At 51.5% G+C, this 53,183-nt stretch carries 55 protein-coding genes and 5 pseudogenes (1 of these 60 cut by a window edge); 45 read left to right on the top strand and 15 right to left on the bottom strand.

All coding sequences use genetic code 11. The annotated features are described in order from the left end of the window. Positions 1 to 775 precede the first annotated feature (775 nt). On the top strand, positions 776 to 1,942 hold the full coding sequence (sopA, locus tag ACE3MN_RS27705) for a plasmid-partitioning protein SopA (RefSeq protein ID WP_064349905.1): 1,167 nt from the start codon (positions 776 to 778) through the stop codon (positions 1,940 to 1,942). Then, a complete protein-coding gene (locus tag ACE3MN_RS27700; RefSeq protein ID WP_367971056.1) occupies positions 1,942 to 2,913 on the top strand; it encodes a ParB/RepB/Spo0J family plasmid partition protein in 972 nt (323 codons plus the stop codon). The genes sopA and ACE3MN_RS27700 overlap by 1 nt, the downstream gene beginning before the upstream one ends. Before the next feature lie 1,237 nt (positions 2,914 to 4,150). Here the strand turns inward: ACE3MN_RS27700 and ACE3MN_RS27695 are convergent. The 3 genes from ACE3MN_RS27695 to umuD form a co-directional block, all read right to left on the bottom strand. Continuing rightward, complete coding sequence (locus ACE3MN_RS27695; RefSeq protein WP_375364405.1) at positions 4,151 to 4,417, bottom strand: hypothetical protein; 267 nt, start codon at positions 4,415 to 4,417, stop codon at positions 4,151 to 4,153. 189 nt (positions 4,418 to 4,606) lie between these two features. Beyond that, positions 4,607 to 5,881, bottom strand: coding sequence for a Y-family DNA polymerase (locus tag ACE3MN_RS27690; RefSeq protein ID WP_375364404.1), 1,275 nt, complete (start codon positions 5,879 to 5,881; stop codon positions 4,607 to 4,609). Continuing rightward, positions 5,881 to 6,306, bottom strand: a complete 426-nt coding sequence (gene umuD, locus ACE3MN_RS27685) for a translesion error-prone DNA polymerase V autoproteolytic subunit (protein ID WP_064349914.1) — start codon at positions 6,304 to 6,306, stop codon at positions 5,881 to 5,883. The genes ACE3MN_RS27690 and umuD overlap by 1 nt, the downstream gene beginning before the upstream one ends. Before the next feature lie 209 nt (positions 6,307 to 6,515). Between umuD and ACE3MN_RS27680 the strand changes: the two genes are divergently transcribed. The 9 genes from ACE3MN_RS27680 (at position 6,516) to ACE3MN_RS27640 (ending at position 11,408) form a co-directional block, all read left to right on the top strand. Continuing rightward, on the top strand, positions 6,516 to 6,746 hold the full coding sequence (locus ACE3MN_RS27680) for a hypothetical protein (protein WP_375364430.1): 231 nt from the start codon (positions 6,516 to 6,518) through the stop codon (positions 6,744 to 6,746). Between the two features lie 555 nt (positions 6,747 to 7,301). Further along, positions 7,302 to 7,982 carry a DNA methylase gene (locus ACE3MN_RS27675; RefSeq protein WP_375364403.1) on the top strand — a complete coding sequence of 227 codons (681 nt, stop codon included), beginning with the start codon at positions 7,302 to 7,304 and terminating at the stop codon, positions 7,980 to 7,982. Next, positions 7,982 to 8,203, top strand: coding sequence for a hypothetical protein (locus ACE3MN_RS27670; protein WP_064349924.1), 222 nt, complete (start codon positions 7,982 to 7,984; stop codon positions 8,201 to 8,203). The genes ACE3MN_RS27675 and ACE3MN_RS27670 overlap by 1 nt, the downstream gene beginning before the upstream one ends. Before the next feature lie 44 nt (positions 8,204 to 8,247). Next, complete coding sequence (locus ACE3MN_RS27665; protein ID WP_064349927.1) at positions 8,248 to 8,667, top strand: DUF1380 family protein; 420 nt, start codon at positions 8,248 to 8,250, stop codon at positions 8,665 to 8,667. A gap of 53 nt (positions 8,668 to 8,720) precedes the next feature. Then, on the top strand, positions 8,721 to 9,503 hold the full coding sequence (locus ACE3MN_RS27660) for a hypothetical protein (RefSeq protein ID WP_110277162.1): 783 nt from the start codon (positions 8,721 to 8,723) through the stop codon (positions 9,501 to 9,503). A gap of 434 nt (positions 9,504 to 9,937) precedes the next feature. After that, positions 9,938 to 10,363 carry an antirestriction protein gene (locus ACE3MN_RS27655; protein WP_064349942.1) on the top strand — a complete coding sequence of 142 codons (426 nt, stop codon included), beginning with the start codon at positions 9,938 to 9,940 and terminating at the stop codon, positions 10,361 to 10,363. 77 nt (positions 10,364 to 10,440) lie between these two features. Further along, on the top strand, positions 10,441 to 10,632 hold the full coding sequence (locus ACE3MN_RS27650; protein ID WP_064349931.1) for a hypothetical protein: 192 nt from the start codon (positions 10,441 to 10,443) through the stop codon (positions 10,630 to 10,632). A gap of 184 nt (positions 10,633 to 10,816) precedes the next feature. Continuing rightward, positions 10,817 to 11,062 (top strand): DNA polymerase III subunit theta, encoded by a 246-nt coding sequence (locus ACE3MN_RS27645; protein WP_375364402.1) that lies wholly within the window; start codon positions 10,817 to 10,819, stop codon positions 11,060 to 11,062. A gap of 28 nt (positions 11,063 to 11,090) precedes the next feature. Then, positions 11,091 to 11,408, top strand: coding sequence for a hypothetical protein (locus ACE3MN_RS27640; protein WP_064349935.1), 318 nt, complete (start codon positions 11,091 to 11,093; stop codon positions 11,406 to 11,408). Positions 11,409 to 11,666: 258 nt separating this feature from the next. Here ACE3MN_RS27640 and lpxP read toward each other — a convergent pair whose 3' ends face one another. The 3 genes from lpxP to ACE3MN_RS27625 all read right to left on the bottom strand — a co-directional run bounded on the left by lpxP (position 11,667) and on the right by ACE3MN_RS27625 (position 13,305). After that, positions 11,667 to 12,575, bottom strand: a complete 909-nt coding sequence (gene lpxP, locus ACE3MN_RS27635; protein WP_015705671.1) for a kdo(2)-lipid IV(A) palmitoleoyltransferase — start codon at positions 12,573 to 12,575, stop codon at positions 11,667 to 11,669. A 201-nt stretch (positions 12,576 to 12,776) separates the two neighbouring features. Further along, entirely contained in the window at positions 12,777 to 13,049 is a 273-nt protein-coding gene (locus ACE3MN_RS27630; RefSeq protein WP_171279005.1) for a hypothetical protein, read from the bottom strand. Between the two features lie 79 nt (positions 13,050 to 13,128). Continuing rightward, the gene (locus ACE3MN_RS27625; RefSeq protein WP_213076229.1) at positions 13,129 to 13,305 is read right to left on the bottom strand and encodes a YnfU family zinc-binding protein; all 177 of its coding nucleotides are present in this window, start codon (positions 13,303 to 13,305) and stop codon (positions 13,129 to 13,131) included. 153 nt (positions 13,306 to 13,458) lie between these two features. Between ACE3MN_RS27625 and ACE3MN_RS27620 the strand changes: the two genes are divergently transcribed. After that, positions 13,459 to 13,692, top strand: a complete 234-nt coding sequence (locus ACE3MN_RS27620) for a hypothetical protein (RefSeq protein ID WP_004132711.1) — start codon at positions 13,459 to 13,461, stop codon at positions 13,690 to 13,692. Positions 13,693 to 13,711: 19 nt separating this feature from the next. On the opposite strand, the gene ACE3MN_RS27615 is transcribed toward ACE3MN_RS27620, so the two are convergent. From ACE3MN_RS27615 to cspF, 3 genes are all read right to left on the bottom strand, one after another. Continuing rightward, on the bottom strand, positions 13,712 to 22,294 hold the full coding sequence (locus ACE3MN_RS27615) for a GH36-type glycosyl hydrolase domain-containing protein (protein ID WP_136455094.1): 8,583 nt from the start codon (positions 22,292 to 22,294) through the stop codon (positions 13,712 to 13,714). A 155-nt stretch (positions 22,295 to 22,449) separates the two neighbouring features. Beyond that, positions 22,450 to 22,614: a YnfU family zinc-binding protein gene (locus ACE3MN_RS27610; protein ID WP_213076230.1), complete on the bottom strand. Its 165-nt coding sequence runs from the start codon at positions 22,612 to 22,614 to the stop codon at positions 22,450 to 22,452. Between the two features lie 81 nt (positions 22,615 to 22,695). After that, entirely contained in the window at positions 22,696 to 22,908 is a 213-nt protein-coding gene (gene cspF / locus ACE3MN_RS27605; protein ID WP_071847018.1) for a cold shock-like protein CspF, read from the bottom strand. A 278-nt stretch (positions 22,909 to 23,186) separates the two neighbouring features. Between cspF and ACE3MN_RS27600 the strand changes: the two genes are divergently transcribed. The 4 genes and pseudogenes from ACE3MN_RS27600 to ACE3MN_RS27585 form a co-directional block, all read left to right on the top strand. Next, a complete protein-coding gene (locus ACE3MN_RS27600) occupies positions 23,187 to 23,405 on the top strand; it encodes a cold shock domain-containing protein (protein ID WP_000203924.1) in 219 nt (72 codons plus the stop codon). Positions 23,406 to 23,673: 268 nt separating this feature from the next. Then, positions 23,674 to 23,901, top strand: a complete 228-nt coding sequence (locus ACE3MN_RS27595) for a hypothetical protein (protein WP_010434226.1) — start codon at positions 23,674 to 23,676, stop codon at positions 23,899 to 23,901. Between the two features lie 563 nt (positions 23,902 to 24,464). Beyond that, positions 24,465 to 24,869, top strand: a complete 405-nt coding sequence (locus ACE3MN_RS27590; protein WP_023303013.1) for an H-NS family nucleoid-associated regulatory protein — start codon at positions 24,465 to 24,467, stop codon at positions 24,867 to 24,869. A 52-nt stretch (positions 24,870 to 24,921) separates the two neighbouring features. Then, positions 24,922 to 25,031: pseudogene (locus ACE3MN_RS27585) on the top strand (arsenical resistance protein ArsH); the annotation flags it as partial. A 367-nt stretch (positions 25,032 to 25,398) separates the two neighbouring features. Here the strand turns inward: ACE3MN_RS27585 and ACE3MN_RS27580 are convergent. After that, positions 25,399 to 25,510 (bottom strand): annotated as a pseudogene (locus ACE3MN_RS27580) (hypothetical protein); the annotation flags it as partial. Between the two features lie 467 nt (positions 25,511 to 25,977). On the opposite strand from ACE3MN_RS27580, the gene ACE3MN_RS27575 reads away from it, so the two are divergent. The 11 genes and pseudogenes from ACE3MN_RS27575 to ACE3MN_RS27525 all read left to right on the top strand — a co-directional run bounded on the left by ACE3MN_RS27575 (position 25,978) and on the right by ACE3MN_RS27525 (position 35,304). Next, on the top strand, positions 25,978 to 26,208 hold the full coding sequence (locus tag ACE3MN_RS27575; RefSeq protein ID WP_064360962.1) for a hypothetical protein: 231 nt from the start codon (positions 25,978 to 25,980) through the stop codon (positions 26,206 to 26,208). Positions 26,209 to 26,258: 50 nt separating this feature from the next. After that, on the top strand, positions 26,259 to 27,641 hold the full coding sequence (locus tag ACE3MN_RS27570) for a DUF3560 domain-containing protein (protein ID WP_375216241.1): 1,383 nt from the start codon (positions 26,259 to 26,261) through the stop codon (positions 27,639 to 27,641). A gap of 48 nt (positions 27,642 to 27,689) precedes the next feature. Then, positions 27,690 to 28,253 carry a class I SAM-dependent methyltransferase gene (locus ACE3MN_RS27565; protein WP_375364401.1) on the top strand — a complete coding sequence of 188 codons (564 nt, stop codon included), beginning with the start codon at positions 27,690 to 27,692 and terminating at the stop codon, positions 28,251 to 28,253. 719 nt (positions 28,254 to 28,972) lie between these two features. Then, positions 28,973 to 29,112, top strand: a pseudogene (locus ACE3MN_RS27560) (single-stranded DNA-binding protein). A 29-nt stretch (positions 29,113 to 29,141) separates the two neighbouring features. Next, on the top strand, positions 29,142 to 29,699 hold the full coding sequence (gene ssb, locus ACE3MN_RS27555; RefSeq protein ID WP_375364400.1) for a single-stranded DNA-binding protein: 558 nt from the start codon (positions 29,142 to 29,144) through the stop codon (positions 29,697 to 29,699). 50 nt (positions 29,700 to 29,749) lie between these two features. Next, positions 29,750 to 29,992, top strand: a complete 243-nt coding sequence (locus tag ACE3MN_RS27550) for a DUF905 domain-containing protein (protein WP_064349741.1) — start codon at positions 29,750 to 29,752, stop codon at positions 29,990 to 29,992. A gap of 67 nt (positions 29,993 to 30,059) precedes the next feature. Continuing rightward, on the top strand, positions 30,060 to 32,054 hold the full coding sequence (locus ACE3MN_RS27545) for a ParB/RepB/Spo0J family partition protein (protein ID WP_375364399.1): 1,995 nt from the start codon (positions 30,060 to 30,062) through the stop codon (positions 32,052 to 32,054). A 43-nt stretch (positions 32,055 to 32,097) separates the two neighbouring features. Continuing rightward, positions 32,098 to 32,529 (top strand): conjugation system SOS inhibitor PsiB, encoded by a 432-nt coding sequence (psiB, locus tag ACE3MN_RS27540; protein ID WP_064349758.1) that lies wholly within the window; start codon positions 32,098 to 32,100, stop codon positions 32,527 to 32,529. Then, positions 32,526 to 33,257, top strand: a complete 732-nt coding sequence (locus ACE3MN_RS27535) for a plasmid SOS inhibition protein A (RefSeq protein WP_064349737.1) — start codon at positions 32,526 to 32,528, stop codon at positions 33,255 to 33,257. Before psiB ends, ACE3MN_RS27535 begins: the two co-directional genes overlap by 4 nt. Continuing rightward, positions 33,254 to 33,484 carry a hypothetical protein gene (locus ACE3MN_RS27530; protein ID WP_064349736.1) on the top strand — a complete coding sequence of 77 codons (231 nt, stop codon included), beginning with the start codon at positions 33,254 to 33,256 and terminating at the stop codon, positions 33,482 to 33,484. The genes ACE3MN_RS27535 and ACE3MN_RS27530 overlap by 4 nt, the downstream gene beginning before the upstream one ends. Positions 33,485 to 33,934: 450 nt before the next feature. Next, a protein-coding gene (locus tag ACE3MN_RS27525; RefSeq protein WP_139041306.1) for an IS3 family transposase occupies positions 33,935 to 35,304 on the top strand; the annotation gives its coding sequence in 2 pieces (ribosomal slippage) (positions 33,935 to 34,415 and positions 34,415 to 35,304; 1,371 coding nt in all). Positions 35,305 to 35,864: 560 nt separating this feature from the next. On the opposite strand, the gene ACE3MN_RS27520 is transcribed toward ACE3MN_RS27525, so the two are convergent. Both ACE3MN_RS27520 and arsH read right to left on the bottom strand, forming a co-directional pair. Continuing rightward, positions 35,865 to 36,380 (bottom strand): hypothetical protein, encoded by a 516-nt coding sequence (locus tag ACE3MN_RS27520; RefSeq protein ID WP_139041307.1) that lies wholly within the window; start codon positions 36,378 to 36,380, stop codon positions 35,865 to 35,867. 157 nt (positions 36,381 to 36,537) lie between these two features. Further along, the gene (arsH, locus tag ACE3MN_RS27515) at positions 36,538 to 37,236 is read right to left on the bottom strand and encodes an arsenical resistance protein ArsH (RefSeq protein WP_015572073.1); all 699 of its coding nucleotides are present in this window, start codon (positions 37,234 to 37,236) and stop codon (positions 36,538 to 36,540) included. 85 nt (positions 37,237 to 37,321) lie between these two features. Between arsH and ACE3MN_RS27510 the strand changes: the two genes are divergently transcribed. The 5 genes and pseudogenes from ACE3MN_RS27510 (at position 37,322) to ACE3MN_RS27490 (ending at position 39,786) form a co-directional block, all read left to right on the top strand. Next, positions 37,322 to 37,642 carry a transcriptional regulator gene (locus ACE3MN_RS27510; RefSeq protein ID WP_032664848.1) on the top strand — a complete coding sequence of 107 codons (321 nt, stop codon included), beginning with the start codon at positions 37,322 to 37,324 and terminating at the stop codon, positions 37,640 to 37,642. A gap of 44 nt (positions 37,643 to 37,686) precedes the next feature. Further along, positions 37,687 to 38,976: an arsenic transporter gene (locus ACE3MN_RS27505; RefSeq protein WP_032664847.1), complete on the top strand. Its 1,290-nt coding sequence runs from the start codon at positions 37,687 to 37,689 to the stop codon at positions 38,974 to 38,976. 12 nt (positions 38,977 to 38,988) lie between these two features. Then, on the top strand, positions 38,989 to 39,414 hold the full coding sequence (gene arsC, locus ACE3MN_RS27500; protein ID WP_047722610.1) for a glutaredoxin-dependent arsenate reductase: 426 nt from the start codon (positions 38,989 to 38,991) through the stop codon (positions 39,412 to 39,414). Positions 39,415 to 39,509: 95 nt separating this feature from the next. Then, a pseudogene (locus tag ACE3MN_RS27495) lies at positions 39,510 to 39,719 on the top strand (DUF5431 family protein); the annotation flags it as partial. After that, positions 39,664 to 39,786, top strand: coding sequence for a Hok/Gef family protein (locus ACE3MN_RS27490; RefSeq protein ID WP_085842394.1), 123 nt, complete (start codon positions 39,664 to 39,666; stop codon positions 39,784 to 39,786). The pseudogene ACE3MN_RS27495 and the gene ACE3MN_RS27490, both read left to right, overlap by 56 nt. Positions 39,787 to 40,096: 310 nt before the next feature. Here ACE3MN_RS27490 and ACE3MN_RS27485 read toward each other — a convergent pair whose 3' ends face one another. Both ACE3MN_RS27485 and ACE3MN_RS27480 read right to left on the bottom strand, forming a co-directional pair. Next, entirely contained in the window at positions 40,097 to 41,509 is a 1,413-nt protein-coding gene (locus ACE3MN_RS27485) for an amino acid permease (RefSeq protein WP_060598838.1), read from the bottom strand. Between the two features lie 546 nt (positions 41,510 to 42,055). Beyond that, on the bottom strand, positions 42,056 to 42,958 hold the full coding sequence (locus ACE3MN_RS27480) for a LysR substrate-binding domain-containing protein (RefSeq protein ID WP_060598839.1): 903 nt from the start codon (positions 42,956 to 42,958) through the stop codon (positions 42,056 to 42,058). A 282-nt stretch (positions 42,959 to 43,240) separates the two neighbouring features. Here ACE3MN_RS27480 and ACE3MN_RS27475 point away from each other — a divergent pair, with 282 nt between their 5' ends. The 10 genes and pseudogenes from ACE3MN_RS27475 to ACE3MN_RS27430 all read left to right on the top strand — a co-directional run bounded on the left by ACE3MN_RS27475 (position 43,241) and on the right by ACE3MN_RS27430 (position 50,736). Next, positions 43,241 to 44,380, top strand: coding sequence for a trans-sulfuration enzyme family protein (locus ACE3MN_RS27475; RefSeq protein ID WP_072122725.1), 1,140 nt, complete (start codon positions 43,241 to 43,243; stop codon positions 44,378 to 44,380). Positions 44,381 to 44,400: 20 nt separating this feature from the next. Continuing rightward, positions 44,401 to 45,330 (top strand): DMT family transporter, encoded by a 930-nt coding sequence (locus tag ACE3MN_RS27470; protein WP_158236771.1) that lies wholly within the window; start codon positions 44,401 to 44,403, stop codon positions 45,328 to 45,330. A 115-nt stretch (positions 45,331 to 45,445) separates the two neighbouring features. Then, positions 45,446 to 45,747, top strand: a pseudogene (locus tag ACE3MN_RS27465) (DDE-type integrase/transposase/recombinase). Positions 45,748 to 46,048: 301 nt separating this feature from the next. After that, positions 46,049 to 46,360 carry a type II toxin-antitoxin system HigB family toxin gene (locus ACE3MN_RS27460; protein WP_023292165.1) on the top strand — a complete coding sequence of 104 codons (312 nt, stop codon included), beginning with the start codon at positions 46,049 to 46,051 and terminating at the stop codon, positions 46,358 to 46,360. Next, positions 46,357 to 46,773, top strand: coding sequence for a type II toxin-antitoxin system HigA family antitoxin (locus ACE3MN_RS27455; RefSeq protein ID WP_049010942.1), 417 nt, complete (start codon positions 46,357 to 46,359; stop codon positions 46,771 to 46,773). Before ACE3MN_RS27460 ends, ACE3MN_RS27455 begins: the two co-directional genes overlap by 4 nt. 816 nt (positions 46,774 to 47,589) lie before the next feature. Continuing rightward, positions 47,590 to 47,970, top strand: a complete 381-nt coding sequence (locus ACE3MN_RS27450) for a hypothetical protein (protein WP_142446391.1) — start codon at positions 47,590 to 47,592, stop codon at positions 47,968 to 47,970. Positions 47,971 to 48,035: 65 nt separating this feature from the next. After that, the gene (locus ACE3MN_RS27445; RefSeq protein ID WP_142446392.1) at positions 48,036 to 48,383 is read left to right on the top strand and encodes a hypothetical protein; all 348 of its coding nucleotides are present in this window, start codon (positions 48,036 to 48,038) and stop codon (positions 48,381 to 48,383) included. An 87-nt stretch (positions 48,384 to 48,470) separates the two neighbouring features. Next, positions 48,471 to 48,701 carry a hypothetical protein gene (locus ACE3MN_RS27440; RefSeq protein WP_142446393.1) on the top strand — a complete coding sequence of 77 codons (231 nt, stop codon included), beginning with the start codon at positions 48,471 to 48,473 and terminating at the stop codon, positions 48,699 to 48,701. A gap of 46 nt (positions 48,702 to 48,747) precedes the next feature. Continuing rightward, a complete protein-coding gene (locus ACE3MN_RS27435) occupies positions 48,748 to 49,581 on the top strand; it encodes an N-6 DNA methylase (protein ID WP_142446394.1) in 834 nt (277 codons plus the stop codon). A gap of 624 nt (positions 49,582 to 50,205) precedes the next feature. Next, on the top strand, positions 50,206 to 50,736 hold the full coding sequence (locus tag ACE3MN_RS27430) for an antirestriction protein (protein ID WP_155553373.1): 531 nt from the start codon (positions 50,206 to 50,208) through the stop codon (positions 50,734 to 50,736). A gap of 37 nt (positions 50,737 to 50,773) precedes the next feature. Here ACE3MN_RS27430 and ACE3MN_RS27425 read toward each other — a convergent pair whose 3' ends face one another. Beyond that, complete coding sequence (locus ACE3MN_RS27425) at positions 50,774 to 51,181, bottom strand: transglycosylase SLT domain-containing protein (protein WP_224232568.1); 408 nt, start codon at positions 51,179 to 51,181, stop codon at positions 50,774 to 50,776. A 505-nt stretch (positions 51,182 to 51,686) separates the two neighbouring features. Here ACE3MN_RS27425 and traM point away from each other — a divergent pair. From traM to ACE3MN_RS27410, 3 genes are all read left to right on the top strand, one after another. After that, positions 51,687 to 52,079, top strand: a complete 393-nt coding sequence (gene traM / locus ACE3MN_RS27420; protein WP_155553375.1) for a conjugal transfer relaxosome DNA-binding protein TraM — start codon at positions 51,687 to 51,689, stop codon at positions 52,077 to 52,079. Between the two features lie 237 nt (positions 52,080 to 52,316). Then, the gene (locus tag ACE3MN_RS27415; protein ID WP_142446398.1) at positions 52,317 to 52,991 is read left to right on the top strand and encodes a hypothetical protein; all 675 of its coding nucleotides are present in this window, start codon (positions 52,317 to 52,319) and stop codon (positions 52,989 to 52,991) included. 191 nt (positions 52,992 to 53,182) lie between these two features. Further along, position 53,183 carries a 1-nt sliver of a TraY domain-containing protein gene (locus ACE3MN_RS27410; protein ID WP_185927446.1) on the top strand. The gene runs 164 nt beyond the window's last position, so only 1 of the gene's 165 nt is visible here; the start codon is cut by the window's right edge — 1 of its three bases falls inside, at position 53,183; its stop codon lies beyond the right edge, outside the window.

The following is a 53,183-nucleotide window of genomic DNA, read 5'->3' as shown; positions in this document are numbered from 1 at the left end:
CTTTGATCCCAACGGTTATCCACAAGGGCAAGTATAAATGCATATCTCAGTCAACGGAAATACATACCTCAGTAAATACCGTTGCATATCACAGTATTAGATAATGCATACGTCAGTCAACATTTAACACGCTATAGTCAATGCTGAGCCCCCTTAAGACCAGTCAACACGGGGGCTCAAACGATCCGGGGATCTCTTTATGATCTCACTATGATCTCTATAGGATCATTTATTGGATCGACACTATGAATAACTCTGCCAGACCAGTTCACATCAAAATTGACGTAAGTCCGTCACCTGGTGTGATATTTTTAATACACCTCGCGATGAGTTCATCGTCATGATGTCGCACTACTCCCCGACCAGATCAAATCTTGACTGTAGTACGTAACCTTCATCGGCTCTTTTGGCCACTCTGAATAATAGAATCGCATACCACAGTCAATATATTGCATGCCACAGTGAATATTCACAGCAGGAAAGATTTAGTGTGCGTAATTGGCATCAGCGCGTCAGTGCTTTCAGTAAGTTCAGCTCTTTTCCGCTTCCTCAACGCTTTCTCACGGAGCGCGAAAGCGTTCTGCGGCGAGCGGTAGTAACTATTATTGACTGCGGTATGCAGTATCCGTGAAATCTCATCTGATCCAGATCGATAACTGCCTATTTCGTGAGCAACTTTGCATGTTTTAGTTCACTTTGCGTTTTTATTGTTGCTTTGCATTAAATTCCAAGATTTAATAAAATAATGCAAAGTGATGATTAAAGGATGCTCAATATGGGACTAATGGATACACTTAACCAGTGCATAACCGCTGGCCACGAAATGACTAAAGCAATTGCGATTGCCCAATTCAATGATGACAGCCCTGAGGCTCGCAAAATTACCCGCCGCTGGAGGATTGGTGAAGCCGCTGATTTAGTTGGAGTATCGTCTCAGGCCATCAGGGATGCAGAGAAAGCAGGCCGTCTGCCACACCCCGATCTTGAAACCCGCGGCAGAGTTGAACAACGTGTCGGCTATACCATCGAACAAATCAATCACATGCGGGATGTTTTTGGTACCCGTCTGCGGCGTTCAGAGGATGCCTTCCCACCGGTTATCGGCGTCGCCGCTCACAAAGGTGGCGTTTATAAAACGTCGGTTTCTGTTCACCTTGCTCAGGATCTTGCTCTGAAAGGGTTACGTGTTTTGCTTGTTGAAGGCAACGACCCGCAAGGAACAGCATCGATGTATCACGGATGGGTACCCGATCTCCATATTCATGCTGAAGACACGTTACTCCCCTTCTATCTTGGCGAAAAAGATGATGCCAGCTATGCGGTAAAACCTACCTGCTGGCCAGGTCTCGATATCATTCCATCCTGCCTGGCATTACATCGGATTGAAACCGAACTGATGGGTAAGTTTGATGAAGGAAAACTGCCAACCGATCCGCATCTGATGCTGCGTTTAGCCATTGAAACAGTGGCTCATGACTATGATGTCATCGTGATCGACAGCGCACCCAACCTGGGTATAGGTACTATCAATGTGGTTTGTGCGGCCGACGTGCTGATTGTACCAACGCCTGCAGAATTATTCGATTACACCTCCGCTCTGCAGTTTTTTGACATGCTGCGTGACTTATTGAAGAACGTTGATCTGAAAGGATTTGAGCCGGATGTCCGCATCCTGTTAACTAAATACTCTAACAACAATGGTTCGCAGTCTCCCTGGATGGAAGAGCAGATCCGAGATGCCTGGGGAAGTATGGTTTTGAAGAATGTTGTCCGCGAAACGGATGAAGTCGGTAAAGGTCAGATCCGTATGAGAACGGTTTTCGAACAGGCTATCGATCAGCGTTCCTCCACTGGCGCCTGGCGTAATGCACTGTCTATCTGGGAGCCTGTTTGCAACGAAATTTTTGATCGCCTGATTAAACCACGTTGGGAGATTAGATAATGAAACGCGCCCCCGTCATTCCAAAACATTCTGCGAGTACCGCACCTGCGGAAGTGGCAACGTCCCCCGCTCCGGCCGCGCCAATGGTTGATTCGTTGATTGCTCGTGTTGGGGCAATGGCCCGTGGAAATGCAATCGCTCTGCCTGTATGTGGGCGAGAAGTCAAATTTACACTGGAAGTTATCCCAGGTAGCTCGATTGAAGGTAACTCCAGAGTCTGGTCAGGTAATGAACGTGATCAGGAGCTTCTGACAGAAGACGCTCTGGACGACCTGATACCATCCTTCTTACTGGCAGGCCAGCAAACACCTGCTTTCGGGCGTCGGGTTTCAGGTGTTATTGAGATTGCGGATGGTAGTCGTCGACGAAAAGCTGCCATCCTGACATCCAGTGACTATCGGATCCTTGTCGGCGACCTTGATGATGAACAAATGGCGGCGCTGTCACGGCTAGGTAATGACTATCGTCCAACCAGCGCCTATGAACGAGGGCATCGTTATGCAACTCGCCTGCAGAATGAATTTGCCGGCAATATCTCTGCGCTTGCCGATGCCGAAAACATCTCGCGCAAGATTATCAGTCGCTGTATCAATACATCCAGATTGCCAAAATCGGTTGTTGCCCTCTTCTCTCATCCTGGGGAACTTTCAGCCCGGGCAGGTGAAACCCTCTTTAAAGCTTTTGCCGATAAAGAGGAATTACTGATAAAACAGGCTGCTAACCTGCATGGGCAAAAGAAAGCGGGAGTGATTTTTGAAGCCGATGAGGTTATTACTTTACTGACCGCTGTTCTGAAAAATACACCTGCGGTTAGATCTAATCTGAGCTCGCGGCATCAATACGCACCAGGTGCATCTGCTCTCTACAAGGGGGATAAAGTTATACTGAACCTCGACAGAACGCGCTTGCCTGCAGAATGTATTGAAAGAATTGAAGCCATTTTAAAAGAACTGGGATCTACAGCTTCATAACATACCGAACGGTGGAGAATTTTAATTTCAGAAGTTCTTCACCATAACGACCCTTATTCTTTATTGGTTACCCTTTCTATATTTCCCTAATCATCCGCCATCAGTTATCTGGGACCGCGGTCCCACTTAGTCAATGTACCCATCGGCGCTCAGCCCGCTGGGATCGCGGTCCCACCTTTATCAATGCACCCACCGGCAGTCAGCCAGCTGACACCGTGGTCCCACTTAGTTAAAGCACCCATCGGCGGTCAGCCAGCTGGCACCGTGGCCCCACTTAATCAATACACCCACCGGCGGTCAGTCAGCTGGGACCGTGGTCCCACTTAGTTAATGCACCCATCGGCGGTCAGCCAGCTGGGACCGTGGTCCCACTTAGTTAATGCACCGAGCGGCGGTCAGCCAACTGGGACCGTGGTCCCACTTAGTTAATGCACCCATCGGCGGTCAGCCAGCTGGGACCGTGGTCCCACTTAGTTAATGCACCGAGCGGCGGTCAGCCAGCTGGGACCGTGGTACCACTTAGTTAATGCACCGAGCGGCGGTCAGCCAGCTGGGACCGTGGTCCCACTTAGTTAATGCACCGAGCGGCGGTCAGCCAGCTGGGACCGTGGCCCACTTAGTTAATGCACCCATCGGCGGTCAGCCAGCTGGGATCGCGGTCCCACCTAGTCAATGCATCCACCGTCGGTCAGCCTGCTGGGACCGTGGTCCCACATAATCAATGCTGCTACCGTTGTTCTGCCTGCTGGTACCGTGGTCCCATTTAATCAATGATCCCACTGCCAGTCGGTCAGCTCGGACCGTGGTCCTACATAATCAATGTTCCTACCGTCGGCCAGCCTGCTGGGACCGTGGTCCCATTTGAACATAATGCTGCTCACATTACCCTGCCGGCCTACACTCACCGTCAAATAAACGAAGGATATGGAAGCACTCCGCATCTGCAGGCCGGCAGTGAGTGATAAGATATTGCTCGGCAGGAAACAAATAATTTCCTCGGCGGCTATCCCTCCAGGCCGATCGGTCTCAGGAGTATCTGGCCCGTTACGTACAGTATTTCAGAGCTACGGGTTAGGAAAGGGGCTACGATGGCATGACCGACACAGTATATGCCAACCATCTAATAGGCGGAGGTAGCTATATTGATTATCCGTAAAAACGGAGGATAAAACCGGGAGAGGGCTGTATAACTGATCGCAATTACCTGAGTATCCATCATGAAGAAGCTATGACGTTTTCAATCTGAGGAGGGAAACTTAGCTTTTCTGCGTTGCAGCTCTGATTTGAACGCCTCAAGCTGACAGGTGTTGATTTTTATCCACTCATAGCTGGTCATACCGCCTCGAGAAAAAACCCGCACTCGCCATTCAGGATTTTCCCAGTTGGCAACACGCTGCACGTCTCCGATGCCGAAGTAGGAGAGTGGGTATATTCGAATATACTTATCCCATAGAATATAGATCACAGGTATGGAGATGATGGCCAGAGTTACCAAAGTTATCATTTGCATTCCTTTAATTTGCCAGAGTTATTGATAAAAGAGTGATACCCGGTTTTTTAAACGATAAGTTATTTTTCTTCTCATGGAAAGCTGGATGAGCTGTCCATAGCTCATCGATGAATAACTTTTCCTGTTTTGCATTTTCCCATCCTGGTGGCCATGCAAGCCAGACCCGGGCTGAGCCATGCCGGGTTAAAACCTGGCAACCGGTAACTCTTTCCAGCGGGTTGTATATGCCGGCGACAACATCTCCCGCTTCATCTGCCACTCAGGAGCAATACCTCTGCCGGCAAACCAGATCTTACCAAGCCCTGAGTGATTAATGCCATCGAGGACTTTCATCAGTTCATCACTGTGCGGCCGCGGCTGTATCTCATCGAACAGGTTCAGCTGAGAGACTCCGTTTGGACTGAAATCGTTCAGCATGACGCCGGCTTTTGCGTAACGATGGCCAGGTACCCAGATCCTGTCCAGCGCGTTAACCGCAGCAGCGATAATGTCCCGGGTATCGCGCGTTGGCGTACTCAGTTTTTCCGTCGAGATATTTCCGTAGTACGGCTCTTTGACGGCGAACGGCGAGGTTTTGATGAATGCGGAAATGTGCCGGCAGTACTGGCGCTCACCGCGCAGTTTTTCAGCTGCCCGCTCAGCGTACTGACATATGGCCTGGCGGAGCTCATCATAGGTGGTGATCCGCTGCCCGAAGCTGCGACTGCAGACGATCTGCTGTTTGGGCGGTGTTGCTTCCTCCAGCGAAATGCAGCTCTCTCCGTTCAGCTCCCGGACCGTTCGCTCGAGTACCACGTTAAAGTTTTTCCGGATGAACGTCGGGTTAGTCAGGGACAGCTGCAGCGCCGTGGTGATCCCCATCACTTTCAGTTTCTTCGCTATCCGGTTTCCAACCCCCCATATTTTTTCAACCGGCTGCAGGGATAGCAGCTTTGCCGTTCGCCGCGGATTGGCCGGAGTCAGCGCCAGCACGCCGCGGAATTGCGGCCACTCTTTTGATGCCCACTGCGCCGACTTCGCCAGCGTTTTTGTGGCGCCGATACCGACTCCGATCGTCAGACCGGTGCCATTGCGAACGTGCTCACGCAGCTGCGTGCCGAAGGCTTCCAGGTCCATACAGTGGCTGATACCGCTGACGTCCAGGAAGCATTCGTCGATGGAGTACTGCTCAACGCGGGGAGATAACTCTTCCAGCAGCGCAACCACGCGGTTACTGAGGCTCGCATAAAGCTCATAATTACTGGAGAACACGTACAGCTTCTCAGGGAACTGTGTGGCCTTCAGCTGGAACCACGGGGTGCCCATCTTGATGCCCAGTCGGCGTTTGGCTTCCGCGCTTCGGGCGATTACACAGCCATCGTTATTACTAAGGCAAACCACTGGTTTTCCTCGCAAATCAGGGCGAAACACCTTCTCGCAGCTGGCATAGAACGAATTCACGTCGGCCAGGGCGTACATCAGTCCGTATCCCGTGTTTTATGAATAAACGCGGTCACCACGCCAAATATCTGCAGCGTTTCCGGGTCCGGGTACAGGTTAGGATAAGCCGGGTTCATCGCCTGCAGGGCAGGGCGGGGGGTCAGCAGAAGCCGCTTGACGGTAAACTCCCCTTCAATCTCGGCAATAACGATATCGCCATGCCGGGGTTTTTCCGCTTTATCGACGACCATCAGATCGCCGGAGTACAGACCGATGTCCGTCATCGAGTTTCCGATGGCCCTGACGAAATAGGTCGAGTGGCGCCGGCGAATACAATACTCGTTGAGGTCCAGTTCTGATTCGGTGTAATCGGCTGCAGGGGAGGGGAAACCTGCCGCGCATCGTTCAGTGAAAAGCGGAAGAGTGAGTATTCCGGGGTTGAGTGCTGCAGATGTGAATTTCACCGTCTTGTTCCCTTTTACTGTACATATATACAGTAATTATTTTACCGGCTGCTTGTTTTTGCAAGCCTCTTTACGCCTCCCCACGCTAACCCCCTGCTGTGATGGCGAAAAAAAGTGTCATGTAACAAAAACGCATGCCAGGACGGCACTGACCCCGTTATCCTGTAATATACTAATATCAAATGAATTTCATTCCCGAAGAGGTCTTTATGTCACCCGGCTTCAGAAATGTTCTCCGGTTTGCCGGCGTCCCGGTCGACAGCAGTGAACCTGTACGCAGAAAATACGGCAGTCAACTGATTGGCATTGTCACCGTGTGCCTGCTTCCGCTTCTGGTGTTCGACGTCCCGCTGTGGATCTTCGTGGTGTCGCAGGTTATCTGGGGGGCGGGGGTTTATATCGGCCTGTCCCTGGTCGGAGGCAAGCCCCGGCCACGCTGATATTCTTTTCACTCTGCTCAAAAAAAGAACAGTTAACGCGACGCCTGCCTTATGGCTCTTCTCCGCCAGCTGCCTCCAGGTTATCCACAGAGTTAAACAGACGCTCTGTGGATAGCGGGTTCCCGAAAGTTTCTTCCGCCGTTCACCCGTTCTCCTGTGCGTCCGCTGCCGCACGGTGCCTGTGTGGGCGCCTTTACCTTTCCTGCCCGGTACTTCAGAAAATAATGATGTCGCGCTGCTCCGCATCGATGCCGCGCCTGGCGCGGGAATAGTCACTGCCCGGAGCCAGTGTGCCGCGCCCGGGCGGACACGGGACGGGCGGCTTTTCCGCTCCTGTCCGGCGTTGTTGTGATTTTACGCCATCCACTCGCCTTTTGAGGAGCGCCCTTCAAGCCGCTTTCGCGGCATAGCCTTGCCGTCGGAAAGCCTGACGGCTGCGGTATTCCACGGTCAGCTTGACCCGTTACCGGTCGCGGCGTACAGGCTCCGGGCAGCAGGGAACGGACGTCGTACCGACGTCCTCCTGGGTGCCCCCTGTCACCACGAGGTATCCTTATGTCCCGTTTTATCCTGGGTAACTGTATCGATATTATGGGCGGCTTTCCCGATCGCGCCGTCGATTTCATTCTGACCGATCCCCCGTACCTGGTCGGCTTCCGTGACCGCGCCGGCCGCACCCTTGCCGGGGACAAAACCGACGAGTGGCTCCAGCCTGCCTGCAATCAGATGTATCGCGTACTCAAAAAAGACGCGCTGATGGTCAGTTTTTACGGCTGGAACCGCGTCGATCGTTTTATGGCCGCATGGAAAAGCGCCGGGTTCAGCGTGGTCGGGCATCTGGTGTTCACCAAAACGTACTCGTCCAAATCCGCGTTTGTCGGCTACCGCCATGAATGCGCCTATATCCTGGCGAAAGGGCGCCCGCCGCTGCCGCAGGACTCGCTGCCGGACGTGCTGAGCTGGAAATACAGCGGCAACCGCCACCACCCGACCGAAAAACCCGTTACCAGCCTGCAACCTCTGATCGAGAGCTTCACACACCCGAACGCCATTGTTCTCGATCCGTTTGCCGGCTCAGGCTCCACCTGCGTGGCAGCCCTCCAGTCTGGGCGCCGTTACATCGGCATTGAACTGATGGAGCAGTACCACAAAGCGGGGATTGCCCGCCTGTCAGCGGTACAGCGCGCCATGCAGCGCCCGGCCGCCAACGACGTCTTTTATCCGGAGGCCGCGTAATGAACTACGGCGGACACGAAACCCTGCGCCGCGATATGGCCGGGCTGGCGAACAACCTGTGCGACCTGAAAACCACCCTCACTGTGCTGGAAGAAAAGTATCACTACCGGCATGACGGGCTGCCTGAACGGCTGGCTGGCATGAGTCTGCGGCGTATCAGCGAACTGCTGGACAAGGCATTCAATATCGCCCTGATGCTGGATGAAAGTTTTCAGGACTGACAGCGGGCGGCGGTGCCGCCCCACAGAATCAACGGAGAAAAAATATGTACGGAACCTGTGAAACCCTCTGCCGGTTGCTGAATGAGCACTATCCCGCAGAAACCCCGCTGAACCTGATTGTCTGGTCCCCGGAGGATATCGAAGCGCTGGCCGGCGGGATGGAATGTGTCGTTTCTGAACAGGACATAAAGGCGGTGCTGGAGCGCATGGACGCCATACCGGAAGACCAGCGGCTTGAGTCGGGTGTGTCTGCCGGTGCGGTGATGAGCCTGATCGAGGAAGTGAAAGAGGCCGTTGCGGGAGTCCTGGTGCCGGCTGACCTGCTCGAAACCCTGCTGACGACCGCCGAACAGGCGTTATGGCACAGGGAATGGGCCGCCCGGGATGATAACCATCCGGTGCCGGAAAGCGTGACCCGTCGCCTTTCTGATACGGCGAAAGTGCGCGCATTACTGAAAAACTGAAATCTGCACGCCGCCCGGGCGGCGTGTCATTAACCTGTTTCGAGGACGATACCATGCAGGAAACCACCACACTAAACGCCCTGGTGATGCGCCGCGCGCGTGATCTGATAGCTGATTATGGATGGCCTGACCATACCGATGTTGATCAGCGTGATCCGGTAAACAAACCCGGATGGATAAGCATGTATGTCCGTCTGGATGCGGCAAATATGGTTCATCTGCTTCCTTTGCTTTGTACCGGTGGCGTACCCGCAGAGCTGCAAACTGCCATGACAAAAATAGCCGGGACGCCCGCGCAGATTATTTTATCCGGCAGCCGTTATGCAGACGCACCACAGCTTCCGGAGGACGGGACACAAATATCCTTTCCCTGGGCCGGGGAATGGCTGACGGAGCCGGAAATTCACGCTGTAACCGATTGTCTGTTTCATGCCGTCCGGAATATCTCCCGGCAGGTTCGGGAGGATGCTCGCCGGATAGAGGCCGCGCTGACCACTCGCGGGGAAACGCTGTTTTACCGCCAGACACGAAATTTCCGTCTGGTTGTGAAAGAAAATGATATGCCCTGCTGGCTGGACGAGGATGACGACAATGTACCGGTGGTGCTTGATGCCATCCTCAACAAAGGCGCGCGCTACAGTGCCGTTGAGTTCTTTGTTATCAGCGACAAAGTGGATCAGATCCTGGCGTGTGGGCAGATGTGCGATGTGTTACGTACTCCGGGAGAGCCTCCGCGCCGGTGGATGGATTTAACCCTGCTACATGAGGTCATGGCAGAAGCGCGCGCAGAAATCACCCTTGTCTGCAATGCATTTTCAACAATCCGATCAGTGTAAGGAACCGCCGGGGGGAGGAAAGGGGAGTCCTTCCCTTTTTTGCCTGCCGGCGTAAGAGGACCAGTGCTAAAAGGATGTCCCCGTGCCGGCTCCGCGTTCACCCGGCCCGGTTTCCGGGCCTTATCGGTGAAAACCACTCTCTGATATCACTGTGGCGTATGCGGGCTGTGCCGTGCCTCCATCGTAGCCGGGCTGTCGCGAATGCAAGAGTGCGCTTCGCCGCGGCGGTCACCCGGTCCCTCCTTCCCGTCAGCCGGGTTCTTCCGGTCGTTCGCCCGCTCAGTTTTCACGGACTCACCCTTCAGCTCCCGCCTGCCGTGTGCGTCAGGCTGCGGCTTCCCTTGCGCCCCTGCATTCCCGACTGACCGCCCGTCTGTTATGGAGGCACGGCACCGCCCGGTGTCGCAGTCCATGTGATTACGGAGGTTTTTACCATGCAGTTGAAAACGCGCGCGGTCCTGAATGTTGAAGAGTCCGATCGACTTTCCTTCCTGCCGTACATGTTCGGCAATGATTTTATGATCGCGGAGTTACAGGTGTACGCCCTGGCGAAAAAACTGATGCCGGAGTATGAAGGTTGTTTCTGGTACTTCATTCGGCTGCCGGAAGGCGGTGGCTACATGATGCCGGATTGTGGGCGAGTACATCTGGTTCACACGGAAAACTGGTTCGATCGTACCGTCAGTGCCGACGCGGCGGGCATTATCCTGACCAGCATGGCTGTTAACCGTCGTCTGGCGGCCTGGCATGATTGCAATAACCCGGCCCTGACCCACCTTTACATGCTGCGTGATGCCCAGCTCTGGAATCACATTACCTTTCACCCGGAATGCAACGCCATTTACGCCGCGCTGGAATGATTAACGACCAGGATGGCATGTTTTCAGAGACTGAATAATACACGGCGGGGAAATCCCGCCGGTTAAGGATAATACGGATGAATATTGCGCCAGAATCCCGCGAAATACTGCGACAGTACAAAGCCCTGATAAATGCCCGCCGCCGTGATTCCGGCCAGCGGGAACTCACAACCGCGCAGGTCATGGATGAAATCTGCGAATATATGACCTGTCAGTGCGCCGTGTATCTCGGCGGTCATTTCATCTTACAGGGTGGAAAAGAACAGTAAGCAGGATGGCAGGCGTCGGGCAGGAGGGCGCCTGTCAGCCCGCGCGAAAACCCGGGCAGGCTGCGCCTGCCGGCGAGGCGTTTCGCCGCGCCTGCGGCGCCGCACACGCTCTCTCCGTTACTGGTCAATAAGATCGACGAAAGGGTATACTCTCCGCAAAGTTGTTTGTTAACCGGTAATGCCGATGTCAAAGTGGAATATCGCCTCTTTCTCAAAAGAAGATCAGGACAAAGTCTCCGTCGATAAAGCGGCCGCTGCCGTCGCATGGCTGGAGCGAATGAACAAGCCTGTTGTGTCCGAGCTCGCGGAGCGTGAACAGCCAGAGCATCTCCGTGAATATTTCCAGGATAGATTGCGTATTCACAGGCTGAACAGCCAGCAGCTGCCGCGCGCAAATGCACCTGAATATCAGAAGCCAGAAGAAGGTTAAGGAGAGTGGGCCAGTGGAGGGAAAAAGTATGCGTATGTCAGTCATGTTTGCTGTCGTTGCTCTGTTTACCGGGATTAACCTTTTGTATAACCCGTTTCAGCCTGTCCCCGCATTATGGGGGGCAACCCTGGCCGTTGCTTTTGTCCTGATAAACGTAGTGGCAGATAAAATGCGTCTCTGGACTGGCGTGGCATGGATTATCGTTGCCGGCATCGTCATGACGATGATGCTGAAGGGGAAAGAACCGGGTAACGAATTAAGAATGGTGATTAACGTTTTTGCTTTCCTGAGTTCAGCCTGGTACAGCGTTGCGCTGTACAGAAAAGAAAAACATTTTCGTTCCTGACGTGCCCGTTTGCGTAATTGTATGTGACCTCACTACCCGTTTGCATTTTACTTGACCTTCGCCAACAAAATGCAACCAGGTTGACAGGCAGCTAAGAGCGAAAAACGGACCTTCAAATCCGAACCGGTTCGATTGATTAACCTTGGCTGTCAGTCAAGCCATCGTTAACATGAATCCGATCGAAAATTCCTTATCGCATTTTTTACAAATACGCAGTGTCAAGAAAGACAGATTCTGGCTCATGACAAGTAGAGTGGTTCATTTGTATAAAGAGACTTCGCCTTCAGGACGCGTTTTGAACCTGCGATGCATCCACAGGTATTGCTCAGGAGCACGGAGAATTTCATGCTCGATGATCTTATTCATATAAGCCGCTGCGGCGACCTTGTCTTCCCCTGGATAGCCTGACAACGGATTGCTGATATACATGTGATAACCTTTTTTATCGCTACGTCGAATCATGCTAAGTGTGATTAAGTGTGCACCAGCGAGCTTTGACAGAGCATACGTTCCGTTCGTCGTTGCTGCTTTTTTTACCGAGAAAAAAGGTGCAAAAACGCTTCCTTTAGACCCATAATCCTGGTCTGGTGCAAACCAAACGGCTTCACCAGCTTTTAGCGCATGAACAAAACCAGATAAATTACGGCGATTAATCATAGCTTTATTTGAACGCATACGCCCTTTTGTCTGTACCCATTCCATTAATGGATCATTGTGTGGGCGATACGTTGCCATCATAGGATGACATAACCCCATTACCCTTCCACACAACTCAAGGGACATAAAATGAATCCCGACAACCATTACTCCTCTTGTCGCGCCGGTCAGGTTTTCAAGCCCTTCAACATCAAACCATTTTTTGACTCTCGCATCGCTCCAGAACCAGGCCATTCCTGTTTCCATCAGTCCCAGCCCAAGAGAAACAAAGTTTTTATTAACCATCTGGCTCCGGGCAAACGGTGTCATCTCGGGGAAGCACAGTTCGATATTTCTAATCGCAATTCCTTCCCGACGTTTCAGAAAGGGTCTGGATATTTTTCCAAGGCCAGAACCCAGAATATGTAAAACCGGGTAAGGAAGCTGAACGAGAAGCCACAGCAGACCCAAACCAGACCAGGTAAGCCAGTGGCGAGGATGAAGTAAATTATGAGTAAACGTCTGTGCCATAAATTTCCTTAATGCTAATGAAGGTTATAACGCAAAAGGAAAACAATGAGGCAATTCGTCTTTAGCGATACATTTTGTTTTAGACAATTTAAACCCATCTAAATTCAGAGAAAATAATTTTGAAATGCCTGGTAAAGGATTTAAAGAGCCAGGATGAATTGTAAGCCAGCAAATTTATTCTGTTATAAATCCATGGTTTTATCATTGATACTCAAGAAATTGTCTTCTTGATTCATCATCATCAAGGTACTCAAAAGAAAGAAGCCGAATTTTGGTAAGTTTATAAAACCACTCGCAATCGTTTCGTTGAATACTTTCGCCTGGTTTGAAACATATCCCTGAAGCCACCCGGATAATCGCATATTTACCATTACTAAACCTGACCCGGTGAATACAGAAAGGTTGGCCAGCCTGTCCGTGACAGCTGTTCGACAGGATATGCCCTTCAATAAAAACAGATTTTTTAGATTTCATTATCATACCCTCGACAACTGCAGTACAGGAGAAATGTTGTCATTTCCCGACATCACTGTCGTTAAGTGGCAGAAGCTGATCAGCCGCCGATACACCAGCATTCTGAAGGCCTGAACAACAGTCCGCAGGCAGGGCACTCAAGAACCGCATCTTTTCTTAGTTTACCTGCTTTCTGATCGGCTCTGTGTGCGCATACCGGGCAGGCAACATGAACCGGTCTTTCTTTAAAATACCTGAGCCCATTTGTATAAGACATAAATAATTCTCTGAGGAATAGAGTGATTATTATACGCTTTAATAGAAAAATAACTGGCATAAGTTATGTTAAGTTGTGTCTGAATCAGGATATCAGATATTGAAAATTGAACATCTTATTTATGATACACTACCCTTCCGTGAGAAATTTAAGATGAAATCAGAAGACACCCTTGACTGGTATCCGGCACAACTACCGCCTGTGAAAATTATTCTTGGCGAAGCCGTGCTGGCTGTGGGTAAACAGGGCCGACCGATTAATACCCGCACCTTGCTGGAATACCTTCAGGTCATGCAGGACAAACAAAAAAGGCGGGATGACAAAATCGCCATGCAGACTGCGATTGATGTTCTCAGGGATAATCAGCGCATTAACGGCAGACGTTAATGCACCTCCGGGATCAGTGTCAGTTCTGAATGATCTCAACCGTATGGTTTTGTCCATCATCCTTCAGCGGTATTCTGTCATCAGGGAGGAGAACACCATCCAGCGTCACGCAATATTCTGCATCGCCGCGTGAAACACTAATCTGATAATGGCTTTCACCATATTGATATGCCATAGAAAAAGACGACCACTCATCCGGTAACCTGGCATGAACACTAAAGTCAGTGCCGGAACGTTTTATCCCCAGTAATTCCTCGGTAAGTAAACGCCAGGCCCAGCCTGCGGAACCGGTATACCAGCTCCACCCTGCACGTCCGGTATGGGGAGCGACGCTGTAGACATCAGCACTCATGACATAAGGCTCAGCTTTATAAATCCCGACAGAGTCCGCATTCAGGGTATGATTTATAGGGTTGAGCATTGACCAGAGTTGCCAGGCTCGTCCGGCATTCCCCATTCGGGCAAAGGCCATCACTGCCCAGATGGCGCCATGCGTATACTGCCCTCCGTTTTCCCGCACGCCGGGCAGGTACCCCTGTATGTAGCCCGGATTTGGACCGTGTCCGTCGAAAGGAGGCGTTAACAGTTTGATCAGCCCTCCTTCGTTATCCACAAGGTGCTTATCCAGCGCCTGCATGGCCTTTGCGCACCGTCCCGGGCTCGCGGCGCCGGACAATACAGACCAGCTCTGCGCAATCGCATCAATCCGGCAGTCCTGTGAGGTTTTCGATCCCAGGGGAGTACCATCGTCAAAATACCCGCGCCGGTACCATTCCCCATCCCAGGCGTGGGCTTCGAGATTACTTTGCAGGCGCAGAGCCTGTGAACGGCACATCGCGGCGACGCTTTCATCCAGCCTGCGCTCCGCCAGCGCTGCAAACCGCTGCAAAATGTCGTACAGGAAGAAGCCCAGCCAGACGCTTTCACCTTTGCCTTCGATACCCACCCGGTTCATCCCGTCATTCCAGTCACCAGCCCCCATCAGCGGCAGGCCATGCTCCCCGAAGCGAAGTCCATAGTGAATAGCTTTGACGCAGTGTAACCAGAGTGTCTCTTCGGTGCCGCTGATGACCGGCGTGTCATAGACAGACTCTTCACCAGGCTGAAGCGAGCGTCCCTCCAGATAAGGAATGCGTATTTCCAGTGCATCCATATCCCCCGTCGTTTCAACATAGTGGCAAACAGCAAGCGGCAGCCAAAGATAGTCATCGGAACAGCGGGTACGCACACCGTTGCCGTGAGGCGGGTGCCACCAGTGCTGCACATCCCCCTCGATAAACTGCCGTGATGCACAGAGTATTATCTGTTCACGCATCCGGTCCGGAGCAGCGTGGCTCAGAGCCAGCGTATCCTGCAGCTGATCGCGAAAACCAAATGCACCGCCAGACTGATAGTAGCCACTCCGGGCCATAAGACGGCAGGCGACCGTCTGATACAACAGCCAGCCATTAACCAGTAAATTTACGGACGTGTCGGGGGTGTTAACTACGATTTTATCGAGAACATTGTGCCAGTGATTATGAATCCGGTTCAGCTCCTGGCGGACCGTATCCTCGTTCATGTAGCGGGCCAGCGTCTCCTGAGCACAAACATCATTCTCCTCTGCACCGAGGATAAAAATAAACGTCCTCTGGTCCCCGTCAATTAATGTAACCGCCGATTGCACCGCTCCGCAGGGATCCAGACCGGCCCCCGTCTTACCAGAAAGCTTTTGCAGTTTCATAGCCGAAGGGGCGTGAAGGGAACCATTACGGCCAATAAACTCCCGGCGGTCCCCTGTCAGAGAACAGTCATTACCGCTGACGGCAAAAAATGCAGTTCGGCCGCCACCATTATCACCATAAAAGTTATTCGCAAGTATCCCGCAGCCGCCGGGCGTTCTGGCCACATGTGTCACAATGTGAGGGGCTGAGCGCGTTCGTGTTTCTCCGAGCGTCCACTCTACATAGCCTGTGACGGAAAGTTGACGTGTCCGTCCCGAAGAGTTACTGAGCGTCAGGAGCACCAGTTTAACCGGATCTTCTTCAGCAACCAGGACCGTCAACTCGCTGTCTATACCACTCTCACGATGGGCAAAAACGCTGTAGCCAAAACCATGGCGGGTCAGGTAATCACCGTGTCCGCGAACAGGTAAAGCCGTCGGCGACCAGCACTCCCCGCTCTCTTCATCGCGCAGGTAAAATGCCTCGCCGCTGCGATCGCTCACCGGATCGTTCTCCCACGGCGTCAACCGGTATTCATGGGCATTCTCATACCAGGTATAGGCCTGCCCTGCCTCTGAGATCACACTGCCAAAACGAGAATTTGCCAGTATGTTCGACCAGGGAGCCGGTGTAAGCGCATTTTCCCGAAGGACGATCTGATACTCCCGCCCATCCTGAGAAAATCCACCGTATCCGTTGAAATGGCATAACTGACTGGTATCAGGGCTCCAGTCCGTATGTTGATTACGCTCGCGCACAGCACGCGGAATGAATGCCCTTGCCGGCGATTTCAGGGTATGAATACGCTGGTTAAGCTGCTCATTAATACCCCCTGCGCGGTCATCAATATAAAGACAGGCCACGCTCATCAAAAGCAACTTATCCTCAGCGGAGAGATGCTCACCGTTGCGGACAAAAAGCCCGCCTTTTTTATCCAGTAGACTGGCTTCAGACCCGGCATAAATTAACTCCATAACCTGATTTTGTAATCCCTGCTGGTAGCCGCCGGGGCTGTTATTCAGGATAACTAAATCAACATCCAGCCCTTTCTGTCTCCAGTAACGGTGTGCCTGAATCAGTGTGGTCACTGAGGTGATACTTTCCTCGCTGGTTATACTCAGCAGCACTATCGGCAGATCCCCTGAAATTGCCCAGCCCCACAGTCCGGACTGGCCACGCCGGTTGCGGCCGATCGCCTGGCCTTCGGCGCGCAGCTCCTGGACAGGGTAAAGCACAGCGCTGGCGAGACTATTGAACAACGTGGCATCATCTTCACTGGCGTTCATCTGGCGCAATACCACCAGACTGTGAGACCAGGCCAGTTCAAAGACGCGATCGGCGATAGGGTAATCGCGATATTTCTCCAGCAACGCCAGGCTCTGCTGACGGGTCTCGCTGATGCCATAAATGATATCAATCGTAACCGGCTGCCCCGGCTGCAGAATAATGGCGTTGCGAATTGCCAGTATCGGATCCAGCACCGAGCCCGACGTGTTGCCTAGCATCCCTCCCGTCTCTATTGCCTGTGCATTCGCAGGGTTTCTGCCACGTCCAATAAACCTTGCCCTGTCCGTTTCAAACGACACGTTATGTCGGTTATCGCCGTGCACCACCATCATGTGAAACAGGCAAGGGCCCGGTTCATTCGGTGAGCGCGGGCGCCGGTGGCAAAGAATAGCGTCACGCTCAGGAGCCAGCTCAGTCTGAATAAACAAATTGCTGAATGCCGGGTGTGCCAGATCGCTGGCATCAGGTGCCAGTACCACTTCAGCATAGGTTGTCAGCTCCAGAGAGCGAGGCTTGCGACCACGATGAATCAGTGTGAGCCGTCGCAATTCAACATCATCCTCCGGAGAGATCACCACCTGAGTTTTGACGCTGAGTCCCCCTAAGCTGCGTCTGAATTCTGCCCCCGCATCGGTGAACAACACTTCCTCGTCTTGTCCGCTGGTGTAGCCTGTTGGTTGCCAGGTATTGCTCCACACATCTCCCGTCTGGGTATCGCGGATGTAGCAGAATGCTCCCCAGTTATCACGGGTGGTATCACTGCGCCAGCGCGTTAGTGCAATATCATTCCAGCGACTGTAACCGCCGCCGCCCGCGGTCAACATCAGATGATAATGGCCGTTGGACAGGAGTTGAATATCCGGGGCGGGGGTATCCACGCTATAGAAAATACGGGGTTCATAGCGAACGGGTTTGACCATGCCCTCATGAGATTCAAAATGACGGCGCGGACTGTACAGATCGACCGCATCCGGCACGCGCTCCTGTAACAGCAGACTCGCTGACCGGAATACCGTACTGGACATAAAGCGTTCAGTCATGGGGGCATCAAGCAGCACATGAGCCAGCGCCTGAAATGCCATACCCTGGTGATGCGCCATCCAGGACTGTACCACCGCATAGAGCTGACCGGTTGCAAGACGTGAGGGGGTATAGTCCAGCGCTTCATAAAAACCGTATTCTCCGCATGCACCATTTTTTTGCAGCCTGAACAGGTTCTCACAGGCTTTCTGCGGGGAAACCATCAGCGCCAGCAGCGTGGCGTAAGGAGCGACAACCATGTCATCGGCAAGCCCCCTGCGTAGACCGAGCCCCGGTACGCCAAATGCCTGATACTGATAATTATGCTGAACATCAAAAGCATGATAGCCAGACTCTGAAACACCCCATGGTACCCCGCGTTCTTTCCCCCAGTGAATCTGGCGCATAACCGCCGACTGACTCATTTCATCGAGCAGGCTGCCGGGCCAGGTGGGCATCACCAGATTCGGCATCAGATATTCAAACATCGATCCGCTCCATGACATCAGGGCAGTTTCATTATCAATCGTGGTAAACAATCGACCCAGCGCGTACCAGCTTTTAAGAGGCAGCTGATTAGTCGCAATGGCAAGAAAACTGGTCAGGCGGATTTCAGACGGCAGGAGATCGTAGTGGCTTTTGTCAGGCATATTGGTGTCACAGTTATAACCGACGCTGAGCAGACTGGTTGCTTCACTGTACAGAAAGGCGAAATCCATCCGGGCATGCTCATCCAGCCGCTGTTCCAGCTCGGTGATAATATTGAGTCGCATTCGGGCCTGCTCCGCCACTGACGCCGGAGGCGTTCCTGTACCGGTTAATGTCGGACGGGCAAGCTCGCTCAGCGTCGGCAGCGTCTGTTCATTCCAGGATGCAGGCAACCAGCCAAGCAACAGAGACCACTCATGGCAAAGCTGAACCAGTTGATGCTCCAGATGTCCAGCCCAGCGCATCTGAAGAGGAGATCCCTGATGACATGCGCTGGTCAGATGGTTGCACTGGGTGCGCATGCTTTTCAGTTCGCTGAAAAGCGCCTGCGGAGAGAGCGACACCGCGTTCAGGCAATGCTTGCGCAGCAGTCTCAGGCTGTCAGGTGGGTTCTTACCCCACTGTTTTTCCAGAATATCCAGCGTATCGTTCAGTCCTGCCAGTATCTGTTGGTTGCTTAAAACAGGCTGATGACGCATGGCGGACAGGCCTGCACGCAGGGTCAATAAATGCCCGGCCATATTGCCGCTGTCGACGCTGGAGATATAGCGTGGACTTAGGGGGGCCAGCGTACGGGTGTCATACCAGTTGTAGAGATGGCCCCGGTAGTGCTCCATTTTATCCATCGTGTCGAGCGTGAGCGACACGCGCCGGAGCACCTCTCCGCCGGGCAGGTAGCCAAAGTCCCATGCCGTCAGGTTAGCCATAAGTGAAAGACCAATATTGGTAGGAGAAGTTCGGTGTGCCACCGTCGGTTGTGGTATTTCCTGATAATTATCAGGCGGAAGCCAGTTCTCTTTTGCTGTGGCAAATGTTTCAAAAAAAGCCCAGATTTCACGGCTTGTCTGGCGTAACAGCTGTTTTTGTTCCTGATTAGGCGAAAAAACCTTACGCACGGGCTGGCGACTCAGCCAGCTCATCAGCAGCGGTGCCACACACCATACCAAACCGATCGGTAACGCAATCCCCAGCAGCTGTGGGGCAAATTGTCCGGTCAGTATTGTCAGCGCCACGCCACCGGCAACGTTCAGCCACATCGCCTGATAAAAACGTGCAACAGTGGGTCTGGCCTGACTGCTGTCCTGGCTGTGGCTGACCCACTGGCTGAGGTGACGCCTGCTTATCCCCAGTCGCCATAGCGTCACGGCGATCGCTTTCAGCGAATATCCGGCTTCGTGCGGCAGTATCGCAAAATTAAGGCTGATACCTGACAGACGCTTTAGCGCGCCCGCCCCCACCATTAACAGATGCGGCTTCACGCGGCGACGCAGAGGTTTATGCAGAAGGTCGTGGCTAATGCAGAGGATGGCTGGCAACAGCCATATCAGCAACAGTATGCCCAGCCAGTAAACCGGGTTGGGTACCCAAAGCAGAGCGAAGAACAGCAATATCAGTAAGGAGGGGGCGACCAGACTGCGACGTAGATTATCGAGTAATTTCCAGTAAGAAAGCGCGGTCAGCGGATTCCTGACCCGGGTTCCATCGGCTTTTCTGACGCGTGGTTTTAGCCAGTTAAGCAGTTGCCAGTCACCCCGGATCCAGCGTGAACGTCGTGCAACATCCGACAGATAATTATTAGGGTACTGTTCGTACAGTAACACCTCGCTCAGCAGACCCGAACGTGCATAGCATCCTTCAAGCAGATCGTGGCTGAGTACCAGATTTTCCGGGCAGATGTTGGTAGTGGCCTGCATAAAAATATCAACATCGTAAATCCCTTTGCCCACAAACGAGCCTTCCCCAAAGAGATCCTGATAAATATCCGAAGACATCATCGAATAAGGGTTATTGCCCGGTACGCTGCTGCGCAGGGCTGCGTAACGCCCCTGACCGTTGCGTGGTATCTCCTCCGCAAGACCGGGCTGTAAAATACCGAATCCTTTGACAACCCTCTGGCGTACCGGATCATACTCAGGCGTATTCAGCGGATGCGCCATCGTCGCGACGAGTTTGTGTGCCGTATCGCGCGGGAGCACCGTATCGCTGTCCAGGGTAATGACGTATTTTATGTGACCCGGTAAAAGGTGGGCAGGCATCTCTGCAACGCTGACGAATTGCGTTCCGGGATGGCGCAACCAGCTGTTCAGTAACGCCAGTTTTCCCCGCTTGCGTTCATAGCCCATCCACGCTCCTTCCGAGGGGTTCCATTCAGGCTGGCGATGTAACAGATAAAAACGTGGTCGGCCGGAGGGGTAGCGGCGATTAAGCGCCTGCGTATCGGCGATAGCCTGTCTGAGCAGCGCGTGACTTTCCGGCGAGGGTTCATTTTCAGAATCAGCAAAATCAGTGAGCAGCGCGAACCTGAGATTTTCGTTTTCATTCCCCAACCAGCAGACTTCAAGACTGGTGAGGAGCTGGCTGAAACTTTCGTGGCTGGTCAACATGCAGGGAATGACTAACATGGTGGCACTGTCAGCGGGAATACCGGCTGAAAAATCCATCCCCGGTAAGGGTCGAGGAACGCGAAAACGGGTGGTTGCATCACTGAGCAAATCGCTCATTAACTGAGTTAATGCGATAATCAGAGGTAATATCACCGCGATCAATAGCCAGTCTGCGCCCTGCATGGCGGTTTCGTGCAATATTGCTGCGGTCGCTGCGGTTGTCAGCAACGCCAGGCTTCCAAGCCATGACAGCAGGGTTATTCTGTTGAAACTGTGCCGCAAGCGTATGAGCCTTGAGGCGTCTGCCAGGAGATGAATATCCAGCGCCTGTCGACCTTCGCCCGCAAGATAATAACCAACATGATGTTCCGGTGTATCGGGCGCTTTTTCCTCTGAAAGCGCCAGCACCTTCTCAGCAACCTCAGGCTCGCTGAGACCGCTGTCCCTGGCCAGAACCTCAACTACGTGCCGGTAATGATCCCGGGTATTGAAGTGCATCCGGGGATAGATGCCGGCAGGATCATTGCGTAATGCCTGTTCGACAACGCTTATCGTTTCGGCGAAATCAGCCCAGTCCGTTTCACTCAATAAACGCAGGCCCGCGATGCTGTTACTGACGGACAGCTGGCTGGCGGCAAGCTGCTGATTGAAACTATGTATGAGAACGTCAGTGGTGATCCCCTGTTCCCGAAGGCACTGATCAACCCAGGTCAGAGGTAACGACAGCGCGTTGCCATGCCCCTGCAGGCGCCGCACCAGCTCTGCGACAAACGCACTGGTTAACGGAGGTCGGGAGCGCGCCATATCGGCAACCACCATGATTAAATCACCAGGCGCACTCTCTGCGCATTCGACAATCCTTGTTATCCACGTATCAGCAAGGTTTCTGTCCTGCTGCGCTTTTATCACTTCCATACTGATACGACGAAGATTTTCAATCAGCGCAAGGCGCAGCATTCCCGGTAACGCCCAGACTTCACCCAGCGTCAGCGGCGTCACCTGTTGATAGGCAGTGAGATAGCTGGTCAGGCTGGCGGCATCCCAGCGGCCATCGCCGTGAGCAATGGCCTCTGATGCAATATGATAAATTCGTGGGCAATTCAACGGCGATACAAGCGACGGAAGACCTTTGCCAAAGCTTTTCGGCAGATGCTGGCGGACAGTGCGGATTTGTTCCTCAATCAGATAATAATTGTCCAGCAGCCATTCACCGGCGGGCATGATACTGGTCTTTTTACCCGCGTTAAGCTCATAGCAGTTTTGGGTAATGACGGCCTCATTGTCGCCAAGCCGTTTCAGAAGATAATAAGGATGCCTATCCGGTGATACTTTATGAGTTCGCGCCAGCTTCTGGCCGTAGCGTTCCATCTGGACGGTCGAAAAGAGTTCTGACCGCGGCGAGCTTTCACCGGCAGGATCGTTCGCCGAAAACGTTATGTTTTCGGCAGCATTCTTCGGAATACGGGAGCGGTTAAACCACGCTCTGGGGATCATTTTCATAGCATTGCTCTGATGCAACGTTAGCGCGCAGGAGCAGTTGCGAAATCAGTTCAGAAACGTTCTCTCAGGATGGGCGTCAGGCATCAGGGATTTAACAGCTGCCGGAATCTAACATAAGTATAGGACATGAGCTCTGTTCTGCGGTTTTGGTCGAGCTAGCGTCGGGAGATAAACAGAGCCTTACATCCGGGGCAAAGCATGGTCTGGTTGAGCCGGATTTTTGACAACGGTTGTACTGATTTTAAGCCACAAACAGGACAGGCAGCAGTGGCAGTAGACGCACTGCTGAAGAATTTCATTGCGTAATTGATAACAGACATAACCATTAACCTTTCAATGAATGAGCTTCACCGTACCACATATGGTTAAGTTTTAATCTATCTATTTTGACACACTGAAAATCAGGAAAGATAAATGTTCGCAGCCACAGGCCCCCTGAGACCGTTTATCCGGCAAAATTCTATGCGCCTTCCAAGGATGAGTAATTCTGATTCGCGGGAGTTAACGGCTGAAATGTGAAGCAGAACGTCTTTTCTTCCATCAGATGGGATGATGAGGCCTTTACCACTAAGAATATCAAAGCTTTTGACAATTCCTGTCATTTTATGGGACAAGTCAATTCCTTATTGAAAACACGTAAAGACTATACATTGAAAATGGCATTCAGCCACTTTTATTTTCCCTACAGGACCTCTGGACGGCTAAAAGATAATTTGCTTATATCGATTCCCTGTGCCTTAATGAATCCCATCAGTTCGATGTACTAATGAAAGTTAGAAATTTTCCGGGCAGTTCTCATTACCAGGCGCTATCGTTGATATCCCCTCTTTTGAGTCCATATGTTTAATCCTATACGTTTACTATCAATACAATCATGTATAACGGAGTCAGTATGACCTCTAGAATTATGGGCCTGGTTAAATGGTTTAACGAAGACAAAGGTTTTGGCTTCATCTCTCCTCTTGATGGCAGCAAAGATATCTTTGTCCATTTGTCTGCACTTGATGGCGACAACTTTAAAACTTTATTTGAAGGTCAGAAAGTTGAATTCGCCATTCACCGCGGAGACAAGGGTCCTGCTGCTGCAAACGTAACACTTTGCGATAAATAAATCATTGTGGGTCTGCGATAACTATAAAGGATTATTCCTGAGTAGACAGATCCATAACTTAAATCAGATGAAAGTCGTTTATTCATAATATCTGATCAGCATATTTTTCAAAATTATGAGTATGCTAACCGATGTGATGAAGTGCAGTACTACTGCATAAAAAGTCTAAAAGCACAAACTAACCACATGTTAAATAAGAAGTGCGTAATGGCATTGACCTTAATGGCATCTGCCAGTTAATATCCACGAGAGAACAGGGTAATAGAATATGATTAAAGTCCTTGTTTTCTTTAATGCTGAATCCTGTAAAGTCATGACCGTTCTGGAAGGTATATCCTCTATCAGGCAGGAATATCCAAACGGTGAAGAAACACATCTTCGGATTATGTCTGCAGGTTTTCCTTCCTTAACTGGCGATCATGGTATTGTTTACGTGGCTACTGACAGGGAGTTAACGTCACAGGAGATACTTGATGCGGCCAGGAAATATTTATAGCATTTTTGTCATGCTCTCTGCTCCACGTTTAATTGCATGCTTACCCTATTTATCAGAATCGAACAAAAATGAGTTGAAAACATTTATGGCCTGCTAACAGCAGGCTTTTTTTTTACATTACACTTTTTTAGAAACACCTCTATAAAGAAAAAGTAATTCGCTACCTTCTGACAAAATGCAGGTGTCTCTCCCCTGCGTGCCATCTTGCCATTTGTGAAAAACCTTGCTAAGTGGCGGCGCTGTCTCTCCTCATTTTAAATCTCATCAGGTGTGACTGAAGCAATAAGTTATGAGGATATAAAAAGGCTCTCCGGATGACTCCTGGCATCATAGTTTTAAGTACCTTCAAAAACGCATGGACATTTCGTAGGAGTTGTAATTTAGTTCTTACACATTCTTCTTAATTTTTTCTTGCGACAAGAGATTTATATAAGTAGTCTAAACCTCGTTAATAACAATATGTCCCAATCGCATTAAAATGCTCAGTAAGAAAAATCGGGTCGATGAGCAACCGTCGACATTGGTATTTGCTGAACAACGAAAAAACTTTAAAAGGTCTCTTTATGTCAGATGCTCTAACACAGTTAAACAATATCCGTACCTTACGTTCTCAGACTCGTGAAATGTCATTAGATGTACTGGAAGATGTTCTGGAAAAGTTTAAAATTATTCTTATAGAACGACGAGAAGAAGAGACATTACGTCTTGCAAATGAAAGTCAGCGCCGCGATAAACTGGAAACACTTCGTCAGATGATGCTTGATGAGGGTATCGACCCCTCCGAACTTTTAGCTGCTATTGGCTCTCCGGGTAAGGCTAAAAGGACGCGCTCCCCCCGCCCCGCGAAGTATCGATATACTAACGAAACTGGAGAGTCAAAAACATGGTCAGGTCAGGGGCGAATGCCGAAGCGGATCTCAAATCTGATTGCTGAAGGTGGGGAATTAAAAGATTTTGAAATCAGCTAAAAAGAGCCGGGTAAAACCCGGCTCTTTTTTGTAAATGCCGCAAGTTGCCTTAGAGAATAGTCGAGAAACATTTAGTTCCGTCGATGTAGCCGAGGCCTGTTTAAAATCACAGTGCTGCTTAAGGGAGAAACCGGTTATCTTGCAGATCGCTACAGCGAGTGAAAAGAGAGCCATCAGGAGCTTTCATTCCGAGTCAATCAGGACAAAAAATAACGTATGTTCTTCGTGAATCCATACTGCATGAGCTTAACAACGTCTGCCATTGGCACACAGCTGCCGGTCACGCAATGCCATGACTCCCCCTCAGCATCAGTGGCGATTTTTTGTTGGCGATGGACAAATAAAATGCAAACGGGTGGTCAAGTGAATGCAAATACCCACCCGTTTTCGCAACGGGCGTCCGGGCGGGCTGTCATGCTTCGCACAGAGCCAGCTGCGCTGTCTCTGCCCGGCCCCTCCGGGGCAGCGGGTTTCCATCCCATGACGCAACATCAACGGCGGCTTACAGCCTCCGTGCCGGAGGCGTCGCCCTGTCGCGCCGTAGCCTGCGCTCCCTGCACCCCGGCGAAAACCAACGGCCGCCGGGCTGTAAGGGGCACCGCCGTTTCGCGTGCCGCGCTCCGACGTTGCGGCGGGTCCCTGCTCTGTTCCGCTCCTGGTGCATCACCCCTTTAAGCCCCTTTCGCCTGGGCTGAGACAACCACAACCCGCCTGGCTGTCCAGGGACGGCGTGGCCTTTCGCAATAAATTTTTCCCGGCCATTCCGCTTCGCGCCATTAGACCGAAAAAAATTTCCCGCTCACCCCGGACATCTGCACCGGGCCGTGCTCGTTGACGCCCTTGCGGCGAAGGTTCTCAAACGGGTGAAGTTTATACCATCGGGAATATCGCAGCCGGTTCCCGCAAACGTCAAAACCGCGGCTCCCGAAACTCAACGGGTGATGTTCTTTAAAAATCAGGAAAAAACGAGGCTGGTTAAAGGAGGCAGGAGAAGCAGACAACGAACCGCAGAAATGAAAAAAGCAGGGGAGCCCCTGCTTGATCCACGCCGTACAAATCGCGCTAACGGTTTTTACGGCTTCATTAACTACCAGAAGGAGTTAACGTAATGAACATGACCATTCTTTCACCTTCCGCAGAGGCTGTAAAGCCCCGTCGGCATCCGCGCATTTCCCGTGCCGAGATCCCCGCGCCGGAGATTGACCCCGCGTTAAAAGCTTTTGGCCGCCATATCGCCAGAAGTCACCGCAAGGGGCGCGGCGTTCATATCCCCGCGATGAAAAACGCCGCTTTCGGACAGCTGCTCCGCACCCTTGAACTGAAACGCGCATTTAACTGATGAGGTGAGCCGCCCCGCGAGGGGCGGCAACTGCAGGAAGGAGAAAAATCATGACTCAGGCTTTAGCACAGGCACTTAGTGCCGAAACCATCCCGCAAACCGATGCTGAAGAAGGTATCGGCCAGGCGTACCGGGGGACCTATTCCCCGGATGATAACAAGCTACGGCTTTATGCCTCGCTGCGCCTCGATGAAGAAACCTATAAGAAAGTGCACGATGCGGGGTTCCGGTGGGCGCCGAAACAGGGGCTGTTTGTTGCGCCAGCCTGGACGCCGGGTCGCGAGGATGTATTACTGTCCCTCGCCGGCTATATCGAGGACGAAGACAGCACGCTTTTTGACCGTCAGGAGCAACGCGCGGAACGCTTTAACGACTACAGCGATAAACGCGCCGGTGAATCTGAGCAGGTGCTTTCACATGTCGATGCGCTGGCATCCTCGATCCCCTTCGGCCAGCCGATTCTGGTTGGCCATCACAGCGAACGTCGGGCGCGTCGTGATGCGCAACGCATCGAAAACGGCATGAAGCGCGCGGTGATGCTGTTTGAACGCGCGGAATACTGGGAGGAACGCGCAGAGGCCTCACTACGTCACGCGAAATACAAAGAGCGTCCGGATGTACGTTACCGGCGTATCAAAAAGCTCGAGGCGGAATTACGCAAGGCAGAAAAGAACATCGCCGGGGAGCAGAAATTTATGACGATGTGGCGTGGCGAAACGCTCGATCTGAACAAGGCGCGGCTTATCAGTAACTATGACCACATTTCGGCCTGTTTCTCGCTCGATAAATACCCCCGCCCGGCACAGAGAAGCCAGTATGAAGGCCGGATGTCCCTGCATTCCGCGCTGGCAGAGGAAATCATTTCCTTTGAACAGGCCCGCGATATAGCGGTTCGTTGTCACGAACGCTCGATCCGCCATCAGCAACGCTGGGTTAATCATTACCAGAACCGCCTGGCCTACGAACGCGCGATGCTCAATGAAAGCGGCGGCGTCGTCACACGGACACAGGAATTTGCGCCTGGCGGTCAGGTGAAAAGCCGGGGCGAGTGGTTAACCATCATCCGCATCAACACGAGTCATGGTCAGGTGAGCTCGGTGGAAACGCCGTGTTACCGCTTTCTGGGGTATGGGGGAACCATGAAACTGACCCCGGATCGCATCACCGACTATAAAGCGCCGTCAGCCGAAGAGGTCAGCACCGCGAAACAGGCCGCAAAACGTCCACCGATCGTCAACTATCCGGGGGAGGGTTTCCGGGAGATGACAAAAGCCGAATGGGCCAAAATGCCGGGGGATTATAAGGCTGTCCGGGGCATGGCCGAAAATGAGACACACGGGGCGTACCGCTTCCGCCGCTGTATGACTCACGGTTGTACGCTGGTGAATGTCTATATCACCGACATGAAAACGGTACAAATTCCGCAAAAATAGCAAACAAACTCCCCGGCAGGGTGCCGGGGAGCTCAGGGAGGTTGACTCATGCGCAGCGAACTCAGGGATCGCATTAAGGGGATGCGGGCCAGGCTGGATGGCCGAACACCGGTGACAGAAATCCGTGCAGGCTCTCAGCTGTTTGTCTCGCCCGATCCGGTTTGCCGTCGTCTGGTCAGTCTGGCGGAGGTTGTGGATTCTGATCACATTCTCGAGCCGGAAGCGGGAACCGGCGCCATTCTGCGGGCGGTCAGGGAAGCCGCGCCACGGGCACAGTGTGACGCCGTGGAGCTGAACGCGGATTTGGTCCGCCATCTGCGGGAAAATTTCGCGGGCGTCAGCGTCTGGCAGGGGGATTTTCTGGCGTACCGGCCGGAATACCACTACAGCAAAATTATCATGAATCCACCGTTTAACCATGCGCAGGATATCCGGCATATACAGCGAGCAGTGACGCTGCTGGCGCCCGGCGGCGTTGTGTCGGCGGTCTGTCTGAACGGGCCGCGGCAACAATCCATACTGAAGCCGCTTTCTGATGCCTGGGAGCCATTGCCGCGGGGTACATTCACGTATACCGACGTTTCAACTGTGCTACTCAGGATCGCCGTCTGAAAGCCCGGTTAGCCCGGCGGGGGAGTGAGCCCCCGTCTGGCCGCGCCGGAAAGGCCGCGCGCCTGCGGCGCAGGAAGAACGGGCCGCGCTGACGCGCCGCCGGCGCTTCCTCTTCGCGTTCATCCTGGCCCTCTCTTCCTTACAGTATGACGGTTAACGGTGACTCCTTTTCTCCTGTTCCGGCTGAGCAGCTGATGGCGAGTGGTAATACACCTGTTTCCGCCGGCTTTCCTTCTTCGTTTCTCGCGTATTTCTGGTCCTGATTGCTGACCGCCATTCTGTTGTGTGAGCCGACTCCGGGCGTCCGGGCGGGCTGTCATGCTCCGCACAGAGCCAGCTGCGCTGTCTCTGCCCGGCCCCTTCGGGGCAGCGGGTTTCCATCCCATGACGCAACGTCAACGGCAGGCTTGCAGCATCCGTTCCGGATGCGCCGCCCTGTCGCGCCGTAGCCTGCGCTCCCTGCACCCCGGCGAAAACCAACGGCCGCCGGGCTGTAAGGGGCAACGCCGTTTCGCGTGCCGCGCTCCGACGTTGCGGCGGGTCCCTGCTCATTTCATTTCCTGGTGTCGTTCACCCGTTTAAGCCCCTTTCGCCTGGGCTGAGACAAGCACAACCCGCCTGGCTGTCCAAGGACGGCGTGGCCTTTCGCAATAAATTTTTTCCGGCCATTCCGCTTCGCGCCATTAGACCGATAAAAATTTCCCGCTCACCCCGGACATCTGCACCGGGCCGTGCTCGTTTACGCCCTTGCGGCGAAGGTTCTCAAACGGGTGAAGGTCATACCATCGGGAACAAAACAGCAGGTTCCCGCAAACGTCAAAACCGCGGCTCCCGAAACTCAACGGGTGATGGTTTTTAAAAGCAAACAACGGATTAAGGAGATTCATCATGGCAGCTCGAGGCGTGAATAAAGTCATTCTGGTTGGGCATCTGGGGCAGGACCCGGACGTGCGTTATATGCCCAACGGCGGCGCGGTGGCAAACCTGACGCTGGCCACGTCTGAAACATGGCGTGACAAACAGAGCGGGGAACTGCGCGAAAACACCGAATGGCACCGTGTTGTCATGTTCGGCAAGCTCGCGGAAGTGGCGGGCGAATACCTGCGTAAAGGCGCGCAGGTCTACATCGAGGGCCAGCTGCGTACCCGCCACTGGCAGGACGATGCCGGGATCACCCGCTATGTCACCGAAGTGCTGATCGGGCAGAACGGCACCCTGCAGATGCTGGGTGGCCGTCGTGAGGGTAATCCGTCTGAGAGCGCCGCCCCTCAGCAACCCGCGCAGCCGCAGAGTCCTGCCGCCCCGGCACAACCTGCTGAGGCTCCTGTTAAATCCCCGAAAGCGAAGGGCGGTAAAAAAGCCACACAGAGTGCCGCACCGTCTCAGCAACCCCCGCAGCCGTCCCCGGATGATTACCCGCCGATGGATGACAATGCCCCCTTCTGAATCATGATGAATACGCCCCGTTAACGGCGGGGCAGAAAAAGGAGATGCACATGAACCACAACGTTATGCCCCCTCTGAAATCCCTGCCAGACGGCACGTTCACCCGTGAGCAGGCGTCAGAGGTGGCATCGCAGTATCAGAATGTGGCGATTGAAGACGATGAGGGTACCCACTTTCGTCTGGTTGTTCGTCGGGACGGCGAGATGATCTGGCGCGTCTGGAATTTTGAACCCGGCGGTGAGTACTGGATGAATCGTTATATCCAGAACTACGGGAAACGTAAAACGCAATAAGCAGTAAGAGGTGCCGGACAGGTGGGCTGTCCGGCAGACAGTCATCAATATCAGAGAGGTATCAATTATGTCAGTCACCGAGTCTAAAGCAAAAACACCGGCAAAAACCAGCAAAAAAGCGGCTCAGGCTGCAGCCGCTGAAACCCTTAAAGCCGCACTGGAAGCCGCTACGCTTGAATATGTGCCCCTGTCCTGCTTAGTCAGATCGCCGCTGAATGTCCGTGTGATCCCTTACCCGGAGGCCAGCGTACGCAGCATGGCCACATCCATCAAAGCCGTGGGGCTGTTGCAAAATCTGGTTGTCCACACGTTGCCGGAAGGAAAATCTGGCGTAGCGGCAGGAGGTCGTCGGCGCGAAGGGCTCAACCTGCTCGCCAGCGAAAAGGAAATTGACAGCGAGTATCTGGTGCCGGTTAAGCGTGTCAGCGACGAGGTGGCGCGGCTTGTTTCTTTTATCGAGAACGATGAACACCTCGCGATGCATCCGGCTGAGCAAATCTACGCCTTTCGCGACCTTTCAGCTCAGGGGATGACACCTGAGCAGATCGGTGCCCAGCTGGGTTACGGTGGCCGCCACGTTAAGCGCATGCTCAAACTCGCCGGGCTGGCACCGGAGCTTTTGGCTCAACTGGCAAAGGATGAAGTCACGATTGAGCAGTGTCAGGCGCTGGCTCTGGAAAATGATCCGACCCGTCAGCTGCAGGTCTATGAAAACGTCAAATCCGCCTATGGCCATACCGCGCCATATCTGCTGAAAAGTGCGGTGACAGATCGGGAAATTTCATTAACCAGTCCTGATTTTGAGTATGTCGGGCGTGAAACCTACGAAGCTGCGGGCGGTATCGTACGTGAGGATCTGTTCAGTGCGGAAGAGGGGGAGGGTACAGCGGACAAGGTGCTGATTGAGCGCCTGATCCAGACAAAATTGACCTCGCTGGCCGTCGAAATACAGCAAAGCGAAGGCTGGGCGTGGTCACAGGCCCGTAGCGCTCCCCTGCGGGCATGGGGAGATGACACGAAGCATTTCCAGCTGAGCTCCGTCCCCGAAGCAAATTTCACCACTGATGAGCAGCAGCGTCTCGATGAGCTTTATGCCACACAGGCGGCGACCGAAACACACGATGATGAATACGCTATTCAGGCACTGATTGACGAAATGGAGAGCGCGGCCATCAACCGTGAATGGACGCCAGACCAGAAAGCAGAATGTGGCGTGGTGGTCAGCTTCTGGGGCGCGGAAGTGAACATTCAGCGCGGTGTCCGCCAGATTGCCCCGGAGCGGGAGGAGGATGAACAGGCTGACCGGAAAAAAAACACCGTCATCACTAAAAAAATTGAGGAACCCGTGGACAGCATCAGCGAACCACTGCTGAAAAAAATGTCTTCCGAGCGCACCCTTGCCGTTCAGGCTGCGCTGATGCTGCAACCACAAAAAGCCGTGGCAATGATGGTCTGGCGACTGTGTTCCTGCGTGTTTGACTACGGTGGCATGTCAGCCAGTCATCCCTTCGACATGAAAGTCACTGAGCATCATACATCCCTTGTCAGCGAATCTCCTGCCGGAAAAACCGGAAAAGCCTGGCAGACGCTGATGCAGGAAAAAGCACGCCTGCAGGCACTGTTACCGGAGGGCTGGTCGAAGGATTTCACCACGTTTTTCACCCTCGACGGGGAAACCCTGATGTCCCTGATGGCGTTCTGTACCGCCAGTTCAGTGTATGGCGTGCAGACCCGAACAATGGGGCATACCACCCGTAGTTACCTTGATGGTGTGGAAACAGCGATCGGCTTCGATATGAGGGACTGGTGGACACCGACCGCAGACAATTTCCTCAGTATGCTCAGCAAACAGCAGATTGTTAATGCGCTTAACGAGGCAGGAAGAACAGGTGCAGCAGCTGATGCCGGGAAAATGAAGAAAAAAGATGCTGCTGAGCATGCAGAGCATGCCCTCGCGGAGACCCGATGGGTTCCTGAATGGATGCTGCCACCGGCCACAGTGAAACCCGTCATCACTGATGATGCAGCAGACGCTGATGATCATACGGCTCACGCAGCCTGATAACGGAGACGCCGCCCTGCGGGGCGGCCATAAGGAGAAGAATATGAACACGATCATTACTACCGATGTCCTGAAAACCATGTTCGCCGGAGAGCTTGAAGACTACCGCGCCGCCGGTGAAGATTTTCGCCGTGAACTCACCCATGCCGTGATGCGGGACCTGTCCTGTCCGGCGAGCTGGGACGTCAACGGAGAATATAAAAGCGAGTTCGGCGGATTCTTTCCGGTACAGATCCGTTTTTCCCCCTCCCACGGTCATTTTGATGTGGCGGTCTGCAGTCCGGGAGAGCTGAGTGCGCGCTGGATTGTCGTCTTTGTGACCCGTGGCGGCCAGCCGTTCTCCGTTGTTCGTAGCATGGAAGTATTTAACCCGGAGTTGATCTCCCACACGCTGGCATTGATAGCGTGTCTCGATACTGACGGTTATTCGTTTGCCAGCATCATCAGTACCCTGGCACAGGAGGGCGCACAATGATCCCCTCATCCCATGCCATTGTGACCCTAAAACCGGCACGACAGGCTGCTTTGCAGGCCATCATGTTCGTGGAAGACGCTCAGTTACGGGGGGCGCGTTTGCCCTCAATGCCCCATGTCCGGACATTTTTGCGAATTTTGACCAGGAACAGCCGCATGAACACGGCAGTGGCGCAGCGCATTCCCGGCCTGAACTGGGACCCGAAGCATCGCCTGAGCAGCCTCAAACAGGTGGAGGAGGCGCTCGATGAACTGATTGCCAGCCACGGGGAATGCTGCCCGCTGCCGCTGCCGGTGGATGTTCAGGCCGAATTGTTTCCGGAGGTGCAGCACACACGGACAGAACGCCGGTTGCAACGCAGAAACATCGCGTTTACCCGTAAGATGCGCCGGGAAGAACGGGCGCTGGCGCATCACTGGCGGTTACGGCAGAACCTGTTGGGACAGGCAGTCACGGAGCTGAATTTTCAGTCGCCGGAGACGGTCAGCAACTGGTATCGCCGGTGGACCGACGAGTTTGACGCGCGGGAGCTGGAGCCTGCTTTCTGGCACTGGCGGTCGCGGTTTGCCTCGCTGGACTCCCTGGACTGGCTGCGTGACGCGAAGGAGCCACTGTACGGGGTCATTCATGAAATCGGCTTCATCGTGAGTGACTCCCCGGAGGCTGTCCGTCAGGCGGAACGCTGGCAGGTACCCAACAAACTGGCGCTGCAGAGGCGAGCGGTATGAGAAACAATCCCTGGAAAACAGAGTTGAAAGTGGCCCGCAGTCAACGCAACAAGCTGCAAACCATGTCTGCCCGCCTGACAGAGATGACCTGCGAATGGGACGGACTCAGTGGCTGGCTGGAGACCGAAAGCGAGCGACTGGTTGAGAGTATCGATCAACATATTCAGGCGCTGGATGAGCAAATCCGGGACTGGGGCAACGGGCGCAGTGACAGGGAGGTTGAATAAGTATTGTCAGCAGGCAATTCGATAAAAAGGAAGCAGGTACCGTGTTTCGCCATGCGGTATCAGGAAAACTGTTATGCCGGCTTGATGCAAAGCTGATGCGGGATGACTGGATGCTGTTACACGGTTTGCTCAGTCTGGTGTACCGGGCAGGCATGAGTACCGGCAGTGAACAGCGGGCTGCAGAGATAAGGGACGCTCTGGGGTATACGGCGGAGAACGAACAGAAAAAAGTATGAGGATATAGCCTTTTTTCAGATGGTTAGTCCTGGGTACATAATGGACTACACGGTATAATGGCGACGGCGCTTGAGGCTTTTTGCCTCATGACGTGCAGGTGGTTTGTTACCGTGTTGTGCGGCAGAAAGAAGAAAGCCCCGTAGGAAGTTAATTTTCATTAACCAACCACATGCACTGCGCCCATTTAGTTGGACTCTCAAACTGGAGAGTCCCATGTCAAGACGTAAGTACACCTTTGAACAGCGCCTCGAAGTGGTTATGCACTATTTAGCTACTGATGAAGGCTATCGCTTAACATCAGCTCGCTTTAACGTTCCCAGAACCCAGGTAAGATTATGGGTTGCAGCCTATGATGTTTATGGAGAAGAAGGTCTGAAGCCCAGAGATAAGGGCGTATCAATCGATCCCGAAATCAGAGTAGAAGCCGTGAAGGCTGTGCTGACGGGGCAGATTTCCCAGACGCAGGCAGCTGCGAAATTTAACGTTGCTGGTGCGGCATCTGTTGGGAAGTGGATGAAGGTGTTCAGCGAACATGGAGAGCAAGGGCTTCGTTCTCTTCGTGTGGGCAAAAAAAGGGCACTTCATATGATTGATGATCCTGTTGCGCTTGAAGTGGCATTGGAACGTTCGAAAGATAAACATATTCAGGAGCTGGAAAGAAAAGTTCGGTCCCTTGAATTACGGGTACTTTATCTAAAAAAGCTGAAAGCCTTAGTTCGGTAAGAGATAAGGTTCGTGTTGTTGACGAACTAAGGCAGCATTACCCACTTGATCAGTTGCTGAGTACCGCCCGTATACCCAGGAGCACGTTTTACTATCATCTTAAAGCACTACGCTCTCCGGGAAAATATGATGAAATAAATCGTCGAATCAGCGAGATATATGATGAAAATCAGGGCCGCTATGGCTATCGACGGGTAACGCTGGCGCTCAGAAGAGAAGGGGGACTGATCAACCACAAAGTGGTTCAACGCCTGATGAATGCTCTTGATCTTAAAGCCGCTATCAAAGTAAAGCGCTATACCTCCTGGCGTGGCGAACGTGGGTGTGCTGCTGACAACCTCCTGCAACGTAACTTCAAAGCCAGCCGGCCCAACGAAAAATGGGTCACAGATGTCACCGAGTTCGCCGTCAACGGCCGCAAACTCTATCTTTCTCCGATCATCGATCTCTTTAATAACGAAGTCATTTCCTACAGTATCTCAGAACGCCCCACAATGCCGATGATTGACGACATGTTGATTAAGGCATTTGCCAGAATGGACGCCAACAGCAGACCAATACTTCATTCAGATCAGGGTTGGCAGTACCGGCATCGGTGGTATCAGTATCAGTTGCGGGAGTTTGGGGTTCAGCAAAGCATGTCCCGCAAAGGAAACTGTCTGGACAATGCCTGCGCTGAGTGCTTTTTCGGGACGTTAAAATCAGAATGCTTCTACACCCGTAAATTCAACGATGTTGATGAGCTGAAGGTTGTTCTTGAGGATTACATTCGTTACTACAACACGCGGCGAATCAGTCTTAAATTTAACGGCCTCAGCCCGGTTGAATACCGCCTGAAGACCTACCCGCTGCGGCTTTAGCCACGTTATCCTGATTTCACCTAGGCGGTCTGATGTTACGCGGCCGGACGGCCCTCAGCAGTATTGATACCAGCCCTGTTGTTGCGGGGCGTTTCTGATGTTCCGGACACGGCCAGGCTGAAATGAACAGCATTCAAAATGAGCAAAAAGTGCTTCTCGTAAAAAATTTACAAATCTTTTTTGCAGGAAAACATGCCTCTAATTCGCAACAGGAAGCCCGGAGAGCGATTCTTCGTTACGCATAAGGCCAATTGTGTTTCAACAGTAAAAACTGTTTCTGAGGCTTTTGGTTGCGAATAGTGGGCTATTAACGCGTATTCCCGTAACGCTGAAAAGTAATGAATAGCTATGAATAGCAGTGACCTTGCAGGTAAACGTCAGGTTTATTACTATTCAGGCATCGATACTGACCGGAACCACTCAACACTGGTATGTTGATGGGGTATTGATGTCGGAGAGTAATCTCCCCCAGCCTAAGAGCGGGATATCCAAAGACACAGACCGGAACCCAACAAGAGTGGATAACATCGATGATCTACTCTGGTGAAAAGGCGCTGATATCAGCGCCTTTTTGCTTTTCTGGACGTGTAAACCGTCTGTCCATTCAGTCGCAGATGTGCGACATATGCAAATTTCATGGGCCTACTCTTTGGTATGGAGTGTCGTCCCCACTGATTGACTTCATAAGCTGATACAACATAAAGCTTTAAGCCGTTCGGGTGACCGTTGTCCTTACGCAAGTCAAAGAAGATCGCATAGTCATTAACCTCCATATAATGATACATCTCATTGTTTCCCTTATTGATATGGGGAACAACGTAGGAGGTCAGAAGATTTGTTGAAAGCATCTGCGGCAGGTTAAGACTGGCAGCATATCTGTCAGCACAGAAAAATCGATCCGGTGGAATTTCCGGTCCGTTTCCTTTCTGGTCAGAAAAGACATGATTGCTGTAGTTGATTGTTATCTGTACGGGGTCAGGGATATTGGCGATTTCTGCCATAAACGTCAAAGGCGCGAGGTGCTTCATACAGTAGCTTTTTCCATTAAAGGAAAGATTTTTATGTACGCCTTTCACTGTTATCCCTTACGAATCCAATGGAGCGGGAATTATATCACAACCCCATGCGGGGCAGATGCGCCCGAGATGTAAAAGATGTGCATAGAGTACGCGCATGGCCGGCCTCACTGGCTGTTATCCTGAAGAGGCCAACCATGGTTACTATGTCTCCCTGTCAGATTTTGGCCTGATTTACCCGTGCGGACAGTGCCTGATGACTTTCCTTACGTTCGCTGTATCGGTCAGCCAGATAATCAGTCTGCCCTTTCAGGAGCAGGGTGATCTTAAATAATTCCTCGGTGACGTCGACGATACGGTCATACCAGGAAGAGGGTTTCATACGTCCGTTCTCATCGAATTCCTGCCATGCTTTGGCTACTGATGATTGGTTGGGGATAGTGAACATCCTCATCCAGCGTCCAAGAATACGCATCTGGTTCACGGCATTAAAAGACTGCGAGCCGCCACAAACCTGCATTACCGCAAGGGTTTTTCCCTGCGAAGGGCGAACCGCGCCTTCACTTAACGGGATCCAGTCGATTTGTGCCTTCATAACCGCGCTCATTGCCCCATGCCGCTCCGGCGAGCTCCACACCATCCCGTCACACCATCTGACCAGGCCGCGTAATTCGGTGACCTTAGGGTGCGTGTCCGGCGCATCATCCGGCAGGGGTAAACCGGAGGGGTTAAAGAGTTTCACCTCCGCGCCCATCGCCGTCAGCAGGCGACCGGCTTCCTCCGCGGCAAAGCGGCTGTAGGAGCGTTCCCTTACTGAGCCATACAGGATCAGAATCCGTGGCGGCTCCTGCAGGTGCAGGCGTTCGGCAATGTGTTGATCAAAGCATTCAGTATTCAGGGCAGGAAATTGTTCCATTTGTCTCCTCCGGAGAGAACAGATGATTTCAAAATTAATATATATGATTTAACATATGTGTATTCTAAAGGGAACGGAGTGAAAAATGCTACAACCTGTTCAGCTTTTCAAAATCCTGTCGGATGAAACCCGGCTCGCCATCGTCATGCTTCTCCGGGAGTCCGGAGAACTGTGCGTCTGCGATATCTGTGCGGCCACCTCCGAATCGCAGCCCAAAATATCGCGACATATGGCTATCCTGCGCGAGGCCGGGCTGGTACTTGACCGTCGGGAAGGCAAATGGATCCACTATCGTCTGTCACCCCACATACCGGCATGGGCAGCAGAGACAATCATGACGTCCTGGCAGTGTATGCGGGAGGATGTGCGTGAATGGCTGGATAAATCAGCCTGCACCTCCTGCTGAGAAAGAAAAACACATTTACATAATCATATATAACGGAGTCTGAGATGCTTTTGGCAGGGAGTATATTTTTGCTGACGCTGGTATTGGTGATCTGGCAACCCAGAGGCCTGAGTATTGGCTGGAGCGCGAGTATCGGGGCTGTGCTGGCGCTGGGAACCGGTGTCATCCATATCGCTGATATTCCCGTTGTCTGGAATATCGTCTGGAACGCGACAGCGGCATTTATTGCGGTCATCATCATCAGCCTGCTGCTCGATGAGTCCGGCTTCTTTGAATGGGCCGCACTGCACGTCTCCCGCTGGGGTAACGGACGTGGCCGCTTGCTGTTCACCTGGATAGTCTTGCTCGGTGCCGCTGTCGCTGCGTTGTTTGCCAATGATGGCGCCGCGCTGATCCTGACGCCGATTGTGATTGCGATGCTGCTCGCACTGGGGTTCAGCCAGGGCACGACACTGGCCTTTGTCATGGCTGCAGGATTTATTGCAGATACGGCCAGCCTGCCACTCATTGTTTCTAACCTGGTTAATATCGTCTCGGCGGACTTCTTCGGTCTGGGCTTTACGCAGTACGCCTCCGTTATGATCCCCGTGGATGCGGCAGCGATTGCGGCCACGCTGATCATGCTGCATCTCTTCTTCCGCAGGGATATTCCGGCAACGTATGACGTTTCGCTGCTGAAGACGCCTGCCAGTGCGATCAAGGATCCGGCAACCTTCAGGGCGGGCTGGATTGTCCTGTTATTGCTGCTTGTCGGTTTCTTTGTTCTGGAACCGCTGGGGATCCCGGTCAGTGCGATAGCGGCGGCTGGCGCAGCAGTGCTGTTTGTGGTGGCGAAAAGAGGCCATGCCATCAACACCGGGAAAGTCCTGCGCGGTGCGCCATGGCAGATCGTTATTTTCTCGCTGGGCATGTACCTCGTGGTCTATGGCCTGCGCAATGCAGGGCTCACGGAGTACCTGTCTGGCGTGCTGAATCTGCTGGAAGACAAGGGGTTATGGGCAGCGACGTTCGGCACCGGCTTCCTGACGGCATTTCTCTCATCAGTAATGAACAATATGCCGACGGTACTGATTGGCGCGCTGTCGATTGACGGGAGTACGGCGACCGGCGTCGTCAAAGAGGCAATGATTTATGCCAATGTGATTGGCTGCGATTTAGGCCCGAAAATCACCCCGATTGGCAGTCTGGCAACCCTGCTGTGGCTGCATGTGCTTGCCCAGAAAAATATAAAGATTACCTGGGGATATTACTTCCGTACCGGCATTGTTATGACTGTGCCGGTGCTGTTTGTCACTCTGGCCGCGCTGGCGTGGCGGCTCTCTGTCACTTTGTAATGAGATACTGATATGAGCAACATTACCATCTATCACAACCCGGCCTGTGGCACCTCACGCAACACGCTGGAGATGATCCGTAACAGCGGCAACGAACCAACGATAATTTATTATCTCGATACGCCCCCGACCCACGATGAGCTTATTAAACTTATTTCAGATATGGGAATTACGGTACGTGCATTGCTGCGTAAGAATGTTGAGCCTTATGAGCAACTGGGACTTGCAGATGACAGGTTTACCGATGAGCAACTGATAGAATTAATGCTGCAGCATCCAATTCTTATCAACCGGCCAATTGTTGTCACACCTGTAGGAACCCGCCTGTGCAGACCTTCAGAGGTGGTACTGGAAATTATTCCGGAACCTCAGCAGGGTGCATTCACGAAAGAAGATGGCGAAAAGGTTATTGATGAAGCAGGGAAGCGGGTGAAGTAATAAGCAACGAAATGGATAATTCGATTGCGGATCACGTTATTTAGCTTTAACAGCAAACAAAAAAGAGCCCATGTATTCCATGGACTCTTTCTGAGATGCCTCGATTATTCTGTCCAACTTTTGGGGGGCAGTACACCCACGAGGCCCCCTGTATGTCTCATCAACAACAGTATGGCCTCTTACCGTGCTCAATGCAAGGAGGAGTAAACCATGAAACTACCGCGAAACGCCCTGGTCTGGTGCGTATTAATCGTGTGTTTAACGCTCTTAATATTCACATGCCTGACCCGGAACCGCTTATGCGAAGTCCGGCTGAAGGACGGGAACAGGGAGGTCGCGGCAAGCCTGGCTTACGAATCCAACGGTAAGTAGCAACCTGGAGGCGGGGGATACCCCGCCTTTTCAGGGCTGCGTTGGTCTGACATGCCTGAAGCGCCTTTATGAAGGGGTTGCCGGTTCGCCGGTAGCCCCTTTTTCCTTATGTGCCCTGCATGGGCGCACTCCTGTGGGTGAAAGTCCCGCCTTAAGCTGGTCACTGCGAAAGAAGTGAAGCGCAACTGCATGAGGGCGACCGAATGTGGGTAGGAAGCGTGGAGCATAAATCATGAATTGATGTGCTTATCGTGTCGTGTCGTGACCCTGGCCTTCTTCGCTGGTACCTCATACAGGAGCGCCCGGCGCTTTACAGGCTCTGGTTTTGTTGTTGATAGCCCGACGTTCTGTTTTTCAGCCAGAAAACGCAGTAGCAGCAGACGACGAACGGAATGCCAAAATACAATGCGACGCGTTGGGAGGGATCGAATGCAATACCGATGCACGCGCACACGCACAGTACGATGGAGACAATGGGAACAATGGGAAAGGCTTTCACCTTATATTTGAGATCATCTACGCTGCCGCCGTTAGCGATAAATGTCTTACGAAAAGCGAGCTGGCTGGCTGAAATACTTATCCAGACCAGCACCACCGCGAGTCCCGAGATCGAGACGAGTGCTAAATACACCGTATCGGGAGAGAGCACGCTGCTCAAAAGAGATGCGCCTGCACCCATCATGCTGAAAATAATGGCAAAGACGGGCGTGCCTTTGGCGGTTAAACGTGAGAATGAAGTCGAAATATGCCCCTGATCGGAAAGGGTCCACAGCATACGCGAGGCGGCATATAGTCCAGAGTTGGCCGCTGACAGCAATGCCGTGAGGATCACAAAGTTCATCACATCCGCCGAATAGGAAAAACCGGTTAACTCAAACACCATCACAAAGGGGCTTTCGACCAAACCCGCTTTCTCTCGGGGCAGCAGCGCTGCCAGAACAAAAATCGTACCGATGAAGAATAGTACCAGCCGGTAGATCGTGGTTTTGATCGCTTTAGGTATTGACTTTTCCGGGTGCTCTGCTTCACCCGCCGTAATCCCGATGAGCTCCGTCCCCGAAAACGCAAATGCCACGGCTAATAATGCCGATAAGATCGATGCGGGGCTCGTCGGGAATAGCCCTTCACGAGTGAAATTTGCCAACCCGTACTGCATAGAACTGTCGTGATGAAACACCCCAACAATAACCAGCCCACCGACGACAATGAAAACGACCACCGCGATAACCTTAACCAGCGACAGCCAAAACTCTGTTTCCGCAAACAGTCGCACCGAGACAATATTGCAAATCATCACCGACGCTGCGAAGAGCAGACTCCAGATCCATACCGGAGACTCAGGAAACCAGCGCGTCATGAGAATACCGGCGGCGGTAAACTCGGAACCAATCGCCACCGTCCATGTTAACCAATATAACCAACCAACCGTATATCCCGTTGCCGGACCGATAAACTTTGCGGCATAGCGACTAAATGACCCGGTTTCCGGCATATGTACGGCAAGTTCCCCTAACGACATCATCACCAGATACACCATTACGGCGCCTACCGCATAAACCAACACCGATCCCAATGGCCCTGCCTGATTAACCGTATATCCGGATGTCAGAAACAAGCCGGTACCAATCACGCCTCCTAGCGCCAGCATGATAATATGACGAGTTTTCATTTCCTTTTTAAAAGAATTATCGCTATGCGACTTGCTTATTGTTGCAACTTCCATCAGGACACCTCGAGAAAATAGTTTTCGTAAGTAATAAGAGTGTTGTCTGGTCATATTTAAGCAACGAATTAATGTTGTTAAATTATTAACTGCATTTATCGTTATTCTCATCCTGAGCACAACACGAGGCAGTTGCCGGGTAATATATATTTCGGAATTTTAATATCCACGCCATGAGATATAGTTCGCCCGTTCTGGCTGGCACAAAATTCAATTTCTTATATGTATTTTAATTTAGATATCTCAACAGTTTCCCGGCTATATCCGTGCCATCGCTAACCCGAGAATCTAATAAATATTGATATTCGCAAAGTAATTAATAACGGGCCTGAGGGGGCGTTTTTTTAATGTCTGTCGCAATATCCCACGCCCGGAGACTGAACGAATTGACCGGTTAATGGTCTTGTAAATATTTGTTTTTTTTGATATTTTATATTTTATACTGTGTCATTAAGGCCCCCAGATGCATCAGGCCAGGGGGCAGTGTATAAGAGGTAAGTATCAGCAATCAGAATGAACGTGCTTTTGTATCACATGGAATGCTTATTACATTAATGTACCCCCTGACGAATGCCTCACAAGCCATTCAGCAAAACGTCTGGCAAAAGGGTTGCTGAAACCGGTGGTCGGATAAATCAAATAGAAATCCTCGGTCGTCGATAAGTGCTGTTCGAAAGGGGCGACCAGCGTGCCTGATTTCAGTTGATCCTCGACCAATGAAGAGCGGCCCAGCGCCACGCCAAATCCCGACTCAACAAGATTAAGGACGCAGGCATAGGTGTCGAACTGCATTCCTCTGGAGGTATTGACGGTACTGCAGCCGACATATTTTAACCATTCTCCCCATCCCTGTTCATAGCCCATAACATGGATGAGATTATGATGCTCAAGGTCATGAATATCATTTAAATTTAATTGATTGAGTAGTTTTGGTCCGCAAACGGGAAAAAGTTTATCATGGGTCAGACGCACGAAATTGACGCCCTGCCACTGGCCCTTCCCCCAACGAATCTCCATATCGGCGCTGATGTTTTCCTCGCGCATCCAGATATCAGTGTTGAACTGGATATTGATATCCGGATGTTCTTGATGAAACAGGCTCAGACGACGGGCGTTAAGCCAGTAGGTGAAAAAAGCGATACTCCCTTTAACCTTGATTTGTTTGCGATGCCCTTCACCAAAAATCTCATTTGTGGCGATTTCTAAATGTTGAATTGATGCCTGCACGATGGTCAAGTAGGCCAGTCCCTCTTCCGTCAGTTCAATACGGCGCGCCAGCCTGATGAACAGATGTGATTTAAGGTGCGCTTCCAAGCTTCTGATATGCTGACTGACCGCTCCCTGTGTCATATGAAGTTCTTCTGCGGCAAGGGTAAAACTCATGAGTCTTGCCGCCGATTCGAAAGAACGCAGCCAGTTTAGTGGGGGGAGCTTTCTCACGTTTTGCATCTCGTTCCTCGTGTTCTCTCCTGCTGCGTGCGGCTAGGGTCATGCGCAGGAACAGAGTTAATTCTGCGATTGTCACATAGCTTCTGAGCCTATGTATTAATTTTTCGATATCTTAGCACGTTATTTTTTCTGTTTAATTTTTTCTCATTTTAAGAGATTCTCCCGGCATAGGATCAGCTGACAGGCTATAGAGCTGCTGGATAACTTTCAACTGGTTATCGATCTGATTACGATTATGAATAGAAATTAAACCCATTTATATATTCTGTTACGGACATTTTAATGAATAATTTTGATACGTTACTTGCGGGGTTAGATCACTATACGGATAGCATAACGGGGGGATTGGTTCCTTCAATTCATACCGCCGTTTCATCCAGAACAATAATGAATGATGCAGCGATCAATTATATTCGCAGCGGCAATCCAACCACCCAACTGGCGGAAAATATTTTAACCAAAATGGAGGGCGGGGCGTCTGCCGCGGCGTTTAACTCCGGTGTTTCAGCGGCGTGGGCAGTTTTGCTGACTCTTAAGCCACATGATGCCATTGTTGTTGAAAAAGACTGCTACTATGAATTTTTCAAAATCATGAGCGATTTTTGTAGTCAACATCAAATTACGATTTATTTTATTGATCTATCTGATTATGATGCCCTGGAAACGGCATTAGCCGGAAGAGCTATCTCGTTTGTTTGGGCGGAAACCGCCACCAATCCCTTATGGAAGATCGTCGATATTGCCAGAGTCGCCCGTCTCGCCAAGCGCTACGCATCGCGGTTAATCGTCGACTCTACAGTCTCAACCCCGCTTGCGGTACAGCCTTTGGCGCTAGGCGCCGATATAGTCCTGCATTCCGCAACAAAATATTTAAACGGCCACGGAGACCTGACTGCGGGCTTTCTGGTGTGCAAAGAAAACGATTACTGGTGGCAGCAGATATTAAATTTCAGAACCAGCGCGGGACTGATTCTTCAGCCCATGGAAGCATGGCTGCTGGTTCGCGGGATGCGCACCCTGGCGTTAAGGTACGGTAAAGCTAGCGCTAATGCGCAACAACTTGCAAACTGGATGTTAACGCAAAGCGCCATTGCCGAAGTTTTCTATCCTGGAATAGCCGCCAATGAATCCGCCGATCTAGCCAGAGTTCAGATGAATAATCTCTATGGCGCAATGCTGTCATTTCGGGTGAAAAACGGAGCCGTGGCCGCAAGAATATTACCTAAACTTACCAAGCTATTCAGAAACTCGACCTCGCTAGGGTCAACAGAAAGCCTGATTGAATACCGAAAAGATACCGAAGGAGAGGAATCATCTTGTCCTGACGATCTGCTCAGACTTTCGGTCGGCATTGAAAATGGACTGGATTTGATCAATGACTTAGCGCAAGCGTTCGATGCGTTGCAAAAATTAAAAATATAATCGACATCATGAGTGGGACAATGAATACACCTATAACGCCGTTGGCAAAGCGTAAAGACCGATATCGAGGATATAGCCTATGGCTGATGCTGACGCTCATGGTATTATTATGGGGATTAAGTTGGCCAGCGATGAAAACAGCGCTCCATGATATTCCTCCACTGTGGCTAGGAACCCTGCGATTCTTAACCGCCGGAATATGTCTGTTTATCATCGTCGGGTGTAAAAAGCAATTGACCGTCCCATCGAAAAAAGATCTGCCGATAGTCTTCAGCGTCGGAGGCCTTCAGATGCTCGCCTTTACGGCGCTGGGGCTGATCGCAATGCAATATACCGACGTCAGTCGGGCGGCACTGCTGGCCTATACAACGCCTTTGTGGGGGGTGCTCTTCGCCTGGATAATCAATAAATCGCTGCCCCAGAAAAAGCAGCTGCTCGCTTTATGTATAGGCATTATCGGTATTGCCATCATCTGCTCTCCGCTGGAGATAGACTGGTCCCAGCAGGGGATGGTAAAGGGCAATCTGTTCTTGCTACTAGCGGCGCTTTGCTGGTCGGTGGTGATTTTTCACGTTAAACAGCATCAATGGCATCTGTCACCGCTGGCGCTGGCACCCTGGCAAATGTTATTTGCGACAATACCGATGCTGTTGCTTGCCATTAAATATGAGGGATGGCCACGTGAGATCCACTGGAGTCCGCTGCTTTGCGCGTTGATTGTTTTCATCGGACCGATTGCGACCTCTGTTTGTTTCGTGATATCGACGGAGTGCGGCCGAAAAGTATCCAGCTTTACAATGTCAAATTTCACGTTGGGCGTCCCGGTGATTGGCGTCATCTCATCCGTAGTTTTCCTCGGCAGTCATCTTACCTTTGTCTTTTTGAGCGGCTTAATCTTGGTGTTTACCGGGGCCATGATGGCAGTAGCCTTTTCATTTCGGGACGCTTAACAGAGGGAGTTTTACCTGGATGAGATTATCTGCTTGAGCAAAGCGGAAATTCGGCTCTGTCGCATTAAGAAGCCGTCAGATAACATACTGTTTTTTTTGGCGATATTACCTCACTATGCAGTTGATCCGAAAAGCCTTCAAACGTCTGCACTATCCTGTCGATATTATTGCTCAGTGTGTTCGCTGGTATCTGACTTACTCACTCAGCCTGCGAAATCTCGAGGAGATAATGGCTGAACGCGGTATCACTGTCGACCATTCCACAGGCAAAGCAAGTATCTGAATAACCTGATTGAGCAGGATCATCGAAATATCAAACGACGAATACGTCTGATGCTGGGATTTAAGTCGTTCCGTCGGGCACCGACGTTGCTGGCAGGTATTGAGCTGCTCCACATGATACGTAAAGGACAGTAGCAACCCCCACAAAGTGATGGATTGTCACCCGCAGAACAATTTTATCTGTTAACTGCCTGTAAATTCAGCAGCATACAATTGCTGACATGCATACGCTAATGCGACAGAGCCCTTGAAGCTCGCGCCTGGTTGCTGCAGAACAAAGCTGAATTCATCGCTCTGATCCTGGGCATTGAAGTCGTAAAAGTCGGGTAATCGGAATGGCTGGCGGGGAAGAAATTGGCCTGTCAGCCTGTTCCCATATTGTCAACTCCCGTAGAGTTAAGTACAATGTTTCCATAATGGAAACCGGAGACATGGCGTGCATGTTATATCACGAGCCCCTTTTGATGAGGCGGCAAGACACTATCCGAATGATGCAGCGGCCATCGATGACACCTATCGTGTACTAAAGCGGGTTGTCGCAAAAAAACCGGATGAGCTAAAGCGATACTTTACTAGTCTGGATCGCATGAAATACCGGGAGAAATGGTGGGTTATCGATATCGGCGGTAATAACCTTAGAATGATGTTTTTTGCTGATTTTGAGCGCGGAAAGATATTCGTCAAACACATAACCACCCATGCTGAATATGATCGCTTAACGAAATATTATCGGGAGCACAAAGAATGATTTTTAGCGATGCCATTAAAGCTGCGAATGACCTGGCCAGTATTGTCCCTCTGCTGGGTGGCAGCTCGTCCCGCAAAGATTACGAAGAGGCACTTAAACTCGTTGAATATCTTCTGGAACATGATCCGGACAGCCCGCTGGTTGATATGCTGACTGCCCGCATCGATGCCTGGGAAGATAACGCGGTGGAATTTGAAGAATTTAATACGCGCATCGAAGCAGGCAAAAACGGTGTATCGTTGCTGCGGGTTCTTATGCAGCAACACGGGCTTTCACAGTCCGATTTCGAAAATGAGATAGGTAAAAAATCGCTCGTCAGCCGGATCCTCAGTGGTGAACGCAGTCTGACCCTTGATCACATGCGGGCGCTGGCAAATCGATTTCAAATCCCGGTCTCGATGTTTGTTGACTGATACCGGAACAGAGCAGGCGAAGAGGGCACAGATGAAAGAGCGAGACGTATTTTGTGAACTGCTGGAAGGCATGACTGCATGGCGAGAATTCAATGCAGGGAATGAAACGCTGCGATCGCACAGTAGCTGTCTTAAACCTGTCATTCTGACTACGAGACGGGCAAAAAGGCCGCGCGCCTGCGGCGCCGGGAAAACCGGGCCGCGCTGACGCGCCGCCCGCATTTCCTTTCGGCGTCTTCCCTGTTTGCTGCCCGCTGTCTTACTGCTTCTTCTCCCTGCTGTGTCGTCGCTGTTAAACCCTTTAAGGCCTTTACGTCAAAGGCATAACAACTCTGGACCCCTTCGGCTCCTGACCCGCTGGCGCGGTTCAGTCGTCGAGCCACACTCCGCTAACCGCGAAAAGACGCGGTAAGCTCCGCCGAACCCGCTACGCGGTTTCGGGCCTGACGGCTAGTGTCTGAGGTCAACTGCAGCGCTTGCTGCGACCGTTCCGGCCGCGCCGCTTTCACCGTGCCGGCGATACACCTGCCGGCACTCTGATGGCGCCACGCCGTTCCGTCGTGTCGGGTGTGTTCATTCTCATCCCTTCCCCTGGTGAGTCATCTCTAGTCCGTTCCCCGGCGAAGGGCTGTTCGTAGCACCGCCGTGTCGTCACCCAAGGGGTAAATAAACTCCGCCAAAAACTTTTTGCCAGGGACCGCAAAAACTTTTTGTCTCCGCCCCTTGTTCTCCTCCTTACGACGTTGCTCCTTTGCCCTTTGCCGCCAGGGAACTCACCGAGAGATGGATTAACCACCAGACCAGAGGAAAAGCAGAATGAACACACAGAACGTCAACGTCAAAACCGCCACCAAAGAATCTACCGAAAGATGGGTTGAAAACCGTCAGGCCAACGTGATTAGCGAGCAAAAGAGCCTCCTGATGTATCTGGCGGAGCTTAAAAACAAGCGCCTGAGAGAAAGCGAAAGAGCTGAACTGGTATGGGGCACGTTGATGCGTATGGCTGATAACGTCCTGGGGGCGGGAGTGGTTGACTGGCACGCGGACGTTCTGCAGGTGCATTTCGGCGTTGCTCAACCATGGCTGCAGTCCCGGAAACTCGTTGAGCTTCTTTTTGGTGATACCGGTAAGGATGCGTGGAATGACGCACGCAAATACATTGCTGACTCAATGCGCGCTGAACGCCATATGCCATGAGTCTGCTTATTTCCCCAACATCTGGCGGTCCGGGGGCCGCCGGTGATCCACATAAGGAGAGACGTATGAACTTACACCTGACCGAATCATCAGCCCATCCAGGAATGCTGGCTACAGCAGAATCAGAGCGCGAATACTGGCTGAGCCGGCAGAAAGCAGCGGTTAAAGCCCCCTCAGAAATCGACGTTCACACGTTCCATGACGCGCTGGGCCTGATGTATCCGCTCAACTGGTCAACAAGTGAGAACGGCGAGTGGGAAACGTTCATGCTGCAGGAAATGGTCTGCGGTGACGTGACAGAGATATATGCCCGCTACGGAGCCAGATATTTCCGGCTGCGGGATGTGTGCAACCTGAGCCATGCACAGATCACAACGCGCATTAAGGAGGAATTTTACCTGTTCCGGAAATGAAAAAAGCAGGGAAAACCCTGCTTTATCCACGCCGTAAAAGTCGCTGGAACGATTTTTACGGCTGTTCAAATTAACTAAGAGGTACATATGAACCTATCTATTCTTTCACCTTCCACTGAGGCTGTAAAGCCCCGCCGTCATCAGCGCAACCTGCGGGACGACATCGCCGCACAGGAGATTGACCCGGCGCTGAAGGCCTTCGGGCGGCATATTGCCCGGAGCGTTCGCAAGGGGCGTGGCGTCCATATCCCCGCGATGAACAACTCCGCCTTCGGGCAGGTACTCCGCACGCTTGAACTTAAACGCGCATGTAACTGATAAGGTGAGCCGCTCCTTCGGGAGCGGCAACAGCGGAGATAATTGTATGTCACAGCTTGGTTTTGCCGATGTGTTCAATATGGCCAGAGAAACCGCGGATAACAGCCCTGTCATTCAGGCAGGGCAGCAGATCGCGGAACAGGTGCCTGCGGTTCATCGTATGATGAGCGAGCAGTACAGCCGGGGCCGTTTTATCAGCCTTTTTAAGGATACGGGCCGCCATCTGGGGCGCTGGGAAGTGTTCAGTGATTTTCTGTCACTCGCCGCCAGTGAGCTGGATATGGCCCGGATAAGAACGCCGGAGAGCATGGAGCACTGCCGGAAAATCTGCGCCCGGTACGAGGCCACCGACATCGCGAACATGCAGGAAATGTTCTGCCTGATGGTGTGTGCGCTGGAAGCGAAATTTCATGATTTCCTCGGCGCGATTTTTATGGAGCTGGAGCTGGGCGATAATTTTCGCGGGCAGTATTTTACGCCGTATTCGGTGCAGTGTCTGATGGCGCGAATGCTGATGCCAGGCGTCAGAGACACTATCCGCCGGGAAGGCATTGCCACCGTCAGCGATCCGGCGTGTGGGGCCGCAGGGATGCTGATCGCCTATGCAGAGTGCCTGCTTGAAGCGGATATTAACCCCTCCATGCACATGTTTGGCAGCTGCATTGATATCGATCCGGTGGCGGCAGATATGGCCTTCATCCAGCTGTCACTGCTGGGGATAGCAGCGGAAGTGGTGACGGGCAATACGCTCACGATGCAGTTCCGGCGGGTGAGGTATACCCCGGTTTACTACCTCAATGATTTTGAAAAACGACTGGCAGCTCTGCGCCGGTTCAGGGCTATGCGGGACTTCATGCGCGGAATACAGGAGGCCGCGTAAATAACCGGAAGGGCAGGGGATAACCTGCCCGACTGCGCTGAAAGGCCGCAGCGCCTGTGGCGCTGAATAATACCGGCTGCGCTACGCGCCGCCCGTATTACTCCGGCGCGGTATTATCTCATCAATATTCTTTATTCATCCCTGTTACATCGCTTCCGATATTCTGCTGTGTATCTCTTCCGCTATTTATCTCTGATGAAAGATTAAATAAATACTGACCCGGGCGTCGTCCCTGTCGGCACACGGCTGTCGTGAACAGAGCCAGCAAGCTGTCTCTGCCCTGTCGGGCTTCCATCCTGACGCAAATTCAAAATCTCGCTTGCTGCATCCTTATCAGGATGCGCCGCTCTCACCGTGGCGATAAATACCCGCCACTCCAGGGCCTGAACGTGAATCCGATAAACACCGGATTGACGTTCAGGGTTGTGCGCATTCTCACTCCTGCTCGATATCGCCCGACTTCATCTTTCGCGGAGGGCTGCTTTTAGCATCAGCCGTGGAGGAAATAAAGGGGTATATAAACGCCGCGCGCCCCTTTATTTCCTCCCCGTCGGCTGCAAATTGCCCTTCGCCGCTCAGTGATGAAGTCGAACGTTTTAATAACCCGCGAAGGAGAAAATCAGTATGCGCACAATGAAAGTCAACATCGCCACTCGTGAATCAGACGAACAGTTTAAAACAGATAAATATCTGCGCTGTGCCGTAACCAATGGTAAAGCTCGCCTTGATTATATCCCGGACCTCTTTTTTACGCCGTTAGCCGATAATATGGCCGCGAGCTGGTTACGCCAGCATTCTGAATACGACGGCGGTTCCTGGTCTTACTGGGTTATTCCACAGGGTGTCGGCGGGAATATTGCACCAAACAGCATCCAGTTCATTACCACGCAGACCGGATATATCGCACCTGAAGGTGAGCAGCGTTACAGGATGTGCATCCCGGGAAATTATTTCGAAGGTGAGGTCAGCGCTGATGCAGCAGGCATTATTGCCACGCTGATGATTATGAACAGGCTGTCCTGGCACGTGGCTGAAATGGGGCCGCAATATGACCAGATCTGCAGGCGACTGGTTTCACGGCAGGATGCGCTGAAGGATTATATCAGCATTATTCATCATCCCGAACGGCATTTAATATGGCGGGCAATTGATTAATCACTTCTCTGTTATAAAGACCTCATGAATGAGGCCTTCATTTTTTTGTTAAAGATGACTGGCCGGCATTTTTATTTTTTTTGATAGCGAGGTAGATGGCCTCAATCTTCCTGGCGTACTCCAGTCGTCGTATGGCCTGCCTGTCCGTTCTTAGGAACCCGGCGTTGTAGGCGCCGACTGCCTCCCAGCTGACTCCCCATTTTTTAAAAGCCAGTGCCAGATAATAAGCACCGGTGTAAATATTCAGACAGGCATCAGTCAGAAGGTGTCCCGGTTTAATACCGTACTGCGACAGTTCACCCTGGTGTTGCGAGTCGATCTGCATCAGTCCGGCACCGTAGCCAGCTCCCGGGTTTTTCCCGATGGCATTCACCTTCCATTTAGACTCCTGCCATGAAATAGCCCGCAGCAGATCGGGATCTATTCGATAGTCCCGTCCTGCCATATCAAAACAATCCGCAGCCCAGGCAGGCGTGGAAATTAAAAGCAGGGTAGCTAATACCAGTTGTTTTCTCAAAAGACTCCCTCCGGGTCGGTTCCTGCAAATACGTTAACCCAGACCATAACCAGACTCAACATATATGCACTCCTCACCACAAAATCACCACACCCCACGCAAAATTAAAATTTTGCAGATTGCTACTTGAAAACAGTGAGTTAACGTGGCTTATGTTATTTTATTTAATATAAGCTAATGTGTCAGTGAATTAAAAACGATTCACTGACAATTCATGAATGATTCGCTAATGAATCGTTTATGATTCACCTCATTAGAATCAGGGGGTTAAGATGAATTGACTTGTAATTCAATTCATGATGTGATTCGCATATTGAATTGCAAAAGAAAGGCCTGAGACATGATTCAATTCATGAATTAAATTGTGAGTCCTTCGCATGGTTTAGCATCAGGTAAATAGATTTAGGTCTGAAGTTTTTATAAGGAGAACGATATGGGTAAAGTGCAGGCCTACCCCAGTGATGAAGTGTGTGAGAAAATTAATGCGATTGTGGAAAAACGTAGAATGGAGGGGGCGAAGGAGAAAGATGTCAGTTTTTCCAGTATATCGACAATGTTACTTGAGTTAGGCCTTCGGGTTTATGAAGCTCAGATGGAACGTAAAGAATCCGGATTTAATCAGATGGCATTCAACAGGGCTTTACTTGAAAGTATTGTGAAAACACAATTTTCAGTAAATAAAGTCCTGGGGATTGAATGTCTGAGTCCTCATGTTAAAGATGATCCCCGCTGGCAATGGAAGGGTATGGTTCAGAATATCCAGGAGGATGTTCATGAAGTCATGCAAAGATTTTTTCCTGATGATGAAAATAATGATGAAGAATAACATAGGATTTTTCGTGGCAAAGACGTTGATTGTGTTAATTAAAGGAAAATCCATTCAGTGTATGTGCGATTCTTCTAATAATGGTTAATATTTCAGGATAAAGATCTGGTCATTTTAGGTGACATTACTGGGGCTGGATTTTATAATTAAGGTGTAGTTAAAATTTGAGAAACATTGGTGTAGAGAGCTCGAACCTCTCTACACCAACTATCCATAGAAACCTTCTAGGAGGCACCTATGTGTGCGATGGATCGTAGTCAAATCATAGTGTACAGTCAATCGGAAATCATCAAGCATCTTGATGATTTACTTTCAATCTCATCAAGTCACTGCTTTATACGCGATGCTCATGGCGAATTAATTTATTTGAGCCCTCTCTTTGAAAAAAACATGTTGAATGACAATGAACTAAAATCCTGGTTCTCGTCAATTTCTGTTGATGTTCGGTTAGAATTATTTAACGCCGAGATCAATTCCTTGTCAGGGATGGGACCGTATATCTTTAAGAATGTTAAATCAATAAATTGTTTGCTAAATGTATTTATTGAATCCATTTCTCTAAATGATGCTAAATTTGTAAGATGGGTTTTCTTTTCAGAATCCACGAGTTTCTTACCTCTGGAGAACGAACATAGCCGATCCTCTATACAAATTGATGATATCTTTTGTTTGAGAAAAAAAGTGGATTTAGATTTCTGGAAGGTTTTTAACTTGTATGCTTATGGTTTTACTATATCAAAAATTTCTGGTTCTACAAATTTGACTGAAGACCAGGTTAAAAAATTAATAAGAAAAATTAAAAATGATTGCTTTATAAATAACAGGGACTGCTTGGGGGTGTTGATTTTGAATACACTTAATTATAGCCAGCTTGCTTTTAATGTAATCAAAATCCTATCTGGCAAGTGTTAAATTTATGTAAATCACGCGCACTTTTAGTGCGGGTGATTGTGAAAATAATTTACTCAAAACCCCTCCTTAATTTGTTTACTTTTAATTCTGCAAATGTAAACTTTTTTAAGAGTTGGTAATTTTATTTTGGAGGTCGATTGGAAAGAGCGATTAGGAGTAACGCACGACCTGCGCCAGGGAAAAATGTTCTTC

It is taken from the genome of Klebsiella grimontii (genome assembly GCF_042137965.1).
Classification (GTDB): Bacteria; Pseudomonadota; Gammaproteobacteria; order Enterobacterales; family Enterobacteriaceae; genus Klebsiella; species Klebsiella grimontii.
This window is presented reverse-complemented; position numbering and strand designations above follow the sequence as displayed.

Excerpts from the sequence above, each read along its gene's own strand:
- ACE3MN_RS27595 (WP_010434226.1), top strand. The coding sequence starts at position 23,674 with ATGATTAAAGTCCTTGTTTTCTTTAATGCTGAATCCTGTAAAGTCATG.
- traM (WP_155553375.1), top strand. The coding sequence starts at position 51,687 with ATGGGTAAAGTGCAGGCCTACCCCAGTGATGAAGTGTGTGAGAAAATT.
- ACE3MN_RS27615 (WP_136455094.1), bottom strand. The coding sequence starts at position 22,294 with ATGAAAATGATCCCCAGAGCGTGGTTTAACCGCTCCCGTATTCCGAAG.
- ACE3MN_RS27640 (WP_064349935.1), top strand. The coding sequence starts at position 11,091 with ATGCGTATGTCAGTCATGTTTGCTGTCGTTGCTCTGTTTACCGGGATT.
- ACE3MN_RS27670 (WP_064349924.1), top strand. The coding sequence starts at position 7,982 with ATGAACTACGGCGGACACGAAACCCTGCGCCGCGATATGGCCGGGCTG.
- ACE3MN_RS27690 (WP_375364404.1), bottom strand. The coding sequence starts at position 5,881 with ATGTACGCCCTGGCCGACGTGAATTCGTTCTATGCCAGCTGCGAGAAG.
- ACE3MN_RS27455 (WP_049010942.1), top strand. The coding sequence starts at position 46,357 with ATGATTTTTAGCGATGCCATTAAAGCTGCGAATGACCTGGCCAGTATT.
- ACE3MN_RS27505 (WP_032664847.1), top strand. The coding sequence starts at position 37,687 with ATGCTTTTGGCAGGGAGTATATTTTTGCTGACGCTGGTATTGGTGATC.
- ACE3MN_RS27480 (WP_060598839.1), bottom strand. The coding sequence starts at position 42,958 with ATGCAAAACGTGAGAAAGCTCCCCCCACTAAACTGGCTGCGTTCTTTC.
- ACE3MN_RS27440 (WP_142446393.1), top strand. The coding sequence starts at position 48,471 with ATGAACCTATCTATTCTTTCACCTTCCACTGAGGCTGTAAAGCCCCGC.
- ACE3MN_RS27620 (WP_004132711.1), top strand. The coding sequence starts at position 13,459 with ATGAAATCAGAAGACACCCTTGACTGGTATCCGGCACAACTACCGCCT.
- arsC (WP_047722610.1), top strand. The coding sequence starts at position 38,989 with ATGAGCAACATTACCATCTATCACAACCCGGCCTGTGGCACCTCACGC.
- ACE3MN_RS27675 (WP_375364403.1), top strand. The coding sequence starts at position 7,302 with ATGTCCCGTTTTATCCTGGGTAACTGTATCGATATTATGGGCGGCTTT.
- ACE3MN_RS27545 (WP_375364399.1), top strand. The coding sequence starts at position 30,060 with ATGTCAGTCACCGAGTCTAAAGCAAAAACACCGGCAAAAACCAGCAAA.
- ACE3MN_RS27630 (WP_171279005.1), bottom strand. The coding sequence starts at position 13,049 with ATGAAATCTAAAAAATCTGTTTTTATTGAAGGGCATATCCTGTCGAAC.
- ACE3MN_RS27425 (WP_224232568.1), bottom strand. The coding sequence starts at position 51,181 with ATGGCAGGACGGGACTATCGAATAGATCCCGATCTGCTGCGGGCTATT.
- ACE3MN_RS27485 (WP_060598838.1), bottom strand. The coding sequence starts at position 41,509 with ATGGAAGTTGCAACAATAAGCAAGTCGCATAGCGATAATTCTTTTAAA.
- ACE3MN_RS27645 (WP_375364402.1), top strand. The coding sequence starts at position 10,817 with ATGTCAAAGTGGAATATCGCCTCTTTCTCAAAAGAAGATCAGGACAAA.
- ACE3MN_RS27655 (WP_064349942.1), top strand. The coding sequence starts at position 9,938 with ATGCAGTTGAAAACGCGCGCGGTCCTGAATGTTGAAGAGTCCGATCGA.
- ACE3MN_RS27510 (WP_032664848.1), top strand. The coding sequence starts at position 37,322 with ATGCTACAACCTGTTCAGCTTTTCAAAATCCTGTCGGATGAAACCCGG.
- ACE3MN_RS27695 (WP_375364405.1), bottom strand. The coding sequence starts at position 4,417 with ATGATAACTTTGGTAACTCTGGCCATCATCTCCATACCTGTGATCTAT.
- ACE3MN_RS27700 (WP_367971056.1), top strand. The coding sequence starts at position 1,942 with ATGAAACGCGCCCCCGTCATTCCAAAACATTCTGCGAGTACCGCACCT.
- ACE3MN_RS27660 (WP_110277162.1), top strand. The coding sequence starts at position 8,721 with ATGCAGGAAACCACCACACTAAACGCCCTGGTGATGCGCCGCGCGCGT.
- psiB (WP_064349758.1), top strand. The coding sequence starts at position 32,098 with ATGAACACGATCATTACTACCGATGTCCTGAAAACCATGTTCGCCGGA.
- ssb (WP_375364400.1), top strand. The coding sequence starts at position 29,142 with ATGGCAGCTCGAGGCGTGAATAAAGTCATTCTGGTTGGGCATCTGGGG.
- ACE3MN_RS27435 (WP_142446394.1), top strand. The coding sequence starts at position 48,748 with ATGTCACAGCTTGGTTTTGCCGATGTGTTCAATATGGCCAGAGAAACC.
- ACE3MN_RS27535 (WP_064349737.1), top strand. The coding sequence starts at position 32,526 with ATGATCCCCTCATCCCATGCCATTGTGACCCTAAAACCGGCACGACAG.
- ACE3MN_RS27575 (WP_064360962.1), top strand. The coding sequence starts at position 25,978 with ATGAACATGACCATTCTTTCACCTTCCGCAGAGGCTGTAAAGCCCCGT.
- ACE3MN_RS27680 (WP_375364430.1), top strand. The coding sequence starts at position 6,516 with ATGTCACCCGGCTTCAGAAATGTTCTCCGGTTTGCCGGCGTCCCGGTC.
- ACE3MN_RS27530 (WP_064349736.1), top strand. The coding sequence starts at position 33,254 with ATGAGAAACAATCCCTGGAAAACAGAGTTGAAAGTGGCCCGCAGTCAA.
- ACE3MN_RS27415 (WP_142446398.1), top strand. The coding sequence starts at position 52,317 with ATGTGTGCGATGGATCGTAGTCAAATCATAGTGTACAGTCAATCGGAA.
- ACE3MN_RS27600 (WP_000203924.1), top strand. The coding sequence starts at position 23,187 with ATGACCTCTAGAATTATGGGCCTGGTTAAATGGTTTAACGAAGACAAA.
- ACE3MN_RS27590 (WP_023303013.1), top strand. The coding sequence starts at position 24,465 with ATGTCAGATGCTCTAACACAGTTAAACAATATCCGTACCTTACGTTCT.
- ACE3MN_RS27470 (WP_158236771.1), top strand. The coding sequence starts at position 44,401 with ATGAATACACCTATAACGCCGTTGGCAAAGCGTAAAGACCGATATCGA.
- ACE3MN_RS27445 (WP_142446392.1), top strand. The coding sequence starts at position 48,036 with ATGAACTTACACCTGACCGAATCATCAGCCCATCCAGGAATGCTGGCT.
- arsH (WP_015572073.1), bottom strand. The coding sequence starts at position 37,236 with ATGGAACAATTTCCTGCCCTGAATACTGAATGCTTTGATCAACACATT.
- ACE3MN_RS27570 (WP_375216241.1), top strand. The coding sequence starts at position 26,259 with ATGACTCAGGCTTTAGCACAGGCACTTAGTGCCGAAACCATCCCGCAA.
- ACE3MN_RS27450 (WP_142446391.1), top strand. The coding sequence starts at position 47,590 with ATGAACACACAGAACGTCAACGTCAAAACCGCCACCAAAGAATCTACC.
- sopA (WP_064349905.1), top strand. The coding sequence starts at position 776 with ATGGGACTAATGGATACACTTAACCAGTGCATAACCGCTGGCCACGAA.
- ACE3MN_RS27610 (WP_213076230.1), bottom strand. The coding sequence starts at position 22,614 with ATGTCTGTTATCAATTACGCAATGAAATTCTTCAGCAGTGCGTCTACT.
- ACE3MN_RS27550 (WP_064349741.1), top strand. The coding sequence starts at position 29,750 with ATGAACCACAACGTTATGCCCCCTCTGAAATCCCTGCCAGACGGCACG.
- ACE3MN_RS27650 (WP_064349931.1), top strand. The coding sequence starts at position 10,441 with ATGAATATTGCGCCAGAATCCCGCGAAATACTGCGACAGTACAAAGCC.
- ACE3MN_RS27565 (WP_375364401.1), top strand. The coding sequence starts at position 27,690 with ATGCGCAGCGAACTCAGGGATCGCATTAAGGGGATGCGGGCCAGGCTG.
- lpxP (WP_015705671.1), bottom strand. The coding sequence starts at position 12,575 with ATGGCACAGACGTTTACTCATAATTTACTTCATCCTCGCCACTGGCTT.
- ACE3MN_RS27475 (WP_072122725.1), top strand. The coding sequence starts at position 43,241 with ATGAATAATTTTGATACGTTACTTGCGGGGTTAGATCACTATACGGAT.
- ACE3MN_RS27625 (WP_213076229.1), bottom strand. The coding sequence starts at position 13,305 with ATGTCTTATACAAATGGGCTCAGGTATTTTAAAGAAAGACCGGTTCAT.
- ACE3MN_RS27430 (WP_155553373.1), top strand. The coding sequence starts at position 50,206 with ATGCGCACAATGAAAGTCAACATCGCCACTCGTGAATCAGACGAACAG.
- ACE3MN_RS27665 (WP_064349927.1), top strand. The coding sequence starts at position 8,248 with ATGTACGGAACCTGTGAAACCCTCTGCCGGTTGCTGAATGAGCACTAT.